The organism is Psychromonas sp. B3M02 (assembly GCF_003318165.1).
GTDB lineage: Bacteria > Pseudomonadota > Gammaproteobacteria > Enterobacterales > Psychromonadaceae > Psychromonas.
The window spans coordinates 1-49,639 of the sequence record NZ_QOCB01000114.1 but is presented as its reverse complement, the minus strand read 5'-3'; the positions used below and the strand labels follow the sequence as shown (position 1 = coordinate 49,639).

The window sequence follows — 49,639 nt, the reverse complement described above, 5'->3', positions numbered from 1 at the left end:
ACTTATACCAATCATAGTAAGTAACTGATCTATTTTACTTGTTAAAACAACTTATTTTTTCGTTGTAAGTTTCGTATAGGGAACAACCATTTACATCAACTTACGCCTCAAACTAAGCCATTTTTCCGGCGCAAAATTTAGATCAGTTATTTAATACAATTGGTATAAGAAACGCTTACTTTAGACTTATTATTCTAGAAGAATTTTCCTCTACACAAACAAAAACAGCGCTAAAAAGCGCTGTTTATTTGGTTTGTTAAATTAGGTGGATTATAGACCTAGTTTAGCAAGCTCTTTTTCTACTACAGATACTGGTAGTGGAATGTAACCATCTTTATCTACGATAGTTTGACCTTCCTGAGATAACATTAATTTAATGAACTCAGCTTGTAGTGGAGATAATGGTTTGTTTGGGTGCTTGTTCACGTAAACGTATAGGAAACGAGATAGTGGGTATTTACCGCTAATCGCATTTTCAGTTGTTGCTGCTACGTAATCAGTTCCTTTCTTAGAAAGTGGAACAGCTTTAACACCAGCAACTTTGTAACCGATACCAGAGTAACCGATTGAGTTTAGTGAAGATGCAACAGATTGAACTACAGATGCAGAACCAGGTTGCTCATTTACAGAACTTTTGAAGTCACCTTTACAAAGTGCTTTAGATTTGAAGTAACCGTAAGTACCAGATACTGAGTTACGACCAAATAATTGGATATCTTTCTCAGCCCAGCTATCGCCTAAACCTACATCAGACCAACGTGTAGCATCTTTATCTGCGCCACATTTGTGAGTTGAAGAGAAGATAGCATCAACGTCAGAAATTGATAGACCTTCAATTGGGTTATCTTTGTTTACGAATACAGCTAGTGCATCAATTGCAACACGAACGGCTGTTGGCTTGTAACCGTAATGTTTTTCAAATGCTTCAATTTCTTTAGACTTCATTTGACGACTCATTGGGCCGAATTGTGAAGTACCTTCAGTTAGTGCAGGTGGAGCTGTTGAAGAACCAGCTGCTTGAACTTGAATGTTAATGTTTGGGTATTGACGCTTAAACTCTTCTGCCCAGAAAGTCATCATGTTTGCTAATGTATCAGAACCAACAGATGAAAGGTTACCTGAAATACCGCTTACTTTTGTGTAAGAGTGTAGTTCGTGATCTGCTGCAATAGCAGTTGTCGACATTAATGACGCAGTACCTAAAGTAACCGCTGCGGCTAACATTTTAAGTTTCATTCAAAACTCCATTTTCTACTAAGTTAATTTTTACGATTTGTATTTTATTAGTTATTTAACAAAATATTCATTACGCTTCGTAGCGATGGTGCTTAATATGAACGTGTAATGTGACAATTTCATTACACATGAATTATTTTATTCACAAAAAACAAAAAGGTTTATCGCCTTTAAGCAATAAACCTTTTTTATCAATTGTTTAAACAGTTATTTAAATTTAAACTTTGTTTTTATAAACACGACGAACGAGTGCTAATGGTAAAACAAGTAACCATAACCATAGTGTTGCAGCACCACTTCTCTCGTAATCTTCATCATCGTCAGCCAATGTTTCTGAATCCCAACAGTTCGGGCTATCATCTGGATCCATTGTCGTACTTGGCGTTAGTTTTAATAATACGGCTGTTGCATTAACACTGCTGTTGTAGTCGCTGTCACTGTCATATTGGAAACCTTCAGCTAATACAACCCCGTCATCATTGATTGCAGTTGCACTTTCTAAACGAATTAATGGATGTGTTACTACACCATCATCATCTTCTGTACATAGTAAGTCATCAATAAACCAGCTATCACCAGTTGTATTATCATAAAGGAATGCACTTTGTGTTCGAGGATCACCCCCTACTACCGGATCAGTTTGGTCGTAAGCATCTGCACTACCCACGATTAAGCCGTTTTCATTCATGTCATAACCATAGCTATTTGCACCACGGTATGAAGCACTATCGCCCGCTAAACGTTGTTTAGTTGATAACACTTTAGTGTCCTCTAAAGGAATGCTAATGCTGTCATCATCGATATCGTAAATGAACATTTCGATTGGGTAGTTTACGTTTTTAGTTGAGCCATATTGACGGTTACCCATCACTATATTTTCATCGGTAATGCTTTCTGCCCATGAGTTGTAATAAGTAGAATCATCGTTTTTGTCGTAATCACCATCAGAATCAGATTCATCAGTCGCATCAACAATCACGGTCGGTGTATCATAAGCACCATCATCATCTGGCGTCATGATGATCGCTCGTTGACGACCACCTTCATCACTGTCTGAATATTCGTAAGTTGATACACCTACTGCTACGCCCGAGCTATTAATATCAAAGGCAGCGGCACTGTAAGTCGCGTCACTTCCATCACGCGTGGTGTTATCATCTAACCATTCAGTCGCTAAAGCAAAACCTTCGATTTCAGTAGCGTTACTATCATATTCCCAAGCCCAAGCTTGCGTATCAAACCCAGGACAATTCACTAAGTAGTTTAGATCGTCTAAATCGTCTTCATCACCTTCATTGTAACAAAGGTCAAAATAGTCACTATCGCCACCCGCTAATGATTTACTTGCATTACCAACAATCAGCGTTTTAGTATCACCGTTATTATAAGTCACATCACGCATGCGATAAGCGCTACTAAAACCACCTTCGTCGTCATCAAATGCTGTTGGAATTAATGAGATAGTGGCGTAACTTGTACTTGGGTCAACAATAAAAGCACGACGAACGTAATCACGCTCTCCATCCGTGTATGGTCCAGAACCATAACCTACGGCAAAGCTGCCTACATCAGAATCAACAACGTCAGTTATTTTAACGTCAGTATCATCGCCAAAACCTTCTATTTTTACATTGTTAGTCGCGGCTAAGAAGTAACTCTCAGCATCTGTCTCATTATTGTCTATCTCAGCACTCGTAGTACGCCAGTCTTGATAACCATTTTCATAGCTTGCGTCGGTGGAATCTTCACTACCGTAATAGATCAGCTCACAGACATCATCGTCATAGAAACATTCTTGGTTGAAGGTAAAAGGCAGACCAATATCAATATTTTGATCAAGATCTGCTTTTAAAGCATAGACCCCCACGGTATCGCCTTCTTCAGTAATCGCAGATGGAAAAGGCCCATAATTACTACCGGTCGTGTCTGGAGACAAAATCTCATATTCATAATAAGAAGAAGTCGCAGCCCAAGCACTACTGGTTGATAGTAATGCTATAACTGAAATAGCTTTGCTGTAATTCATGTTAAAATCATTCTCCGTTTTGTAATTCGTCTAATTCTTCCCAACGGCTAAAAGCATTTTCTAGTTTTTCTTCTGTTTCTGCTAATAGCGCTAAGAATTGGTCAGCTTCTTTTTTATCTTTAGTAAAGAACTCAGGTGTATTAATCGTTTCCTGTAACTCTACTACTTTCTCTTCTAACTGCTCGACTAATGCAGGTAAACCATCTAGTTCAAGTTGAACTTTATACGATAGCTTTTTCTTTTTAGGCGATTTTACCGCTGCTTTTTCAACTTTTTCTGGTGCTGGTTTTGTTTCTTTCACTGCTTGTACTGGCGCTTCACTTTGCGCTTTATGGCGAACAGCATCACTATAACCACCCACAAATTGTTGAATATTGCCATTACCATCAAAGAACCAAGTATGGGTTACTGTGTTATCAACAAAACTACGGTCATGGCTCACTAATAATAATGTGCCTTGATAGTTCGCTAACAACTCTTCCAATAACTCAAGCGTTTCGACATCGAGATCGTTGGTCGGTTCATCAAGAATTAAGAAATTACTTGGTTTTAAGAAAATTTTGGCTAATAACAGACGATTCTTTTCTCCACCAGATAATGCTTTGACCGGAGTACGGGCACGATCAGGATGGAATAAAAAGTCTTGTAGGTAACCGAGGACATGACGTTTGTTGCCATTAATTTCAACTTCTTGCTTGCCTTCAGCAAGGTTATCAACCACGGTTTTTTCTGGATCTAATGCATCGCGGTATTGATCAAAGTAAGCCACCTCTAATTTAGTACCACACTTCACTGTCCCTTGATCAGGTTCAATATCGCCCAGTAATAATTTAAGTAACGTACTTTTACCACAACCATTACGACCTACTAGGGCAATCTTATCGCCACGCATAATAGTGGTATCAAAATCGCGTACAATGCGTAGATCTTCATAACTATAAGACAAGCCTTCAGTTTCAAAGATGATTTTGCCTGAACGTGCCGCTTCATCCACGACAATTTTAGCTTTACCTTGCACGTTAACGCGCTCGGAGCGTTCTTGGCGTAATGATTTTAATGCACGCACACGACCTTCATTACGGGTACGGCGGGCTTTAATGCCTTGGCGGATCCATTTCTCTTCAAGGGCTAATTTTCTATCAAATTCCGCATTTTGCTCTTCTTCGATACGCAATGCTTCTTCTTTCGCAATTAAATATGCTTCATAACCACCCGGCCATGAACTTAACTTGCCACGGTCGATATCAACAATACGTGTTGCTAAACGACGAATAAATTCACGGTCATGACTGATAAATACAATCGAACCATTAAATGACATTAAAAACTGCTCAAGCCATTCAATGGTACCGACATCCAAATGGTTGGTAGGCTCATCAAGTAATAATAAATCAGGGTCATTCACTAACGCTTTAGCTAATGCAACTTTACGTAACCATCCACCTGATAGTTGATCTAAAGTAATTTCAGGGTTGATCGCTAATCGATCAAGTATTTGATTGATTTTAGAATCTAGTTGCCATGCATCAAGCTGGTCAATTTGCTCTTGAAAACGTTGTAATTTATTAAGTTGTTTTTCACTACAATCTTCAGCAACAACACCTAACTGTTCGTGGTATTGGCTTAATACTTTACCCGCATTTTCCATACCTGATGCCACATAATCATAAGCACTCATGACACTGGCAGTTGGTGGATCTTGCTCTAAACGAGCGACTTTCACATCGTTATTGATCAATAATGTGCCGTCATCAAGTTGAATACGGCCATCTAATACTTTTAATAATGTCGATTTACCTGCGCCATTACGGCCCACTAAACAAACACGTTCATTTGCTTCAATAACTAAGTTTGATTTATCTAATAATGCACCGCCACCAAAGGCCAGTTCTGCGTTATGTAATGTTAATAATGCCACGTTAATTCACTCTCGTTAATGTGTCTTTATCTTATGCTTGCTAGGTAAACACCTATTTCGTTCCGCTAACTAAATCTTCTAATTAGCATCGTGCCAGCTATCGTAAGATACAAATTGTTGTATTTATTGAACGTCAAAAGGCCAATCAATATTGGCCTTTATGTGTTGTCATGTTACCACTGCAAATTGTGGAATTTATTTAATGCCATGACCTTAATCGCGTTTAGTTAATAACCAACACTGATGAATTTTATCATTGCCTTTAAAATCTTCTGGAATAGACGCTTTGCTGATATCTTTCACATAAAAACCTAGCGCTTTAATTGCTTCGATATCTAGTTTAAATCCACGTTTATTGTTTGAGAAGATGATCTCACCTTTTGAATTTACACGTTCGCTTGCCGCTGTTAGTAAAGCAACATGATCATCCTGAACATCAAACACATCACTCATACGTTTTGAGTTTGAGAAAGTGGGCGGATCAATAAAGATCAGGTCGTACATTTCATGGGCATGTTGTAACCATTTAATACAATCTTGTTGGATAAACTCATGTTTACCTTTGATGCCATTCTCTAGGAAGTTTTCTTGTCCCCAGTTTAGGTAAGTATTTGACATATCCACACTGGTAGTTGATTTCGCACCACCTAATGCAGCATGTACAGAAGCTGTTGCTGTGTAACAAAATAGGTTTAAGAAATCTTTGCCTGCGGCCATTTTGCCTAAACGTAAACGCGTAGGACGATGGTCAAGGAATAAGCCTGTGTCTAAATAATCTTGCAAGTTAACAATGATTTTAGCCGGCCCTTCTTGCACCACTAGACGTTGCTTTTTGCTGTCTAATTTTTCGTACTGTTGACGCCCTTTTTGGCGTTCACGTACTTTGATAATCAATTGATCATCGGTTAAGTCCAATAGGTAACGCGTTGTTGAAACGATATCTAAGAAACGACGACGTACTTTTTGTGCATCAATCTCTTTTGGTGCGCGATATTCTTGAATAATTAAGTATTCGTTGTAGCGATCGATCGCCACATTATATTCAGGTAAATCGGCATCGTATAAACGGTAACATTGAATATCTTCACGCTTAGCCCATTTATCTAAACGTTTCATATTTTTCAGTAAGCGGTTAGCAAAATCTTCCGCATAAATCGCAGGTTTAATCTGTTTAACTTCTTTAAACACTAATTCAGATTCAGACTCTTCAGCCATTGGGAATTGTTGCGCCGGTGTAATGGTTCCCCACGGGTTATCTTCCGTTGACTCTTTATAAACTACGTCAGCTTTTTTAGGTGTTTTAGTTGGTTTAGCAGTTGCTTCAACTTGTTCCGTTACTTCGACGTTACGCTTTGGAGAAATTCGGTAGTTTTTAAGCACACATTCAATCGGACCATTGAAGAATTTATAACTACGTCCAGCACGCATACCAAGACAGCTTAGTAGCTCAGTATCCATCGCGAACATGCTTAAGTTCCAACCTGCAAAGGCATCTTTAAAGTGGTGACCAAGCTCAGTATACAAGGTAATAGTGTCACTGAAACCACCTAAACGCTCACCGTATGGCGGGTTTGAAATCAGCATACCCGTTGTTAACTCTTCCGGCGGCATCACTTTTTTAGCATCTTGGACGCTAAATTCAATTAGCTCAGCGACACCTGCACGTTGTGCATTTTGACGTGCAATACTGACCATATCTTTACTTAAATCTGATGCATAAAAACGCGCATCACAATCATTAACAGCACGTTTACTGTAAACTTGTGCGCTTGTTTTAAGCGTTCTCCAGGTTTCTGCATCATGCTGCTTCCATTGCTCAAAACCAAATTTATCACGTAATGTACCCGGTGCAATGTTCAATGACATCATCGCCGCTTCGATCACTAACGTGCCTGAACCACACATAGGGTCGAGTAGCGCTTCACCTTTCCAACCACTGCGTTTAATAATACCGGCCGCTAATGTTTCACGTAATGGAGCTTCACCCGCAATAGTACGGTAACCACGCAGGTGTAATGGTGAGCCAGATAAATCAAGGTAGATTGAGGCTTTATCTTTGAATAAACGACCATTAAAACGGATATCAGCATCTCGCTTTTCAACGTTTGGACGTTCATCAAATTTCTTACGGAAGCGATCCACAATGGCATCTTTAATTTTTAATGCGCCAAATTGAGTATTACGGATCTCATCATTGCTTCCTGAGAAATCGATAGAGAAGGTTTTATCCACGTCAAAGTGGCTTTCCCATGGAATGTTGCTACAACCTAAGTATAAATCCATTGGGTCGATCACTTTGAATTCACTTAACTTAAGCAAAACACGAGACGCAAAACGCGACCATAAACACACTTGGTAACCTTGCTCTAATGAACCGTCAAAGCTAACACCACCAGCAATTTGCTTAGTATTTTCAATACCAAGATCTTTAAGTTCTACTTCTAATAAAGGCGCAAGCCCTTTCGCTGTTGGGATAAAATAACTGAACATAGACGCTCTCATGCAATTGTTGAATAAAAAATAGCGCGTATTATACCTTGCAAAAAGGATTATCCCTATGGAATTTTCAGCTCTTTGTTAGTGATGATTAATCGATGACTTTTAGCTTAGCTGATATTAACTTCAAAAATATTACACAGTATTGCTTTGACTTTTGATTTGTTTGATAAAAGATTAAGAATTAATGAGTTAAGTTTTGTTCTGCAAAGGAATTAAAGTGAATTTTGATAGCTTGCCTGAGTCTAAAACAAGCCTTAACCATTAGATTAAGGCTCATTCAATCACTTTTATAAGGTTACAAGACTAGCTTTTTAGCAGCTTGACTGTGCCGTGCTTGCATATCTGCAAGATCATGGTCCATCAAGTACCCAGATTTTACTTTCCACTCACCCGCCACCATCACAACATCTGCTTTATGTGCACCACATAAAATTAATGCAGCTAAAGGGTCGTGTGCACCAGAAAAGCGTAGTTCATCCAATTTAAACAGGGCCAAATCCGCCTGTTTACCCACCGCTAATTCGCCAATATCATCACGTCCTAACACTTGTGCAGAGCCTTTTGTTGCCCAATACAAGGCATCAAGGTGTGAGACTTCGTCTGCTTGATAACGTAATCGGTTAATCATCAGCGCTTGGCGCACCTCTTGAATCATATTCGAGCCATCATTAGAGGCAGAGCCATCAACGGCCAAGCCTACTGGTGAACCTGCTGCCTGTAACTCCTTAGTTCTACAAACCCCAGAAGCGAGGATCATATTAGAAGATGGACAATGCGCGATGCCAGTTTTTGCAACACCCAGTCGTTTAATCTCTTGGTCATTAAAATGGATGCCATGGGCAAGCCAAACATCCGATGATAACCATCCCACAGACTCTAAATAATCAAGTGGACGTAAGCCAAACGTTTTTATACAAAAACTGTTTTCATCCTCTGTTTCAGCTAAATGTGTGTGTAACCGTACTTGGTTGTGACGTGCTAGTTTGGCCGTTTCTATCATGAGGTCAGTGGTTACTGAAAAAGGTGAACACGGGGCTAATGCTAATTGTACTTTAGCGCCGTCTCCGCGTTGATGAAACTGAGTGATCACGCGTTGGCAATCATCCAAAATGGCAGCATCACTTTGTACTGTTGATTGAGGTGGTAATCCACCATCCTTCTCACCTAAGCTCATAGAGCCACGTGTCAGCATCACACGGTTTCCAATCAGTGTTGCTGCGGATACTTGAATATCTATCGCTTCAGTTAATGCCTCAGGAAAAAGGTAATGATGATCAGCAACGGTTGTACAGCCTGACAATAACAATTCAGATAACCCTAACTCTGTCGCCGCATGTAACATATCTGGTTGCAGTTTTGCCCAAACAGGATATAAGGCTTGCAACCAAGGAAATAGGCGCTTGTTTAACGCAGGTGGGAATGCTCTGGTTAATGTTTGATAGAGATGATGATGAGTATTGATTAAACCGGGCAGTAAAATGTGCTGAGTCGCATCAAAATATTGGTCGATATCATGAGTCGGCTCACTATTTTTTGGTACTAACTCGATGATGATTCCATCTTTAATAACGATCCCGTTACTTGCATCTTGCTGATTAGCTGTGAAAGTGGAAAGTGGTTTTTTGATCCATAGTGTTGTAGACATCTGTTCACCTTTATATAAATAGAGCGAACGATAATGAGGGATATTAAAGCAATAAAGCTAAGCTGCTCAGTCACCTACTGCTAACTCATTCAATCACTAAGCCTTTATATTTAGCTTAATTGATTAATAAGGCAGTTATATCGTCGCGATATAATAAATAGCAGTGACTTGCGTGTTAATCTGCTGAGAGATTACATTGTATCTATTTATTGATGAATTAACATACAATTATTGATTAAGTCGTTAAATTTAAACAACTAAGCTTTATCAACCGAAAGCTTCACATCAACTCGATGCATAAAAAACGCTTCAGATAGAAGCGTTTTTAGGGATGCTATGAGCCATAAATGCTTATTTATTTAATAAGTATTTGATACGTGTTTTCAGGATATCTGTGGCGATACGATTTTTACCACCACGAGGGATGATGATATCAGCGTGTTGTTTAGAAGGCTCGATAAACTGTAAAAACATCGGTCTTACGGTTTTTTTATACTGCTCCATAACAGAGTCTAATGTTCTGCCACGTTCCATAATATCACGGGTTAAACGGCGCATTAAACAGATGTCTAATGGAGTATCAATGAAGATACTTGCATCAATTTGTGAACGCAGTTTTGAATCTGTTAGTAATAAAATACCTTCAATGATAATGATTTTTTTAGGTGATAAGTTAATCACTTCATCGGTGCGTGTATGTTCCGTGTAACTGTATACAGGAATTTCAACTGATTGGTTATTTTGTAAAGATTCAATGTGTTGCCCTAACAATTCATGGTCAAAGGCTTTTGGGTGATCGTAATTGGTTTGCACACGCTCTTCCATTGGCATGTGTGATTGATCTTTATAATAAGCATCTTCAGAAATGATACCTATTTGATCTGTTCCTAACTCCTGACGAAGTTCATTACAGATGGTATGTGCAATCAAACTTTTCCCTGAGGCAGAAGCCCCTGCAATTGCAATAACGACACAGTGATTTTTATTCAAAATTGACCTTTATAAATGTATTAAGTTTAGTCGAAATGGCATTAACATGGTTCATCACACCATGCAGACATTAATCATACCGGTGACACCAATCTGATTAAGTAACTAGAACCATCCCTCAGTATAGAGTGATAAATTTATTGTGCTGGGTAAGCACGATTAACAAAATAAGCTAAAATACTGCCACAAATTAAGCCGCCAATATTAGCAAAAAGATCCATCCACTCACCGTAACGGTTTTGATAAGGTTGGATCAATTCAATAGTGCCGCTGAGTAACGCAAATAATAGAACAATAACCATCCAGTAATTTGGTTTTTTCAGCATTAGTGGAAACACTAAAGCACTATAAGCTATAAAATGATGTGTCTTATCAGTACCAGGAACAGAGGGTAACTGTTCCATTGGAGTCAGTGACAAAAAGATGATTAATGAGGCTAATATAATTGATAATATAACCCAACTGTTTCTAATTAACTGCAATAGTAACCTCATCGTTCGTATCCAGCCTTTACGCCATCAATTCAGCTAATTCTGCTAATAGCTTATGTTGCTGATCTGTCAGTTCTGTTGGTGTAGGGATCACCACGTTATAAATTAAGTCACCGACTGAATCACTGTTCATGGCTTTAACACCACGGCCTTTAATTCTGAACTTACGTCCTGCCTGTGTACCCGCTGGAATTTTCAGATTAATGTGTCCGGTAAATGTACGTGCTTTAGCGGTTCCACCAATAGTAGCCGTTGGGAAATTAGTTGCTAAATCACAATATAAGTCATTGCCTTTGCGAACAAAAAATTCGTGTTCCAATAATTCAACTTCAACAAACAGATCTCCACGAGGAGCGCCTAAAGTCCCTGGATTACCTTGTCCAGCAACGCGCACCCGTTGACCTTGATTAATTCCGGCAGGAATAACCACACCCAATGGGTTAGTTGTATTAGGCAAACGCACTTCTTTAGTACAACCCTCTACACACTCTTCCAACGTTAATTCCACTTTTAGAATAATATCTGAGCCGTTTTTAGGTTGAGGACGACGCGGTTGTTGTCGTTGTTGATGACGTTGTCCAAACATATCGCCGAACATATCATTAAAATCACCGCCTTGGCCAAAACCACCCTGACCAAATCCACCACGTCCACGTGCTTGGCCATTTTCAAAAGCACTGTGTCCAAAGTCGTTATATTGTTCACGTTTTTCAGGATCACTTAAAATTTCATAAGCATCTTTTACTTCACGGAACTTTTCTTGTGCGACAGGGTTATCTGGATTTCTATCTGGGTGATACTTCATCGCCAGTTTTTTATAAGCTTTTTTAATCTCTTTATCAGATGTTGTTTTACTAACACCCAATACTTCATAACAATCACGTTTTGACATTCTTTTCTCGATAATTCCAGGGTAATAACATAATGCACATCAAAGCGGGCGAATTATAACGTAACTAATTTAAAATCACATAAAAATTGCGACTTGAAGCAGACAAAGTGATCTCACTTTATTACGTTATATATTAATCAATTAACCTAATCGCTTTTAAATCACTTTATTTTTTATGTATAAAGTTATGTTTTTAAATATAAAAATAGTTATTTCAAAGACACTAGTATAAAAACTAATCCGTTTCCTTTTTTATTCGCTTAAATAATCAGCAAAAATAAACAATAAGTAAAACTTATAGATAAAATTTAAATTACAATTAAAACCTATCAATTGTATTCGTACAAACGTTTATATTTTTCAGCTAAACCTCACTATCATCCATGCACTTGTTACGAAAATGTTTAAAGGAAATAAATGTGAAACATAAATTTAACTTATTAGTACCTATTCTAGGATTAGCTTCCATTTTTAATGTCAACGCGGAAGTAATGACAAAAGATAATGGTGCAGCGATTGGAGATAATCAAAATTCATTAACTGCGGGCCCTAATGGTAGTGTGTTATTAGAAGATGTTCACCTGATACAAAAATTACAACGCTTTGCCCGCGAACGTATTCCTGAGCGTGTAGTGCATGCGCGTGGTACAGGCGCTCACGGTGTTTTTGTTGCTTCTACTGACTTTACTAATGTCACCACAGCAGCACCGTTTTCTAGTAAAGGTAAAGAAACACCAGTGTTTGTGCGCTTTTCATCGGTGATCCACCCTAAGGGGAGCCCAGAAACATTGCGTGACCCAAGAGGTTTTGCAACTAAGTTCTATAGTGATCAAGGTAACTGGGATCTAGTCGGTATTAATATCCCAGTATTCTTTATCCGTGATTCCATTAAATTCCCTGATATGGTGCATTCACTTAAACCATCTCCAGTTACTAATATTCAAGATCCTAACCGTTTCTTTGATTTCTTCTCTCATGAGTCTGGGTCAACTAATATGCTAACCCGTGTATTTAGTGATAACGGCACACCAGCAAGTTACCGTGAAATGGATGGCTTTGGTGTTCATGCATATAAGATGATCAATGATGATGGGGACGTAAGATATGTAAAGTTTCACTGGAAGAGTCATCAAGGTATCCATAATTTAGATGCAGACCAAGTGAAAGAGGTGCAGTCGATAGATACACAACATATGACACGTGACCTTTACACCAACATTGCCGAAGGTAACTTTCCAAAATGGGATTTATATATCAAAACATTAAATCCAGCTGATTTAAATAAGTTTGCCTATAACCCATTAGATGCGACTAAAACTTGGGAAAATATAAAAGAAACAAAAGTAGGCACGATGACGTTAAACCGTATTCCAGATAACTTTTTCCAAGAAACAGAGCAAGTGGCGATGGCGCCTGCAAATTTAATTCCTGGTATTGAGCCTTCTGAAGATCGTTTATTACAGGGTCGTATCTTTTCCTATGCAGATACTCAGTTGTATCGTTTAGGGGCTAACCATCAACAATTACCCATTAACCGCCCTGTTGTACCTGTGGTCAATTACAACCAAGGTGGCATAGGTAATGTTGGTAATACACAGTCAGATATAAACTATCAACCAAATTATGAAGGTGTTGCTGAAGATGCAAAAGCACTTCATAGCACACCTAAACTGGTAGGCAAGGTACAGCAAAAAACGATTTATAAAACATTGGATTTTGCGCAAGCTGGTGACCTTTACCGTTCTTATACTGCTCAACAACGTACTAACTTGATCCGTAACTTATCGGGTGATTTAGGTCAGGTAAAAAATAAACAGATCCAACATAAAATGTTAAGTCACTTTTACAAAGCCGATACTGAATATGGAACACGTTTAACGGAAGCAGTTAACGGTGACCTTGAGAAAGTAAAAGAGATCGCAGCAACATTATAAATAAATGAATGGGTAGGTAATAAGGTGAACATTAATAACATCACCCCTACCCCTTTAAACAGGTAAAAAGAGGAAAGGTATGTTTACTATTAAGTTATTAATTTCGATTAATAGAGTAAAAAAATCAAATTGGGTGTTTGCTAGTACCTTTCCTCTTCTCTTATTCTCTGTACTCACTCCCAGTGCATTTGCACAGGATAAGGACACAACACAAAATAGTACCTATACAGATTTAATGCCCTATTATTATGCAGCTGCTCGTACAGGTGATAATGAAGTGATCAACGAATTTCTAAAGGCTGGGTTACCTGTAGATATAAAAAATCATAAAGGTTACACCGCATTAATGATTGCAACTTATAATGGTCAAAAGACAATTGTAAATAGCTTAATTGAACATGGTGCCAATGTCTGTGCACAAGATAATAGAGGTAATACCGCATTAATGGCTGCTGTTTTCAGAGGCGAGTTAAGCATCGCTAAGACTTTAATGTCTGAAGACTGCGATGAAAATCAACAAAATAAAGCTGGTCAAACAGCAGTGATGTTTGCGACATTATTTGGTCGTGAAGAGCTACGTACCTTATTAGTCAAACGTGGTGCAGATATTAACTTAGAAGATAATAGTGGTAACTCAGCGGTGAGTATCGAACAGGCTAATCAGTAACTGGGTAGGATAGATCAGGTTTATCAGTGAGCGTTTTTACCTTAAAATTTTCAGGGTCTGCAACATAACGACTGATACAAACATTACAAATACATTGCTTATCTTTTACTGCTTCAGCTAACAAATCAATTAAACCTTGTGGCACCACCACTTTGTTACACCAACAGTCTTGTTTAGCGCTCACATCACAGCGGTTTTGATGTAAACATAGTGGGCAAATTTGTTTATTCACTTAAAAAACTTATTTATTAAAAGACAACACACTCCAATAGTAGAAACGTGTTGTTAATGAAAAACTAGTGACTGCTACATCCATTATTTTCGCATGCATCACTATGCACATGGTCTTCTTCAGAATGAGCACTTGAGTAAGTCGCTAATAGCTCACTACTTGGACTATATTCATCCTCACTACCTGCGATATAACGAAGATGCTCCCAGGCCAGCATATAAGCAAAAAATAAACGGTGTTGTCTTTTAACTTGAATGTTTTTGGCATCAAATAACTGGCTACCCGAATACCCTTGTAAAGACTCAATAATATTCACAAAACGCAGCCATGGCTGTGCATTGTTTTTAACAGGTTTGAAGTTGACTTGATTAAAAGCAAGAAGCGCAATCCAAAAATGTTTACTCGTTTCTTTTTGTTTGATTTTCTTTGCTTGCTCGACAAGTGAAAAAAAGCTGCGCTCTGTTGTTTGTTCAATCTGCAAATAATCTTTTAATTGCTTAATTAAATGTAATTCCGCTTGATAGAAAAAAACGGCTAATGATACAGGTTGTTGCGCCTTAAATTGTGCAACGAAATTTTCAAAACTGTTTTCCACAGGCTTCTCCAAAAGATTAAATCTATTCAATCGCTAAACAACTTCTTGCCTATTGAATATTGATAACCGCGCTTTTTTAAACACGGTGCTCTAGGTAACCAAAAGCCGTTAACATCGCTTGCTCTTGGAATTTTTTAAGACCTAATTCCACAGCCGTTGGCGAATTTTGTGCTTTTTTAAGGCCCTCTTTGATGTAGTCAGGCGTGATCACTTGTACATCTAAACCAGCAATCAGTTGTAAAGCCCCTTCGATTTTAAAGCTTAAAGTGTGACCAGCAAATTTACCTTTTAATGCACGTTGACGAATGATCACTTTATCGACTTGGTAATCTTTCATTAATTGTGCGAAATCAAACTGAAACTTTTTAAGAGGTTCAGTATTGATAGGATCAGTTAATGTTAGTTTAGTTGTACGCACAGGCGGCACATCGTATAAACCATTTTTATATTGCATGATTGCAATAACGGCTTCGTTACCTGTTAATTCAACACCACATACTCTCATTGTTTTTCCTTCTTTCATTTATTGTACCGATCACTTAAACACAGTAATCAGTATTATTTATTACATATATAATAGCAATCACACTAAGTAACTGGCCTATTTTACTTGTTAAAATAACTTATTTCTTCGTTGTCATTTTTAGAACAACTATTAAAGAATTAATATCTTTTGGTTAATTCTCCGCTAGACTATTAACCAAGTTAATCGTCGAAAGGCTTAAATTACGCCTCGAACTAAGTCATTTTTCCTGCGTAAAATTTAGATCACTTATTTAATGCAATTACTTTAGGCGATAGTATATTCGCCAAAACACAAAAGCCCTAATCAAAGATTAAGGCTTTAGATAAATTATAGATTGTTCTGTATTACTTATCTTGTAAACGCAGGTTAATCATTCTTAACGTAGCACCAATACCAGCAATAACTTGGTTGGTATTCACCCCACGAGTTGTGAACTGTTCCCCATCATCTTCCCAGGTCACTGAACACTCAGTTAAAGCGCTTGTTTGACCACCAGGCGGAATACGTAACTCAAAGTCTACTAATTCAGGGAAAACAAAGTCATGTTCATTAAGTATTTTTTTCATGGCTTTAATAAAGGCATCAAAACCACCATTACCACTGCCGCTGGCTTTATGAATTTTATCATTGACACGCACGCGGATACTTACCGTGGACTCTAAATCTAAACCTGAATTGATAGAACAATTCAATAATTCAACGTTATTAAAGTCATTACGTTCTAATAAATCCGCAATAATAAAGGGTAAATCATCTGCCGTGATGGTGGCTTTTTGATCGCCTAATTGTACGATACGTTTCAACAGTTTTTTCTGTTGCTCTGCATCTAAATCAATATCCATCTCTTCTAGGTTTTTAGCTAATGACGCTTTACCACTCATTTTGCCTAAAGCATAACTACGTGAACGAGCAAAACGTTCAGGCGTTAACGCAGAAATATATAACCCACCTTTTTTATCACCATCAGCATGAATTCCACTGGTTTGTGTAAATACATCAGCACCAACAATCGGTGTATTATCAGCAATACGTTTGCCAGAGAAATTTTCTACTAGCTTACTTAAGTTATGGATTTCTGATTCATCAATATTTACTTTTTTACCCAGCTTATCCTGCAAGACTACCGCAACTTCTGTTAAAGACGCGTTACCTGCACGCTCACCTAAACAGTTCATCGTACAATGAATTGAAGATACGCCAGCTTTTACAGCAAACATCGCATTCGCAGTGGCTAAGCCATAATCATTATGCGGGTGGAAATCGAATTTAAGTGTTGGGAAACGTGTCACCATATCACTCAAACTAGCAAAGACTTCATCGGGAGACATCACGCCTAATGTGTCTGGTAACATAAAGTGCGTAATACCAGCATCAGATAACTTTTCAAGCATCTCATAAACATATTCAGGGCTGTCTTTGTAACCGTTTGACCAGTCTTCTAAATAGATATTGACTTTTAGCCCTTTTGACAACGCATAATCGATGGTTTGTTTTACATCGGTTATATGTTCATCTAATGATTTTTTCAACTGCTCAGAGCAATGTTTTAAACTACCCTTTGCTAGTAAATTAAGTACTTTACCACCTGTGTCCGTGATCCAATCAACACTCAATGTATGGTCAACAAAACCCAACACTTCAATGCGGTCAACCAAACCTTCTTTGGTTGCCCATTTATTTAATTGTGCAACAGCAACTTTTTCACCCTCAGAAACACGTGCGGAAGCCACTTCAATACGGTCAATTTTAAGTCTTTGCAACAACGCTTTTGCTAGGCTCACTTTTTCAGCGGGAGAAAATGAAACAGCTTGCGTTTGTTCTCCATCGCGTAATGTTGTATCCATCAACTGTACAGTGACGTTATCTTGAGTCATTGTTTACTCCACTCTAAATTACTCGGTAAAAACTTATTGCACTATTGCATTTATGGCTAACAATGAAATAACCAAATTAACATTCTTCATTAAGACATATAGCCTTATTAAATCAAACGCTTAATGCAATAAGTTTTCGATAAAAAAGGCGCAACAGGTGCGCCTTTTTTGATTGTAACGAACTAAAACAGATTAAGCGCTAGGCCATAACCATGGAAGACGTTTTTTGTGCTCTACTTCATAAGCAGAGATTTCTTTTTCGTGTTTTAGTGTCCAAGCGATATCGTCTAAGCCTTCAAGTAATGATTCTTTACGGAATGCATCAACTTCAAAAGAGATAGATAAACCACCTGGTGTTGTTACTTTTTGAGCTTCTAGATCAACAGTAAATTCAACACCTTCGTTTCCTGCTATTTCAGCCATAAGCGCAGCAAGTTGCTCATCAGTAACCACGATAGGCAGAATGCTATTTTTAAAACAGTTACTAAAGAAAATATCAGCAAAGCTTGTAGAAATAATAGTATTAAAACCGTAGTCAGCGATTGCCCAAGGAGCATGCTCACGAGATGAACCACAACCAAAGTTTTCGCCAGCAACTAAAATTTTAGCACCTTGGAAAGCAGGTTTATTTAATTCAAACTCAGGGTTTGGCGTGATGTTATCCGCAAGGAAACGCCAGTTATGAAATAAGTTGATACCGAAACCAGTACGTTCAACTTTTTTCATGAAGTTTTTTGGGATGATTTGGTCTGTATCAACGTTACTACGATCCATTAACGCTGCGATACTTGTATGTTTAATATATGGTTGCATTATTTTCGCCCCTATTTCCAATCTCGGATGTCTACAAAGTGACCTGCAACTGATGCTGCAGCAGCCATTGCTGGTGATACAAGGTGAGTACGACCACCTTTACCTTGACGACCTTCGAAATTACGGTTTGAAGTAGATGCACTACGTTGACCATCTTTTAACTCATCGCCATTCATTGCTAGACACATTGAACAACCTGGATCACGCCATTCCCAACCTGCATCGATAAATATCTTATCGATCCCTTCTTTCTCTGCTTGGTCTTTAACTGGGAAAGAACCCGGTACAGCAAACGCTTGTACGCCATCAGCAACTTTTTTACCTTTCAGTAATTCTGCAGCTGCACGGAAATCTTCAATACGGCCATTAGTACAAGAACCAATAAACACAACATCAATATGGATATCAGTCATTTTTTGACCTGCATCTAATGCCATGTATTTAAGTGCACTTGCACAAGCTTGAGATTTAACTTCATTAGTGAAGTCAGATGGTGATGGAACAACACCTGTTACTGAGATAACTTGCTCTGGAGATGTACCCCAAGAAACTTGTGGAGCAATATCTTCTGCTTTTAATTCGATAACAGCGTCAAACTCTGCGCCTTCATCAGAACTTAGTGATTTCCAGTATTCAACAGCAGCAGGCCAATGATCACCTTTAGGTGCGAATTCTTTACCTTCTAGGTAATCGAAAGTCACTTGGTCAGGTGCAACAAGACCGGCACGTGCACCAGCTTCGATAGCCATATTACACAGTGTCATACGGCCTTCCATTGTTAGGTCAGTGATCGTATTACCAGCGAATTCCATTACGTAACCCGTACCGCCAGCTGTACCTGTTTTAGCGATAATTGCTAACGCAATATCTTTAGCAGTTGAGAAAGCAGGTAGTTTGCCTTCTACTTTTACTAACATTGTTTTTGCTTTTTTCTGTTGTAATGTTTGTGTTGCCATTACGTGTTCAACTTCACTGGTACCAATACCAAATGCAAGTGCACCGAAAGCACCATGTGTTGCTGTGTGACTATCACCACAACATACAACCATACCTGGATGAACAAAACCATGCTCAGGTACAACGATGTGAATAACACCATTTTGGTTACTGTCCATACCGTAAAGATTGATTTCGTTCTCTTCACAGTTTGCAGTCATTGTTTCAACTTGTTTTTTAGCGATTACATCAACAATATTAAAACGATCTTTAGTTGGAACACAGTGGTCAATTGTACCTAGAATACTATGCACGTTACGTACTTTACGGTTTTGTAGACGAAGGCCTTCGAAAGCTTGTGGGCTTGTTACTTCGTGCATTAGATGTCTGTCAACAAACAAAAGCGGAGAGCCAGCTTCTGGTTCGTGAACTAGGTTCGCATCCCAGATTTTTTCATACATTGTTCTAGTCATTGTTTCCCTTACCACACTATTAACCAAACCAAACATATTGGAGTCATTTATATTGAAGCAAACAGGTACTCGTAAACTGTGGTTAACATAATTACTCATCACATTAACCACAGTTTACGTCGCCCATTTTTTACTGAATCTAAACTGACCAAATATTGAATGGAGTTGGTATTACTTAAAAATCTAGTTACCGGTTTGCCTATATTGCTAATACGAATGATTATCAATAAGCAGATGTCGGTGAATTTGTAAAGTCTTATTCTAATGGATCAATAGCAAACCTACAATATATCGACTCAAATTTGTGCGCTATCCCTTTATATGTTTATGCAATATTTAATACTTTTTATGCATTTATAGTGGCTAATCACAGAAAAAAGATAATCAATATTCTAATAGAAAAAATTCAACATTTTCCGTAAGATAAACGCCATATTAGAACTTAAATTAGGCTTACAGTTGATGCAATTTGATATCATTACTACCCAGGCACAACTATCTGAATACGTAAAAACTTTAGATAACTCCCCTGTCTCTCTCGATACTGAATTTGTGCGCACGCGCACTTTTTATGCCAATTTAGGCTTATTACAAGTTTCTCAAAATAAGAAGATCACCTTAATTGATCCTATTGCTATTGGTAATATCGACGCATTTTGGCAAGCCATCGATAATAAGCACTGTATTTTACATGCCAGCAGTGAAGATCTTGAGATCATCAAGCAACAAAAGGGCGATCTCAATATTACTTTGTTTGATACACAGGTAGCTTGCGCTTTCTTAAACCAAGGTGCTTCATTAGGTTACGCTAAGATGGTGGAATCCATCGAAGGTGTTGTATTAGACAAAGGCGAATCACGTACTGACTGGTGTGCTCGTCCATTAACAGCAAAACAACAAGTGTATGCGGCAGCGGATGTTTTATACCTAGAGCCTTGTTTAACGGTATTACAAGCACAACTGGAAGAGAAAGGCATGACTGACCACTTTCAAGAAGAGTGTCAGACTATCCTTGACCAAAAAATGCAAGCAGTTGATCCTGAAAAAGCTTATAAAACATTAGATAACCTGTTCCAGTTAGATAGACAAAGTCTGGCGGTCATTAAAGCGTTAGCGAAATGGCGCTTAAAAACCGCACAAGCACGTAACCTTGCGCTTAATTTTGTGGTTAAGGCTGAACACCTATGGTTGCTGGCACATTATCAGCCAACTAGCTTTAATGATTTAAAACGCTTAAAACTAGCGCCTAGTGAGATCCGTATTCATGGTCAGCAAATTTTAAATATCATTGCAGATGTTGTACAACAGGATCCTGAAACGTTTCCAGATTTAGTTACTCGCTTAATTGATTTTCCAGATTATAAAAAATCACTAAAAGCGATTCGTGACAAAATCAAAGCCTGCGCGGAACGTCATGAACTCCCTGTCGAATTGATCGCCTCAAAACGTATCATTAATCAATATTTAAGTTGGTGTTGGAAATTAACTGATGAGCAACGTTTAACAGCGAGCAAACCTAAGCTATTAACTGGTTGGCGCCATCAGATGATCGGGCATCAATTAGATTACGTTATCAGCCAATAAACCGTTTATGTTGTTAGGAAGTACACCAATATAAGATGTAACCCAATAAATTGAGAAATGCGATGCACACAGAAACGACCTTAGAAACTGAACAAAAAGGCTGGTTAGCAAGCTGTAAAATCTATCTACAAAAACGTGTCGCTATTTTGTTTTTTCTTGGCTTCTCCGCTGGTTTGCCGATTTTATTGGTCTTTTCTACCTTATCATTTTGGTTAAGAGAAGCAGGAGTAAGCCGAGCCAGTATCGGTTTCTTTAGCTGGATTGCCCTCGCCTACGCGTTTAAATGGATTTGGTCACCTTTTGTTGATCGTTTATCAATCCCCTTGTTAACACAATGGTTGGGTCGACGTCGCTCTTGGTTATTGCTTTCTCAACTAGCCATTGTGTTAGCCATTGTCGGCATGGCCCTAAGCGATCCACAACAAAACCTAGCATTGTTTGCTGTTTGTGCTTTAGTGGTGGCTTATAGCTCTGCTACACAAGATATTGTGATCGATGCGTTTCGTATTGAGTCTGCCCCTGAAAGATTTCAAGCTGCCATGGCAGCTGCTTATATGACAGGGTATCGTTTAGCCATGATCATGGCTGGCGCAGGGGCTTTAGCGATCGCTGCATTGTCGAGTGAATCAGAAGCTTATCAACTATCTGCTTGGTCATTATCCTACTTTGTTATGGCTGTTTGTATGATAGTGGGCATTGTAACCACTTTTGTTGCCGATGAGCCTGAACAAAACCCAGAAAAACAACACGCCTTAGAACAGCGTCAACAAGCAATAGAAGCAAAATTACAGGCATCTCAATTACCAGGAATAGCTGCCCGTTTTATCGCATGGTTAAATATTGCGGTGATTGCGCCCTTTACGGACTTCTTTAATCGCTATGGCAAACACGCATTACTGATACTCATTTTAATTGGTAGTTATCGTATTTCAGATATTGTAATGGGGATCATGGCTAATCCATTTTATGTGGATATGGGATACACCAAGGGTGAAGTTGCTGCGATATCCAAAGTCTTTGGTGTAATAATGACCTTAGTGGGTGCAGGGTTAGGCGGTATTTTATTAAATCGTTATAGCACTTACAGCATCTTATTTTTAGGTGCATTCTTAGTTGTACTGACCAACCTTATTTTTGCTGTCCTCGCTTTTGTGGGTAAAGACTTAACCTTATTAACTTTAATTATCTCCATGGATAATATCAGTGCAGGTATTGCCACAACGGCCTTTATTACTTATATATCGAAACTGACTAATATTGAATTTTCAGCCACACAATATGCTTTATTTAGCTCTATGATGCTTTTGTTTCCTAAGTTTATTGCTGGATTTTCTGGGGTATACGTGGATAGCTTTGGTTATGTGAACTTCTTTATTGCCTCAGCTTTGATAGGATTACCAGTGTTGGCTTTAATCATGTTGTTAAAAAAAGTGATTGAAGCCTAAACCGATAGGATGTTGCTCCCGATTGGAGCAACATCTTTTGCTTATTGATCTACCGAAATCTCACCAGATTCACTGGCTTCCCCTTGCATGATCATGATTTCAACACGACGGTTTCTATTTTGTGCCGCAGCACTATTCCCTTCCACCAGCGGTTTACTATTAGCATAACCAACAACGAGCATTTTTTTACTACGAATCCCGGATACCTTCAACATCTCCTGGGCAACAGAAACAGCACGTTGCGCGGAGAGATCTAAGTTTGAGCGATACAATTCAGACTGAATAGGCTCATTGTCAGTATGCCCAGCGACGGTAACCACACCGGGAATATCCACTAATATATTGGCAATTTTTGCAATAACTGGTCTAAAACGTGGTTGTAAAAATGCAGACCCTGCTGGGAATGCCCCTTTTTCTCTAACGCGAATAATAAGTTGCTGCCCTAGCGCTTCAATCTCAATGGCACCATCTTCAATCTCTTCACGTAGATCTTCTGCAACCTGTTTGGCTAATGCCTGCTGTTGGGCAGGACTTGCCGTTGAAGCCTCTTCGGTTAACTCTAATTGTTGTTCAGAAGGATCAGCCGTTGACTCAGCCGCTTCCGCCGATAACACCTCTTTAGTTTTTTCATTCACTTCAATTGCAGTTTCACGGACCGGTACATTTTGTTGTGCCCCTGACTTTTCACTATCACCTTCTTGAAAATCGAGTGTGGTCTGCGTTACCTCAGTGGTACGTTGCATTATCACTTCAATGGGCGTTGGATCTGGCTTACCGGGTCTAAACTCTTGAGCTATGATTGATGTCCCTTTGGGAATATCTTTCACCTCTAGTTGATTTTGTACACCAAAGGCAAAGGCCATTGAACCCGCGATCTGTTTAAACTTTAGTACATCCATTTCAGAGAATGACAGCAATAGTACAAAAAAACACATCAATAATGACATCAAGTCAGCAAAGGTTCCCATCCAAGCGGGTAACCCTTCCGGTGGACATTTACACTCTTCTTCCATTACTCACCCCCAGCGTCTGCATCGCCGTTGCTGCGTTTAGATTCAGGTAAATAGTTACGTAACACACCTTCAATAACACGTGGGTTTTGTCCATCTTGAATACCTAGTACACCATCCAAAATAAGACTACGATTAAGTTTTTCTTCTGCCGCTCTTAACTTCAGTTTATCGGCAATAGGCAAAGCCACCATGTTGGCAACGACCGCACCGTATAAAGTGGTCAATAGTGCAACCGCCATCGCAGGACCAATCGATTTAGGGTCATCCATATTAGACAGCATGGCTACCAAACCGATTAAAGTACCGATCATGCCCATCGCAGGCGCAACATCACCAAAGTTTTTAAAGATATCTGCTCCTACTTCATGGCGCTCTGCCGTAAGGCGAATATCATTCTGTAAAGTTTGACGTACTACATCTGCATCATGGCCATCCACCAGCATATCTACGCCTTTTTGCATAAATGGGTTGGTTATTTCAGCTTCCTCTAACGCCAAGAAGCCGCCTTTTCGAGCCGCATCAGCCATCTCTACGGTTTTGATGATTAACTCATCAGGTGACTCAGTTTTAAACATAAAAGCTTTCATGGCGATTTTGACTGCACCAAAAAATTGACCAATGTTGTATTTCATCATGACCACAAAGGTCGTACCGCCAAAAACAATCAAAATAGAGGTCACATCGATAAACATATCAATGGTGCCACCTAACAACATTGCCATGACAACAAAGCCAAAGGCACCTATAATCCCAACCAGCGTTGCTAAATCCACAGATTAATCCTTTTAAAATTTATTAGTTATCCAACATTTATTAGATAGTATAGCTATTTATAGTTAGTTTGTAGTCCAAATATAGATATTTAAAACCAAGATTATAATGAAGCCCCTAAACAGCTTACAAGTTCACTTTTTCGCAATTATTTGTATGCCTTAGTTTGACATCCTTATCAGTCACGGTAACCTTGCAGAAAATATAGAAAAGAGATCCCCCATGGCCTTAAAAAAACCTGAAAATATGCAGTACGAAGAAGCAATTACAGAACTTGAGCAAATTGTTCTACATTTAGAGGCTGGTGATTTACCCCTTGAAGATGCATTAAAGCAATTTGAACGTGGCATCGCATTATCTCGCAGTAATAATCAGAAACTTCAGCATGCCCAACAACAAGTTAGCATCTTAATGCAAAATGATGTGCAAGCACCATTGCAATCATTTGAAGAATAATTTTTGCTTTACTTTTCTCATACTAAGTAGCCTACATGACACAATTAACTTCAACGATGAAGCAATTTCAGGCGCGTGTAAATACACAGCTTGAACAACATATTAACCATGCCACTAGTCCCGCGCCTGCTTTAAATGAAGCAATGACCTACGGTGCATTATTAGGCGGAAAACGCGTTCGCCCTTTTTTAGTTTATGCCGTCGGTAGCATGCTGGGTAGTAGACTTGAAACACTTGACCCTATCGCCTGCTCCATTGAATGTATTCACGCTTATTCATTAATTCATGATGATTTACCGGCGATGGATAACGATGCGTTAAGACGCGGGCACCCGACTTGCCATATCAAATATGATGAAGCCATGGCGATTCTTGCTGGTGATGGCTTACAAACTCTAGCCTTTGACATTTTATCCACGGAAATTGAGGGTGTAACAGCGCCAGCACAATTAAAAATGATTAACACTTTGGCTCGCGCTTCCGGTGAAAAAGGCATGTGTGCAGGCCAGGTCTTAGATATTGCTGCAGAAAATCGCGCCACTTCATTAGCTGAATTAGAAGCGATCCATAATGCTAAAACCGGTGCGTTGATTTTAGCCGCTGTGCAAATGGGCGCACTCACTAAGGTGGACATTACGCCCGCTGAGTTTGATCTATTAACCCGTTTTGCTCGCGCTATCGGTCTCGCTTTCCAAGTACAGGATGATATTTTAGATATTACCAGTGATACTGCAACTTTAGGCAAACCTCAAGGGTCTGACCAAGCATTGAATAAGTCAACTTACCCTGCTTTGCTAGGTTTAGAGGCAGCTCAACAAAAAGCCCAAGACTTATATCAAGAAGCACTTCATGCTTTATCGCAATTACCTTATAATACTCAGTTACTCGAGTTGTTTTCTCATTACATCATTAAGCGTGACAAATAAATATGCCATTGGATTTAAGAAATTACCCGTTACTTGCAAATATTAATTACCCAGAAGATCTGCGTTTATTAAAAAAGAGGCAGTTACCTGCGTTATGTGAAGAGTTACGTCAATTTTTATTAACCAGTGTAAGTCAAAGCAGTGGTCATCTTGCATCAGGTTTAGGTGTAGTAGAATTAACAGTTGCTTTGCATTATGTTTACCACACCCCTTTTGATCATCTTATTTGGGATGTGGGTCATCAAGCCTACCCGCATAAAATACTCACTGGTCGTCGTGACCAAATGGAAAGTATCAGACAGTTTAAAGGTCTTCACCCTTTCCCATGGCGAGAAGAGAGTGAATACGACGTACTTAGTGTTGGCCATTCATCAACTTCAATTGGCGCTGCACTTGGTTTAGCCATTGCAGCTGAAAAAGAGCAGAAAGGTCGTAAAGTCGTTGCCGTGATCGGAGATGGTGCAATAACTGCAGGTATGGCCTTTGAGGCGCTAAATCATGCAGGTGCATTAAACAATGACATGTTAGTGGTGCTTAATGACAATGAAATGTCCATTTCAGAAAACGTGGGTGCACTAAATAATCATTTAGCGAAAATACTCTCTGGTGATTTATATACTCAATTCCGTGAAGGCAGTAAAAAAGTACTGTCTAACATTCCGCCAATTAAAGAGTTAGCCAAGAAAACCGAAGAGCACTTAAAAGGCATGGTCTCACCGGGGACTATCTTTGAAGAGTTTGGTTTTAATTATATTGGCCCAATGGACGGACATAATGTGATAGATTTGGTGGATACCTTACGTAATATGCGTAATCACCCTGGTCCACAATTCCTGCATATTATGAGTAAAAAAGGTAAAGGCTATAAACAAGCTGAATTAGACCCTATTACTTATCATGCGGTACCTAAATTCACTCCAGATCAAGCTTTACCTACGCCTAAACCTTGTGCTCCAACCTTCTCAAAAATATTTGGGCAATGGTTAAACGATATGGCAGATAGTGATCCTAAATTAACTGCGATCACGCCTGCAATGCGTGAAGGCTCAGGTATGGTTGAGTTTTCTAAACGTCACCCAGATAAATACTATGATGTCGCCATTGCAGAGCAGCATGCTGTGACACTAGCGGCAGGCATGGCAATTGCGGAGTTAAACCCGATTGTAGCTATCTACTCTAGCTTTTTGCAACGTGGTTACGACCAACTTATTCATGATGTTGCGATTCAAAACCTAGGGGTTTTATTTGCAATTGATAGAGCAGGTATTGTCGGTGCAGATGGGCCTACACACCAAGGTGCTTACGATTTAAGTTTCCTACGTTGTGTGCCAAATATGACTGTCATGACACCGTCTGATGAGCAAGAATGCCGTAATATGCTTTATACCGGTCACTTACTCAACACCCCTGCTGCTGTTCGTTATCCAAGAGGAAGTGGTACTGGTGTGCCGATAGAAACTCAAATGAGCGCACTGGAAATTGGTAAAGCCAAGTTAGTGAGAGAAGGTGAAGGTTTAGCTATTTTATGTTTTGGTACTTTCTTACAAGCAGCAATACCAGTGGCTGAAAAGTTAAATGCTACTTTAGTAGATATGCGCTTTGTAAAACCTTTAGACAAAGCCTTATTAACACAACTAGCAAGCAGTCATACACAGGTAGTCACTATTGAAGAAAACAGTATTGCTGGCGGTGCAGGATCGGCAGTGAATGAGTTTTTACTCAGTCAAAAATTCAACGGGCAACTGTTAAATCTAGGTTTACCAGATACCTTTGTTGAACAAGGAACACAGGCTGAAATTTATCAAATGTTAAAATTAGATAGCGAAGGGATTGAAGAGCAAATCAACGCATTCTTTTCATAATTACTTTATTACCATTGAATGAATGGTTTTAAAACGATAAAAAAAAGCAGGGTTACCTGCTTTTTTTGTGTCTATTTTTTAACAATAACCAAAAGATGCTCTGCAATATTTACTTTTCTTTTTTACTCGATATTTCTAGCTGCTTTTTAATCTTAAACAATGACCAATAAGGTATGCCATTACTAGAGAAAATCTCTTGCAGATTAAACTTATCATTTTGCGCCCAAATTTTGTCTTGATAAAATAGTGGAATCACCCAGTTATTTTGTTGTAGCGATTTAAAGTAACCGGCCTGTGATTTAAAGTTATTACTCAAGCCCTGCTGTTTAAATTTATCCTGGAGATAATCAGCTAGGTCACTGTCTAAAAATAGATTCTCAAACATATTATCACGACTCATTAAGCGCGTTTCCCAAGTGGAAACAGTAAGGTCGTAATACAAGTTAGTATTTCGCCAAATATCATCAGAATCTATCTCTTGAACCACGACTGTAATGCCAATTCGCTTGAGCATTTTAGTTAACGCTTCAGCCACTTTTTTGGTATTGCCCAAATCATCTAACTTTACTAACAGTGACATGGTTTTAGGTATATCCATGGTACTGATTAAGGCTTTAGCTTTATCCAAGTCATACTCAGGCATGATCTCTTTACTGCTATTATCTTTACCGCCCATTAAGGTGTTGTCTGCTAATGACATCACAGATGGGTGTACTTGACCATTATCTTTCAGAATATACTTAAGCATGCCCTGTTGATTAATCGCTAGATGAATGGCTTTACGGGCTTTTTCATTTTCTAAGATGGGCGATAACTTATCATTAATGGTTAAAAAGATAACATCCGAAGATGGCACTTTGACCAAGTTTTTTACCGTATTCTCTTCAAGGTCTGCAGCGGTCTCATTAGGCACACCATAACTCACTTGCACATCATCAGCTAACAGTGCAAATAGTCTCGATTGCGGTTTATTAATGCGCATAAAGCGGAAGAATTTAATCTCCGGTTCGCTATCCCAATAATGAGGATTTGCCACTACAACAATACCTAAAATCGGATTGTATTGCTGTATCAAATAGGGTCCAGTTCCCGAGATGGGTAAGGTTTTAACCGGTGGTAATATAATCGAAGGAGACGTATCTAACAGGTTGGCATGACTTTGGTAGAAGGTTGAATCCAATACAAATAAGTTAGTTAAATGATCTAATAATTGAATATCCGTTAAGCTAGAGCGAATATCGAAACTAAACTGCTGGGTTGCTTTCACCCACTCTAACTTGCTTAAAAAACTAGTATCTGATTGTCGCTTCGCTTGCTCAAAAGACCAAATCACATCTTTAGAGGTTAATAAATTTCCCGTATGAAAATGCACATTTTCTCGTAGAAAAAAACGTACTGTATTTTTATCTAAACGTTCCCAATGATCGACTAAGCGCCCTTGTAGATTTTTGTGATCATCCCATCGAAATAAAGGGTCAAACAACAGGTGCTTAAATTGCAGGCTCATTAAAGAATCATCGGCAAACGGGTTAAATGAAACCGGCGTTTTATCAATGGCGACGGTAATCGCTTGAGGGTTAAAAACGTTTTGGCTTTGCGCCAAGCTGCCTACCGAGTAGAGCATTGAGGCCATCAAAATCCAACGTAATAACATATTTACCCCCAATAATGCATGATCAAAAATAAGCCTATTGCCGCAAATATACCTGCCACAATATCATCTATCATAATCCCAAAACCGCCTGCTACTTTTTTATCTAACCAGCTGATCGGATAAGGTTTGAGTACATCAAAAAATCTAAATAAAATAAATCCAATGACAATCCAAACGAATGGTATATCTAAACTACTATTAACGTCAGGATACATCAATAACACCGGAAACATAGTGATCCAATAACCGACAAATTCATCCCAAACTATCGCTTTATGATCATGCACTCCCATCGCGCGACTGGTTACTTCACAAAACCAAAAACCGGCTAAGCTAGTAACAATTAAGATCACCAAGTAGGATTCAATATTAAGCATTGCCAATAGATAAAATAATGGCACTGCCGCTAAGGTACCAAATGTACCAGGTGCTTGTGGTGCAAGACCACTACCAAATCCGATAGCGGCAAGATGAATTGGATTAGAAAGTTTTAAGCCGTTTAAATCATCACGATTTAACATGATTATGTTACCTTATTTAAAATGATCCCAACCAGTATTGTCTAATACCACGGGTTGTTGTTGATGAGTGAATGAGATTGCTTGTTGAGTCATTAAATGCCTAGTATTACCAGTTGATTGAGATGACGCTGTAGATAAAGGGGTTATTTTGCCAATCTCAAAACAAGCTAATGCGTCTTGTTGCGAATGGCCCGCTAAATGCGCTTTGAATGCTGATAGCTTATGTGCAGGAATAGTAAACAATAACTCATAGTCATCTCCACCACTTAATGCATATTTCCACGCTTGAGATTGACTTATATTACCCAGTTTTACTTCCTGTTGCATTGCGGCTGAAAGCGGTAGTTTTTCCAATTCAATTTGCGCATGGCATTGTGATTTATTCAAAATATGGGTCAAGTCTTGACTTAAGCCATCGGAGATATCAATACAAGCCGTTGCATAACTCGCTAATTGTTGAGCAAGTGTCAAACGAGGTTCAGTTAACTCCAGCGCATCAATAAAAACTTGTTTATTCTGCAAAGAATTGCCTTCATCTGCTAATAGTTTAATCGCTAGGCCTAAGCCACCGTCACCTAATGCGCCACTCACGCAAATCAGATCACCTGCCTGAGCACCTTGTCGTGTTAAGGCTTTACCTTTTTTAACCAAACCTTTCGCAGAAACCGTAATCGATAATGGGCCCTTCGTGGTATCACCACCAATCAATTGCACCTTGTACTTATCCGCTAATGCAAAAAAACCACGACAAAATTCACTTAACCATGTTTTATTAACACTAGGTAAGGTGATCGCCAAAGATACCCATTTAGCCTCTGCACCCATCGCTGCGATGTCACTTAAGTTGACCGCCAAGGACTTATACCCTAAACGATAGGGATCAACATCTTCAAAAAAGTGTATACCTGATACTAAACTGTCTGTGGTGACCGCTAATTGTGAGCCTGCTGGGATATCCAAAATAGCGCAATCATCACCAATGCCAATGCTAACACCTTGATCCCCTTTTATTGGACGCTCAAAGTATTGCTTAATGATATCAAACTCGCCTTGGCTCATTTTCTTTTTAACGACAGTGTAGGTTTATTTTTTGTAGTGTTTGTATTGGTTGTTTTCTTAGCATTATTAACAAACACTTTTTTAGTTTTAGGCGCTGATTTATCAAACCGTTTACCGCGATTATCTGCCGACGGCTTATTTCGTGCTAATTTAGCACTATTAGCCTGGTCAGTAGATTGTTGTTTTGGTTGCGCTGTATTCACAGCGGTTTTAGAGGAGCCTGCAACCGCGGTATTAATTTCTGCCATCTCTTGTTCAGACAGATTACGCCATTGACCCGCTTTTAGGTTTTTTAAAGTCACATTCATGATGCGAGTACGTTGTAAACGTGTCACTTCATACCCCAAGTATTCACACATACGGCGAATTTGGCGGTTTAAACCTTGGGTTAAAATAATGGTAAATACAAAGCGACTTTCTACTTTTACAATACACGGTTTGGTAATTGTGTCTAAGATAGGTACACCGCGCTGCATGCGGTCAACAAAACGTTCACTCAGAGGTTGGTCAACCGTCACACGATACTCTTTATCATGAGCATTCTCAGCACGTAGGATTTTATTAACTATGTCACCATCACTGGTTAAAAATATTAACCCTTCTGAAGGTTTATCCAATCGCCCAATAGGAAAGATACGTTCCTTATGTTTAATTGCATCGATGATATTGCCATAAACATTACGCTCAGTAGTACAAGTAATGCCAACTGGTTTGTTATAAGCGATGTAAACACGGTCTGATTTATTATCAGCAATCTTACTAATACGTTTACCATTAACAACAACAGTATCACCAGGCTGTACTTTAGTACCTAATTCTGGCACTACACCATTAATTTTGACTCTATTTTGCTCTATTAATTTGTCTGCTTCACGTCGAGAACAATACCCCGAATCACTGATAAATTTATTAAGACGTTTTTCGGTATCTTGACTCACGGTAAACCCCAATGCTATTAATTAATCACGCTCTAAGCGCCGTATTAAAGCATAATCAGGAAGTTAACGGAAATGAAATGAGCGGATATAATCGCTAGCAAACCTAATATTAGTAGGCTGATAGCGATTTTTTAATCAAGAGATTAGATTATAGCATTTTTGCTTTGTATAACTAACGATGCAAAGCTCCCTCTATACAGTTTCAACGGTTTCTTTTTTACTATCATGAAGTTCGCCAGGGGTAATATCGGACCAGCTAATATCTGGTTTCCAACTTTTAGCCCAAGGTAACACCTCATTGGCAGGCATTGGGCGTGCTATTCCATACCCCTGAGCATGGCAGCAGCCTAAACGTAATAATGCAGCACCATGTGCTAACGTTTCTACTCCTTCTGCAATCACATCTCTTTGGAACGCTTTTGATAATCCCATCACCCCTTCGACAATCGATAAATCATCAGGATCATCTAACATTCCCAGGATAAAGCTTTGATCAATTTTAATTAACTCAACGGGTAAACGTTTTAAATAGGTTAATGAGCAATAACCTGTACCAAAATCATCCAAAGCAAACCCCACACCTAGCTCGGTGCAGGCTTGCATGATCTTAGCAACATCTTCAATATCCTGTAATTCGCTGGTTTCCAGTACCTCTAATTGCAAGAAATGAGGAGGGACATTCGGCTGAGCTTGTAATAATTCACCTAAGCGCTCGGCAAAGTTTTTTTGCTGTAGCTGTTGCGCATCGATATTAACACTGACAATGATATCAACGCCTTGCTCACGCCAACTGGCTATTTGTGCTAATGCGGTGATGATCACCCATTCACCTAACTCAATGTTTAACTGGTGTCTATTAATGATAGGTAAGAAAGCGATTGGGGCTAATAAACCACGTTCTGGATGCTGCCAACGGATTAACGCTTCAGCACCAACTAATTCGCCTGTTTTCATATTTACTTTTGGTTGGTAATACAGAACAAACTCATTATTTTGTAAACCTTTACCGACACGAACTAGCTTCTCATGGTGACTTTTGAGTGCAATATCTTGCTCCATATCAAACAGGTAATATCGATTTTTACCCTCTTGTTTTGCACAATACATAGCTTGATCGGCATGACGTAATAATTGATCTGCACTTACCCCATCATGCGGATAAAATGTCACCCCCATACTCGCCGATACTTTTAAAGCATGCTCTTCAACTATGACTGGTTTTCTTATGGCAGCTAACATCCCTTCTAACAGCGACTCACAATTCTCTTCTTTTTCTAAATTAGCAAATACCGCTACAAACTCATCACCCCCAAAACGCGCTAACGTATCACCATTACGTAAACTGCCTTGGATTAACTTCGCCGCTTTGACCAATAACTCATCACCCACGTCATGACCATAGGTGTCATTAACTACTTTAAAACCATCTAAATCTAAAAATACCACGGCTAAGAACTTATCATTTACATCACAATTTAACATGGCTTGTTTTAAGCGATCAGCAAGTAAACTACGATTTGGTAAACCAGTTAACACATCATAATGTGCAATATGCTCTAAGCGTTTTTGTTGTTCTTTAAGATCTGTAATATCTGTGTATAAGGAAATATAGTTTTTCACTTTATTTGAGCGGTCATAGACAGTACTAACGGTTAATAATTGTGGAATAATTGCCCCACTTTTATGTTGATTCCAAATCTCACCTGACCAAAACCCTTTTGTAGAGATACTATCCCACATCCCTTGATAAAAGTGCTTATCATGTAGCCCTGATTTTAGAATGTTATTACGCAGGCCGACTACCTCTTGTTTCTTATAACCACTTAAGGTGGTGAACGCTTCATTGACATCAATAATATGATTATGTACATCAGAAATAACAATGGCTTCCTTAGCATGGGTAAACACACCTGCAGCCAATCTTAGCTCGTCTTCGTTACCTCTTCTTTCAGTAATATCAGTACCAATTGCATAGATAAATTTCTCATCCATGGAGGCAATAGATGACCAGTCTATGGTTCTAAACTCACCACTCTTTGTTACATAGCGATTTTCAAAAGCAATGATTTCTCCACCTTGGCTAATACGTTCAATCTCATATAAAGTCTTTTCACGGTCATCAGGGTGTATTTTATCGAGAATAAAACAATCCATTAGCTCCTCTGACGAGTAGCCCAAAATATTAGCCCAGCCATTATTTACCTTTTTCACATAACCATCAAAATCAAGAATAAGGTGCAATGTCATTGGTAATTTAAAAAACTTATCCAAGGTATCTTGGTTACGTTTATCTTCAGTAACGTCTTTGATTAAGGTTGCGATCTCCTCGATTTCATTATTATTGTCTTGAATTAAGGTGTTATACCAATTACAAAAAATGACTTCGCCTGTTTTAGTGACATTCTCAGCGCTAAAAAATGTGCCTCCTTTATTTTGTAATAACAATGCATAATGCTCAGCAAATTCATCTCTTAATTCTGGAGCCACAATTAGCGTCATAATATGAGTGCCTAATGCTTCATAAGCTGAATAACCAAATATAATTTCTGCCGCTCTATTCCATTCCGTACAGATAAAATCAGTATTCCAACCTATTGCACCTAATGGCGTGTTTTGTAAATGTCGAGACAACTTCTCTTCACTTTGCTTCAGGAAAAACTGACTAACTTTTAACTGTTGCTCGGTATCTAAACGAGTACTTGCCATTTTGCTAAACTGTTGTTGTAAGTCAATCAGTTCAGTGGCGCCGGTTAGGGCACTTAGATCATCCTTATGCCCTAATGCTAATTGTTGTGTCGACGTTTTTAATGCGTTGAGCGGTCTTAATACACTCCTATTAATCGCCACAATAGATAATACAATACATAGGATGATAAAGAATAAAATAGTAGAGAAGATTTTGAACAAGCGGTTATCAATAGTCTGTAATGCTTCTGAAAATGGGATACCGATGATCATTTTAACTGGCGTATCGTCTTCAACATTCATTAAATTTCTACTGACAAAAATTCTTAAATGTCCTTGATTATCTTCTAACATAGATGTCTGCTCACTCGCACTGGCTCCAAAAAAGTGTTGAATGGAACCGATAGCGACACCTAATAGATCTTTTTGTGCTGGGTAAGTTGCAATAATATTATCTTCATGGTCAGTAATATAAGCGACGGCATTTTCTGGTAAATTTGCATGCGCTAATTGTTGACTCCACCAGTCTAAAGAGACAGCTGCCACAGCAACCCCTTTCACTATATTCTCTTGATCAACAATGGGATACGCAAAGTTGATAGTAGTCGTATTCGCAGCACGATCGACCTGAAATCTACCAACGGAAAAAACACCAGTAGCAATGGCTTGTTTAATATAAGGTCGATCAGCAACGTTAACAGACGTTTCTAAGGGCAATGCAGTACAGGTTAACTCCCCTTTGCTATTAGGAGCCCCGAGGTTCACATAGTAATCGGTTAAATGGTGTAAGTTAGCGAGAAACTCACTACATTGCGCAGTGTCCGGAGAGAGTAAAACAGTATAATTTGATAAACGTTTAAGGAAGCTTTCGGTCTTTTGTAATATTTTTTCTTGTTCAGCAGTAATGTTATCGGCAATGGCCACCGCACTTAACCGAGCTGTATCTATTGCAGTGTTACGCTGTGAGGCAGCTTGAACAAAAATAGCGACAACTCCGGGCAAGGTCACCAAGAAGACCAAAAATAATAGTCGAGATTTTAATGTCTGGAAATATTCCATTATTTATATAAATCCTTTCGCTTTGTTACTGCCCAGATCGATGATACTCATCAATTATGCCTAATATCAGTAAATCACTACGTTTTAGAAATAACCTTAACCAAACTGCCCCCTACTACCACTCCAACAAGATCAAAAAACTGCCTAATAAGATCAGTAAATCCAATTAACAATATATTCGGAAAGTAACTAAAAACGGAGCTGTTTAAAATTTTTCTACTTCGATTAAGATCACTGTGCTGTAATTTTAGACAAAATTACTGAATATGACATATAGAAATCATATTTTATTAATGATAAAGCATTGAAATCAAATTTAGCTGATTAGAACCAAAAGGTCTATAAAACAATATTCTAAGTGAGTCATTGATTATAAATAATGTGAGATTGAAAAGTTGATGCTTACGTCGTTTAAAAGCGAGAAAGTAAAAGTAATAGCAGAATAAGGACAAATAAAAGGCAAAAAAAAAGCTTCGCGATTGCGAAGCTTTTTCTTAGAATTGGTGCCCGGAGCCAGACTTGAACTGGCACGCCTATTAAGCGACGGATTTTAAATCCGTTGTGTCTACCGATTTCACCACCCGGGCGTTGCTTTGAAAGTGTTCTCAAGCAAGTGAGGCGTATTATAGAGAAGTTACGGCTAAGCACAACCCCTAAACGGTAATAAAAACGAAATAATTAACTGACCGCTTACATTTTCAACATATTGATATTAAAAGAACAATTATTGTTTCATATTTAGACATATGGAGATAAACCTTGTGTGTTCTAGACTTTTTTACTCACCCCGACTAAAACGCTTTAAAACAAAATAATAAAACTGTCATACATTAACTGCATATTATTAGTTAGACACTGACTACTTAGAGAAGCACCATGAAATATAATGTAATTACTTCCGTTATTCTTTGCTCCACCCTGTTAAGCCACACAAGTATTGCTGAACAAAAAACATCATCGATTAAATTAGTCGAGGCTGGCCGATATCACGCAAATATCTTTGATCAAAGCGCAGCAGAGATTGTTAGCTTTGATAAAAAAACACAACAAACCTTTGTTGTGAATGCCCAATCTGGGCAAATAGATGTGATAAATAGCCAAGATATTGATCACCCTACCTTAGCTAAACACCTAAACGTAAAAGGAGATATTAAACAACATCTCAAAGCACAAGCTGGCGCAGCCAATAGTGTCGCTGTTTATGATGGGTTATTAGCAGTGGCTATTGAAGCAAAAAATAAAACCGATAAAGGCTGGGTTGCATTTTATAACACACAAGACCTTAGCTTTATTTCAGCACAAGTCTTAGGTGCTTTACCTGATATGGTGACTTTTACCCCCAATGGTAAACAATTGCTTGTTGCGCTTGAAGGCGAACCTAGTGAGAAAAACTATGCCATTGACCCTGAAGGCGAAGTTGCGATAATCGATATTGATTGGCGCAATCAAGGGTTAATCACAACAACACAATTGCTCAACTTTAGCGCCTTTAACCGAGGAGCTAGTCGCCATAATACCTTACCTCAAGGTGTATTATTTAATGGTTATCAAGCAACGGTTTCACAAGACCTAGAGCCTGAATATATCGCTGTTAATGAAGACAGTACAAAGGCCTATATTGCCCTGCAAGAAAACAACGCAATCGCCATTATTGACCTTAAACAGAAACGTATTGAAAGAATAGTCGCCCTAGGTTTGAAAGATCATCTATTAGCGGGCAATGAACTAGACGGAAACGATAAAGATAAAAAAGCATTATTAACTAACCAAGCCTTACTGGGTATGTATCAACCAGACTCTATAGCAACAGCCCGTATCAATGGTATTGATTACCTTCTTACAGCCAATGAAGGTGATGACCGCAGCGATTGGGTAAGTGGTTTATCACAAGCGGAATGTGAACAAGGCCATTTTTATTACCACTTAGAAGATCAAAGTTGTGCCGATGATATTAAATTAAAAGATGCATTTTCTAGTGATGTTTATCAACCTAAATTATCTAGCTCGCAGTTAGACCTAACTCATTTTGCCAAGAGTGGATCATTAGCCAATACAGTTAACCGAATTAAATTCTCACATTCAATGACGCTTAAGTACGGTGACTTAGATGGGGATGGCAAAGTAGATCGTCTATTAACCTTTGGTGGCCGTTCATTCTCTATTTGGGATATGGATAGCAATACAATGGTATTTGATTCAGGCAGTGATTTTGAACGTATTACCGCAGAGAAATACGGCAATCAGTTTAATCAGAGCCACAGTAAATTGAAAGCCGAAGATCGAAGTGCTAAAAAAGGCCCAGAGCCAGAAGCATTAACCGTTGCCACCATCAATAACAAAACCTATGCTTTTATTGGTTTAGAAAGAATGGGTGGCATTATGGTGTATGACATTAGCCAACCAAACCAAGCTAAGTTTATCCAGTATCTTAATAGTCGAGATATGTCTGTTGATCCAAAAGACAATAAGAAAAATAAAAATGAGCAAGGATTTGCAACCTACCAAGTAGATGCGGGGGATTTAGGACCTGAAGGGTTCAAATTCGTTCATGCCAAAGCGAGCCCAACTGGCACACCTATCTTAATTGTTGGTAATGAAGTAAGCGGTACAACACGCTTTTACCGTATAGAAAGCAAATAATAAAACCAAGAAGCAGCCAAAACTGTACAATATTCAAGCAAAAAAGAGATGTAGCACATTGATTTATAGCCCTTATTTAAATAAAACTATTGTGCTACGTCATTCATTTAACGTATGATGTTGGCAACAGATAATACTACTTTAGTTTTACCTGTTTTGGTTTTACCTGCTTTTATTTAGTGGGGCTATAGCTCAGCTGGGAGAGCGCGACGCTGGCAGCGTTGAGGTCTGCGGTTCGATCCCGCATAGCTCCACCATTTTTAAGACCCCTTCGAAGCAGCCATTTCTACAGGAACCTTAATCACTGGTTTTGCCTTTCGGTGCTGACGTATCAACCCCTCTTGCACACTAGACGCGACTAATTTACCTTCACGGGTAAAGAACTGTCCTTTTACTAAACCACGACCATCTGAAGCGACAGAACTTTCCACTGCATATAATAACCACTCGTCTAAACGAAAATCATGATGGAACCACATTGAATGATCAATGGTCACCACCTGCATTGTTTCATCTAAAAACGACACACCGTGTGGCTGTAATGCAGTGGGCAAAAAGTTAAAGTCTGATGCATAAGCAAGCAGGTAACGATGTACACGTAAATCATCTGGCATACGGCCATTGGCTTTAAACCAAACTAAGCGTTTAGGTGGCTCAATATCAGGCTCAACAGGATTTACTAAGGTAACAGGACGCATCTCAATGGGTTTTTCTGCTACTAATTTATCGCGGATAAAAGCGGGTAACATATCGGAATGCAGTAGAGCCATCTCTTGCTCTGAAATAAGATCTTCCGGCGCAGGTGCATCAGGCATTTCATCTTGATGTTCAAAGCCTTTTTCAGTGGCTTTAAAAGAAGCAGTCATATAAAAAATAGGCTTACCATTTTGGACTGCTTTGATACGCCTTGCAGACAGTGATTTACCGTCACGAATTCTTTCTACGTCATACACAATCGCTTGGTCTGTTTTACCAGGACGTAAAAAATAAGAATGAAAAGAATGGACTTGTTGATCAGTTTGTACCGTTTCTTTCGCAGCTGAAATTGCTTGGCCCATCACCTGGCCACCAAATACAGCGCCATAACCTAAGTCTTGGCTTTGCCCACGATATAAGTTTTCTTCTAGTTTTTCTAAACTTAACTGACCTAATAGATCGTTTAATACCTTACCCATATTTTACTCCCAAAAAAGGGCGTGTAATACGCCCTAATTTAATACTAAAAAGGTTAGTTCATTCTACAAAGACATTAACAATTCACGTACTTTAGCAAAATCAACCGGGAACTCTTTTGATAATAATGGTAAATCTGCACGAGATGCTAAGGCTTCTGGAATGAAGATATCACGGCCTAGAATCTCTTCTACGCTCTCTTTGAATTTAGCTGGGTGAGCAGTACATAAGAATAAACCTGTTTCACCTTCTTGCAGTTGTGCAGTTAGTTCATGGTATGCAATCGCACCATGCGGCTCACATTCATAACCTAGCTTATCCATTGCGATCAATGTTTTCTTCGTTTCTTCGTCAGATAACTTACCGTAACCTAATTCAGCTAAAGACCACCCTTTCACTTTGAATAACTCTTCAATACGTGGCCAGTTATTTGGTGCGCTCACATCCATTGCATTGGATATAGTTGCAACGGTTTTCTTCGGTGCCCATGTGCCCTCTTTCAAGTAACGTGGCACGGTATCGTTTTCATTTGTCGCAGCAATAAAACGTTTAATCGGTAAACCTAATGCTTTAGCTAATAAACCAGCCGTTAAATCACCGAAGTTACCACTTGGCACAGAGACCACTAAGTTTTCACATTGTTGTGCATCTAATTGTGCAAAGGCTTCAAAGTAGTAACAAATTTGCGCTAATAAACGACTGATGTTAATCGAGTTAGCAGAGTTTAAGCCTACTGCTTGTTTTAACTCTTGATCATCAAATGCTTGTTTAACCATTGCCTGACAATCATCAAAATCACCTTCAATAGCAACAGTAGAGATGTTACCACCTAGTGTACAAAATAGTTTCTCTTGTAATGGGCTGATTTTTCCTTTTGGATACAGGATAACTACATTGATGTTTTCCATACCATAGAAAGCATGTGCAACAGCCGCACCTGTGTCACCAGAAGTTGCTGTTAAGATAGTAATTTTACCATCATCTTTAAACGACGCTAAGCATTGCGCCATAAAACGACCACCAAAGTCTTTAAACGCAAGCGTTGGACCGTGGAACAACTCTAATGCACTGATATTATCAGTTACTTTTTTCACTGGTGCAGGAAAAGTAAATGCGTTAGCAACAATACTGTGCACTGTTTCTTTGCTTAGTTCATCACCAATTAAGTGTGATAATACTTCAGTTGAACGATCCACTAAGTTCATTTCTAATAGTGCATCGATATTATCTAATGGTGCAATAGTGTCAGGAAAGAATAAGCCTTGGCCACGTCCTAGTCCTTGTTTTACAGCTTGTTGGAAGCTGACTTGTTCACTGTTGTCTTTGATGTTGTATAAATTCATAACTCTTTTCCTAACACGCGCGCACCTTGTTCATCAAGGTGGCAAATATGACAAAAACCGTCTTCATTTTGAATAAAGTTTTCTGTTAACCAATTCTTTAATAATTCAGCCTGTGCTAAATCAGTCATCACTGCAAATACCGTTGGACCTGAACCTGAAATACCCATCGCCAGTGCACCACTTTGTTTTGCAAAAACACGTGCAGCATCAAAACCTGGGATCAATTGTGAACGATACGGTTCAGCAATAACATCGTTCAGCATAGTTGCTGCTAATGCTGGTTGATCACTATGACATGCATGAACAAAGGCACCTAAACGACGGCCGTAAGTTAACGCATCTGATAAACGGTATTGTGATGGTAAAATATCACGTGCAGCCGAGGTTGAAATAGCAATCCCCGGATAAGCTACAACCCAATACCACTCTTTAAATGAAGGAATTTTTTGGCTGATTTCACCACCTTCATTAATCATTAACTGCATGCCGCCTAAGTAACAAGGCGCCACATTATCATAATGCACACTGCCGCTGATTTTACCTTCCATATCACCCATTATGCTAAGCATAGTATGCTCATCTAACAGGTAATCATGCCATGCGTTTAATGCTTCTAATGCCGCTACAATAGAGCTTGAACTAGATCCTAAACCACTGCCTACAGGTAAGTTTTTTTCTAGCGTTAGCGACACTGGTAAAATCTCTTTATTCATTTTTGCTAGTGCAGCTTGGTAAGCTAAATAACAATCATAAACAATATTACTTTTATAGTCTTCTGGTAACTTATGTGAATACGGACCTACACATTGCAGTGAGAATCCGTAATCACCTTTAGTAATTTTAACGCGATCACCTAATGGTGCGCCGTCAATAGGAGTCAATGCCCCACCTAATACGTCAAATCCTACACTCACGTTCGCTGTTGAAGCGGGAGCGTAAACAACAATAGACATTTTAAAACCCCTGTTCCTGATAAGAGTTGATATTAAAACTCTTGTTTCCAGTTTAATGTTCTTAATACATCAGCAAAGACACCTGCTGCAGTTACTTCAGTACCTGCACCGTAACCACGTAATACCAACGGAATTGGTTGGTAATATTGGCTATAAAAGGCTAAGGCATTCTCGCCATCTTTTACTTTATTTAACGGATCATTTTCATCAACCGCCATGATACTACATTTACATTTGCCATCTTCAATACTACCAATGTAACGCAGTACTTTACCTTCTTCATTCGCTTTGTCTTGTAACTCTTTAAAGTAAGCATCGGCTTCTGGTAAACGCGCCATAAATTCATCAGTTGTACCAGTGTCATCAAAACCTGGTGGTAAAGCTTGCTCTACTTCAACGTCATCTAAGCTTAATTCCATACCTGCTTCACGAGCTAAAATCAGTAACTTACGAGCTACGTCAGTACCGCTTAAGTCATCACGTGGATCTGGTTCAGTAAAACCAATATTACGCGCTTCAGTAGTTACATCAGAGAACGATTGACCTTCATCTAATTTACCAAAGATGAAAGATAAAGAGCCAGATAGAATACCATTAAATTTAACTAAGCTGTCACCCGCATTAAACAAGTTTTGCATGTTTTCAATAACCGGTAGACCTGCACCAACGTTTGTATCGTATAAGAATTTACGACGCTTCATTAACGCAGTTAAACGTAGTTGGTTGTAGTAATCCATGCTACTTGTATTGGCTTTCTTATTGGCTGTTACCACGTGGAAGCCAGCACCTAAAAAGTCAACATAACGCGCTGCGATTGCATCATTACTTGTACAGTCAACAATCACAGGGTTGATGATATGTGAACCATCGACCAAGGCTTTCATTGAAACTAATGACAGCTCTGAAGTAGCATCTTTTAATTGGTCACGCCAATTTGTTAGGTCAACGCCTTTTACATCTAATAACATGGCACGGCTGTTTGCTACACCACACACACGAATTGCAATATTGCGTTCAGCTAGGTAACTTTGTTGACGGTGAATTTGATCCACTAATGCACCACCGACACCACCACAACCGATAACAAATAGGTCGATAAATTGTGCTTTGCTAAAGAAACTATGATGACATGCCGTTACCGCTTCGTTAGTTTTCTTCTCAGAAACAACCGCAGAAATTGAACGTTCTGAAGAGCCTTGTGCAATGGCAGTAACATTAATAGAAGCATCGGTTAATGCCATTAAGAAACGTGCCGCAACACCTTTCTCTTTTTTCATGCCATCACCAACTAATGAAATAATAGCTTGCTTATCAATTACATCGATTTCTTCTAATAAGTTATTTTCAAACTCTAAGCTAAACTCTTCAGTTAATGCATCAATCGCTTGTTGTGTATCGTTAGAGTAGATACAAAAGCTTAAGCTGTATTCAGATGATGATTGCGTGATCAAAATAATCGACACACCAGCACGTGAAACCGTAGTAAAAATACGGCCGGCCATGCCTACGATGCCTTTCATACCTGGACCAGAAATGCTCAGCATGCTCAAACCTTTAAGGTCTGAAATACCTTTCACACGTAATTTTTGGTCACTCTTTTGTGAGCTAATCAAAGTACCTTCCGCCTGTGGATTATGGGTATTTTTAATCAGACATGGGATGCTGTGTTGTGCAATCGGTGCAATGGTTTTTGGATGCAATACTTTTGCACCAAAGTAAGATAATTCCATCGCTTCTGCGTAGCTTAAAGAACTTAATAAACGAGCATCTTTTACTAAACGTGGGTCACAGCTGTAAACACCATCAACGTCAGTCCAAATTTCACAACACTCAGCACGCAAACAAGCGGCTAATACTGCTGCAGAATAATCTGAACCATTACGACCTAAGACTAACGTTTCACCTTCAGGGCTGCCCGCAGTGAATCCTGGCATTAAGTAGATAGCATTGGCTACAATCGCTTCTTTTTCAAATAACGCACGTGATGCTTTAATATCAATTTGAGCTTCTAAGTAACCACCTTTAAAGGAAATAAGTTTTTGTTGAGGAACAATGGTTTCTACTTCTTGCCCTTTTGCAATAAGTAATTGTTTCATACAAGCAATACTTAATACTTCACCTTTACTTAGAATACGCGCTTCAATACTTGGAGGACATTGTCCTAATAAGCGAACACCCTCTAATAATTTAGTTAACTCAGCAATTTCAGTTTCAAAGGTATTGCGTAATAACTCATCGGCCAATTCAGCATAAGTTGATTTTAAACCTTGAATAAGTTCTGAAAATATTTTTTGAATCGCAATTAAATGCTCATCCGCAGATAATCCTTGGCTGGTCTTTTCTACTACCGCAACTAGATTGTTGGTCACACCAGATGGTGCAGATAAAACAAGTGCGATTTGAGATTGTTGATGATTATTAATGACAATATCAGCAACCTGATTAAATCGTGGTGCATTTGCTAATGAAGTCCCGCCAAATTTAAGTACGCGCATCGTACCCCCCTGCATAAATACGAAAAAACCCGCCATCACTAGCGGGTTTTATAAAGATTGATTTTACTTTTTCACAACAAAGCAAACGCACTGCAATCGACATGCAGCACTGTGTTGTTTTAGCTGAAAAATTGAAGTTAAATCCATGTGTTTTTGTTATTTTCATTAAATCTATTATCCCTCGATTATATCAAAGCTTATTGCCGACTGAAACAAACAACAGAGATAGGTTGTAATTAATTCGCATAACAAATAACAAAATGTTAACTAAACACTCAAATCTATTGATAAATATCAATTAGATAACCTAAAACACTTGTTTAACGACATAATAAGTTGTTATCTATATGTTAAGTAATTACACTTTGACCATTAGAAACTAGGTTTTTTTAGATCGCATTCGTAATTAACGCCCTACTTCGTTCAAAAAACCAACAAACCTCATCGGTGATAAAGTTTCACTCCACCTTGCCATAGGCAAAGTAGAGAAAATATTGTTAATTTTATAGGAGTCAATTCATGTCTAGCGCTAAAATATTAGTTGTAGAGGATGAGTTAGTAACACGCAGTACCTTAAAGAGTGTTTTTGAAGCAGAAGGTTATCAAGTCTTTGAAGCCAATGATGGTGAAGAGATGCACCAGGTCTTAAACAATAATGATATCCACCTCATTATCATGGATATTAACTTACCTGGTAAAAATGGCTTGTTATTAGCACGAGAAATACGTGAACATAAGAATATCGCGTTAATTTTCTTAACGGGACGAGACAATGAAGTCGATAAGATTTTAGGGTTAGAAATTGGTGCCGATGACTACATTACAAAACCATTTAATCCTCGTGAATTAACCATTCGTGCACGTAATTTATTAACGCGTACCATGCAAGACAAGTTGTACTTTGAACAAGTTCGTCAAAAAGTAGAATCTTATAAATTTAGTGGTTGGACATTAGAAATTGATAGCCGCTCATTGATTAGCCCTAATGGCCAAGTCTTTAAATTGCCTCGCAGTGAATTCAGAGCGATTCTGCATTTCATCGAAAATCCAGGTAAAATTCAAACACGTGCCGACCTATTAATGAAAATGACAGGACGTGAATTAAAAACCCATGATCGTACGGTGGATGTCACGATTCGTCGTATCCGTAAACACTTTGAAACAGTGCCAGAATCAGCTGAAATTATTTCAACTATCCATGGTGAAGGCTATCGTTTTTGTGGTGAGTTAGAAAACTAGTCATCGTTTTATACCAATTGTATTAAATAACTGATCTAAATTTTGCGCCGGAAAAATGGCTTAGTTTGAGGCGTAAGTTGATGTAAATGGTTGTTCCCTATACGAAACTTACAACGAAAAAATAAGTTGTTTTAACAAGTAAAATAGATCAGTTACTTACTATGATTGGTATTACACTTCACTTTATACTAAAAAGGCTAACAAATTTGTTAGCCTTTTTAGTATCTGCAGATAAGCAAAGTTAGATTAAATAGCATTACGACTCTTAACCATTGGCTACAATCCATTTTTTCAATTCAGCAACATCTTTTAAGTACAAGCTTTTAATCATCTCATGCCAATCATCAATATTATCCCACCAGGCAGGTAACTCAGGAGATTGCATTTTTTGCGCTAAATTCTGTATACGTAATAAACCAATAGCCGCCGCAGCCCCTTTTATTTTATGGGACTTATCAACGATACCTTTTTCATTTTTTGCCACCATGTGACTTTCTAGTACAGCAAGGTATTCTGGCATAAGCCCTTCGAACAGACTGACATTATCTAACATCACTGACGTCGGTAAAAACTCCATTAATTCTTTTAACATAACTTCGTTAAATAAGGTCGCCTGCGCTTTAGCCACTTCAGTTTCTGGGTGATGGCTTTGGGTTAAGGAGATGGCGCGTCCATCGCTAAAGTGACGCTCTAACATAGCATTCAATAAAGATAAACTTAACGGTTTACCAATGGCATCATCTAACCCTTTTTCAACAAATTGCTGTGTGTTAGAAAATACATTCGCAGTTAAAGCTACAACCGGTGGTAAACTCTGTTTCATCTCACGTAAACGGCGCGTGACTTCATAACCGTCCATATCTGGTAACTGGATATCCATTAAAATCAATTGATATTCATATTGAGTTGCTTTATCAATGGCCTCTTGACCATTCATCGCCACATCAACTTGGTGCCCTTGTTTTTCTAATAAAGCGCGTGCGACTAGAATATTGAGCTCGATATCTTCAACTAACAAGATCGATAAGGTTGGTGCAGTAAAATGTGACTTAACCTGTTTTGGTGAACATGCACTTGGTAGTTCAAGTGTGAATGTACTGCCTTTACCCAGCTCGCTGGATACCGTTAAACGACCACGCATCGCTTCTACTATTTGACTTGAAACAGCTAAACCAATTCCGGTTCCCGTTGCATGACGTTCACCTTTTACTTGATAATACATAGCAAAAATTTTATCTAGTTTATCTTCAGGGATCCCGACTCCTGTATCTTCCACTTCAAATCGTAACCATTTTTTATCACCATCCACCTGATGACTACAGCGAATAGTCACTTTACCATGGTCAGTAAACTTCACGGCATTGGTTATCAAATTCCATAACACCTGGCGTAAACGGGTACCATCAGAATATAAACAGTTGGGTAAATCTGTAGCTTGCTCAAATACTAATTGAAGCTGTTTTTGCTCAGTTTGAATATACGCTAGACTTTGCAGATCATTCATAAAATCATCCACAGTAATACAATCATTCGCTAAGTTAAGACGTCTTCTATCAAGCTTATCTAGATCCACGATATCATTGAAGATGTTACCTAAGGTAATAGCACTCATATGGATGGTTTTGAGGTACTGGACCTGCTCTTTATTAAAGTTTTCATCCAATAACATACGACTTAATCCCACAATACCATTCAGTGGTGTGCGCAATTCATGGCTAATAGTTGAAATGAAGGTAGTTTTATCACGGCTGGCTTTTTCAAGAAACTCCTGATGCTTTTTACGATCGGTTATATCTCGACCAAAACCAATTAATCCTACGCACTCATGTTGAGTATTAAATAGCGGTAACGCACGGATTTCTAAATAAGCAAGCTGACCATTTGGGTATTGTAACCAAGTTGCATGGATCTCTTCTTGATGGGTTTCAATCACTCGGTGGTGACGCTCTGTCACCGCTTGCGCATACTCTGGAGGGAAAATATCACTGGGTGATAACCCCACCAACTGATCCTCGGTTTTACCTAATAATTTCCCCATCGCTTTATTACAACTAACAAAACGTTCATCAACATCGCAATGAAAAATAAGATCCGGCGAGGTATCAAAGAACGAACGTAATAAACTAGTACCTTCTATTAACTGCAGTTGGGTCTTTTGATGCTCTAGGATCTCATTCTCTAATAATGAGGTTTTGGCTTTATCATCTTTGGATATATTTTCTAATTTTTGTACCGTTAATGCTAGGCGTTGTCTGGCATTATCTAAATCCCCTACCACCACACTTAAAAAATACACAGCCCAAGGGGTGATAATTAAACCCAGTACAAAGGAGCGGAATATATCTGCGAGATCCAACTCTTCTGAAAACACATGAGTAATAATCACCTGCAAACACGCATCAGCGGAAATAATGGCAAAGGCTAATAATAAGCTGAATTTGATTGGACCAAGGCGCTTTAATAGCGCAACATAATAATGCACCCAGGTTTTAAGGTTAAGTAAACTCACACATCCTCACTCTGTTGATCAACAAACTAGTTATTCCGCTATTGTACCGATTTTATTTACTGTTAACCTTCTTCAAATCAAAACAGTTGTGAATTAACCTCCACACTGGGTAAGAAAAGCGAGTTGAGACAGCTAGTTAAACGGCTCCCTATATAAAATTATTTAGCTATCTTATTTTAAGTGGCGTTTCACTTCCGGAAACCCAAACCGAGGTTAAATATAATAAAATCAATCACTTTTTTTTAAGTATTGCCTATCGATTTACAAGTATTGGTATAAATTATCAATCAGTTTGAAAAAACCTTTGTATTTCATGGTTTTTAATTGTTGAGAACCCGTTTATAATGCGCGCTCATTTTTCATAATCTATCCATGTAAAGCATGTTGAAGGGAGCCTTATTGAATGGCAATGCCAGATATCGCAAATAGCGCACAAGCTCAAACTGAAGGAACGCTTGACCGCGTTGGTATGAGTAATATTGAGTTACCGTTAATGGTACAAACAGATGATTGCCCTGCTCAACAAGTCAGCGCAAAAGCTGAAGTATTCGTAAACCTGGGTGACCCGCAAGCAAAAGGCATTCATATGTCTCGTTTGTACCTGCAATTGGATCAGCTTTCTACAGAGTCTGAATTAACACTGGGCACCTTAACAACACTGTTAAGTGGTTTCATTGAGAGCCATCATGATTTAAGCTCTGAAGCTTATGTAAAAGTGGCCTTTGATTACAATTTACGTCGTAAATCGTTAATCAGTGAAAAACGTGGTTGGAAAGCTTACCCGGTTGTTATTGTAGGCCGTTTAATCGACGGTGAATTTGATTTTGAACTAAAAGTAGATGTTCCTTACTCTTCAACTTGTCCATGTTCTGCTGCATTAGCGCGTCAATTAATTCAAGATGCATTCAGCAAGCAGTATGAAGAGCAAGCTAATATTGCTAAAGAAGATATCTTAACCTGGTTAGGTTCAACACAAGGTATTGTGGCAACGCCACACAGCCAACGTAGTGTTGCTGAAGTAAAAGTTAAATTAAGTAATGAAGCAGATAACTTCCCAATCATAGCCTTAATCGACCTAATCGAAGCCACGCTAAAAACGCCAGTTCAAGCAGCAGTTAAGCGTGAAGATGAACAAGAATTTGCTCGCTTAAACGGTCAAAACCTAATGTTCTGTGAAGATTCTGCTCGTCAATTAAAGTTTGCATTAAACCAACAGGAATTATTTGATGACTTCTGGTTACGTGTAAACCATTACGAAAGCTTACATGCTCACGATGCGGTTTCAGTAACAACTAAAGGCATTAAAGACGGCTACCAAGCTTAAGTATTAATTAGCCTATAAACAAAAACCTCTGCTCAGTGATGACCAGAGGTTTTTTTATATCTATAACGAATTAATGGTTATACCAATTGTATTAAATAACTGATCTAAATTTTGCGCCGGAAAAATGGCTTAGTTTGAGGCGTAAGTTGATGTAAATGGTTGTTCCCTATACGAAACTTACAACGAAAAAATAAGTTGTTTTAACAAGTAAAATAGATCAGTTACTTACTATGATTGGTATTA

At 38.6% G+C, this 49,639-nt stretch carries 37 protein-coding genes and 2 tRNA genes; 11 read left to right on the top strand and 28 right to left on the bottom strand.

Features of this window, described 5'->3' with window-relative positions; translation table 11 throughout:
* Positions 1-270: 270 nt before the first annotated feature.
* From DS885_RS12780 to DS885_RS12745, 8 genes are all read right to left on the bottom strand, one after another.
* Positions 271-1,236, bottom strand: a complete 966-nt coding sequence (locus tag DS885_RS12780) for a PstS family phosphate ABC transporter substrate-binding protein (RefSeq protein WP_113819813.1) — start codon at positions 1,234-1,236, stop codon at positions 271-273.
* A gap of 217 nt (positions 1,237-1,453) precedes the next feature.
* Complete coding sequence (locus DS885_RS12775) at positions 1,454-3,262, bottom strand: DUF3466 family protein (RefSeq protein WP_113819812.1); 1,809 nt, start codon at positions 3,260-3,262, stop codon at positions 1,454-1,456.
* Positions 3,263-3,269: 7 nt separating this feature from the next.
* The gene (gene uup / locus DS885_RS12770) at positions 3,270-5,180 is read right to left on the bottom strand and encodes an ATP-binding cassette ATPase Uup (RefSeq protein ID WP_113819811.1); all 1,911 of its coding nucleotides are present in this window, start codon (positions 5,178-5,180) and stop codon (positions 3,270-3,272) included.
* Between the two features lie 213 nt (positions 5,181-5,393).
* Positions 5,394-7,670, bottom strand: a complete 2,277-nt coding sequence (gene rlmKL / locus DS885_RS12765; RefSeq protein WP_113819810.1) for a bifunctional 23S rRNA (guanine(2069)-N(7))-methyltransferase RlmK/23S rRNA (guanine(2445)-N(2))-methyltransferase RlmL — start codon at positions 7,668-7,670, stop codon at positions 5,394-5,396.
* 304 nt (positions 7,671-7,974) lie between these two features.
* A complete protein-coding gene (locus DS885_RS12760; RefSeq protein WP_113819809.1) occupies positions 7,975-9,324 on the bottom strand; it encodes an 8-oxoguanine deaminase in 1,350 nt (449 codons plus the stop codon).
* A 351-nt stretch (positions 9,325-9,675) separates the two neighbouring features.
* Positions 9,676-10,314: a uridine kinase gene (gene udk / locus DS885_RS12755; RefSeq protein WP_113819808.1), complete on the bottom strand. Its 639-nt coding sequence runs from the start codon at positions 10,312-10,314 to the stop codon at positions 9,676-9,678.
* 137 nt (positions 10,315-10,451) lie between these two features.
* Complete coding sequence (locus tag DS885_RS12750; protein ID WP_113819807.1) at positions 10,452-10,808, bottom strand: VanZ family protein; 357 nt, start codon at positions 10,806-10,808, stop codon at positions 10,452-10,454.
* A 16-nt stretch (positions 10,809-10,824) separates the two neighbouring features.
* Entirely contained in the window at positions 10,825-11,697 is an 873-nt protein-coding gene (locus tag DS885_RS12745) for a DnaJ C-terminal domain-containing protein (protein WP_113819806.1), read from the bottom strand.
* A gap of 383 nt (positions 11,698-12,080) precedes the next feature.
* Here DS885_RS12745 and DS885_RS12740 point away from each other — a divergent pair, with 383 nt between their 5' ends.
* Both DS885_RS12740 and DS885_RS12735 read left to right on the top strand, forming a co-directional pair.
* Complete coding sequence (locus DS885_RS12740; protein ID WP_113819805.1) at positions 12,081-13,631, top strand: catalase; 1,551 nt, start codon at positions 12,081-12,083, stop codon at positions 13,629-13,631.
* Between the two features lie 79 nt (positions 13,632-13,710).
* Positions 13,711-14,298 (top strand): ankyrin repeat domain-containing protein, encoded by a 588-nt coding sequence (locus DS885_RS12735; RefSeq protein ID WP_113819804.1) that lies wholly within the window; start codon positions 13,711-13,713, stop codon positions 14,296-14,298.
* Here the strand turns inward: DS885_RS12735 and DS885_RS12730 are convergent.
* From DS885_RS12730 to leuC, 6 genes are all read right to left on the bottom strand, one after another.
* A complete protein-coding gene (locus DS885_RS12730) occupies positions 14,288-14,530 on the bottom strand; it encodes a cysteine-rich CWC family protein (RefSeq protein WP_113819803.1) in 243 nt (80 codons plus the stop codon). The two genes, DS885_RS12735 and DS885_RS12730, sit on opposite strands and share 11 nt — an antisense overlap.
* A 64-nt stretch (positions 14,531-14,594) precedes the next feature.
* Positions 14,595-15,125 carry a hypothetical protein gene (locus DS885_RS12725; protein WP_113819802.1) on the bottom strand — a complete coding sequence of 177 codons (531 nt, stop codon included), beginning with the start codon at positions 15,123-15,125 and terminating at the stop codon, positions 14,595-14,597.
* Positions 15,126-15,201: 76 nt separating this feature from the next.
* The gene (locus tag DS885_RS12720; protein WP_113819801.1) at positions 15,202-15,630 is read right to left on the bottom strand and encodes a DUF3010 family protein; all 429 of its coding nucleotides are present in this window, start codon (positions 15,628-15,630) and stop codon (positions 15,202-15,204) included.
* Positions 15,631-15,995: 365 nt separating this feature from the next.
* A complete protein-coding gene (locus DS885_RS12715) occupies positions 15,996-17,525 on the bottom strand; it encodes an alpha-isopropylmalate synthase regulatory domain-containing protein (RefSeq protein WP_113819800.1) in 1,530 nt (509 codons plus the stop codon).
* A 192-nt stretch (positions 17,526-17,717) separates the two neighbouring features.
* The gene (gene leuD, locus DS885_RS12710) at positions 17,718-18,338 is read right to left on the bottom strand and encodes a 3-isopropylmalate dehydratase small subunit (protein WP_113819799.1); all 621 of its coding nucleotides are present in this window, start codon (positions 18,336-18,338) and stop codon (positions 17,718-17,720) included.
* 11 nt (positions 18,339-18,349) lie between these two features.
* On the bottom strand, positions 18,350-19,747 hold the full coding sequence (gene leuC, locus DS885_RS12705; RefSeq protein WP_113819798.1) for a 3-isopropylmalate dehydratase large subunit: 1,398 nt from the start codon (positions 19,745-19,747) through the stop codon (positions 18,350-18,352).
* A 462-nt stretch (positions 19,748-20,209) separates the two neighbouring features.
* On the opposite strand from leuC, the gene rnd reads away from it, so the two are divergent.
* Positions 20,210-21,331, top strand: a complete 1,122-nt coding sequence (gene rnd, locus DS885_RS12700; RefSeq protein WP_113819797.1) for a ribonuclease D — start codon at positions 20,210-20,212, stop codon at positions 21,329-21,331.
* Between the two features lie 62 nt (positions 21,332-21,393).
* Positions 21,394-22,776 (top strand): AmpG family muropeptide MFS transporter, encoded by a 1,383-nt coding sequence (locus tag DS885_RS12695; protein WP_113819796.1) that lies wholly within the window; start codon positions 21,394-21,396, stop codon positions 22,774-22,776.
* A gap of 41 nt (positions 22,777-22,817) precedes the next feature.
* On the opposite strand, the gene DS885_RS12690 is transcribed toward DS885_RS12695, so the two are convergent.
* Together DS885_RS12690 and pomA are read right to left on the bottom strand one after the other, a co-directional pair.
* Positions 22,818-23,789 carry a flagellar motor protein MotB gene (locus DS885_RS12690; RefSeq protein ID WP_113819795.1) on the bottom strand — a complete coding sequence of 324 codons (972 nt, stop codon included), beginning with the start codon at positions 23,787-23,789 and terminating at the stop codon, positions 22,818-22,820.
* Positions 23,789-24,562, bottom strand: a complete 774-nt coding sequence (gene pomA / locus DS885_RS12685; RefSeq protein WP_113819794.1) for a flagellar motor protein PomA — start codon at positions 24,560-24,562, stop codon at positions 23,789-23,791. The genes DS885_RS12690 and pomA overlap by 1 nt, the downstream gene beginning before the upstream one ends.
* Positions 24,563-24,782: 220 nt before the next feature.
* Here pomA and xseB point away from each other — a divergent pair, with 220 nt between their 5' ends.
* From xseB to dxs, 3 genes are read left to right on the top strand one after another with little or no spacing between them, the layout of a single operon-like run.
* Positions 24,783-25,016, top strand: coding sequence for an exodeoxyribonuclease VII small subunit (xseB, locus tag DS885_RS12680; protein WP_113819793.1), 234 nt, complete (start codon positions 24,783-24,785; stop codon positions 25,014-25,016).
* Between the two features lie 35 nt (positions 25,017-25,051).
* Positions 25,052-25,942, top strand: a complete 891-nt coding sequence (ispA, locus tag DS885_RS12675; RefSeq protein WP_113819792.1) for a (2E,6E)-farnesyl diphosphate synthase — start codon at positions 25,052-25,054, stop codon at positions 25,940-25,942.
* Positions 25,943-25,944: 2 nt separating this feature from the next.
* Positions 25,945-27,804 (top strand): 1-deoxy-D-xylulose-5-phosphate synthase, encoded by a 1,860-nt coding sequence (gene dxs, locus DS885_RS12670; RefSeq protein ID WP_113819791.1) that lies wholly within the window; start codon positions 25,945-25,947, stop codon positions 27,802-27,804.
* A 109-nt stretch (positions 27,805-27,913) separates the two neighbouring features.
* On the opposite strand, the gene DS885_RS12665 is transcribed toward dxs, so the two are convergent.
* The 6 genes from DS885_RS12665 to DS885_RS12640 all read right to left on the bottom strand — a co-directional run bounded on the left by DS885_RS12665 (position 27,914) and on the right by DS885_RS12640 (position 36,307).
* Entirely contained in the window at positions 27,914-29,458 is a 1,545-nt protein-coding gene (locus DS885_RS12665) for an ABC transporter substrate-binding protein (RefSeq protein ID WP_113819790.1), read from the bottom strand.
* A gap of 2 nt (positions 29,459-29,460) precedes the next feature.
* A complete protein-coding gene (locus tag DS885_RS12660; RefSeq protein WP_220149698.1) occupies positions 29,461-29,985 on the bottom strand; it encodes a phosphatidylglycerophosphatase A family protein in 525 nt (174 codons plus the stop codon).
* A 6-nt stretch (positions 29,986-29,991) separates the two neighbouring features.
* Positions 29,992-31,038: a thiamine-phosphate kinase gene (gene thiL, locus DS885_RS12655; RefSeq protein ID WP_113819788.1), complete on the bottom strand. Its 1,047-nt coding sequence runs from the start codon at positions 31,036-31,038 to the stop codon at positions 29,992-29,994.
* Complete coding sequence (rluF, locus tag DS885_RS12650; RefSeq protein WP_113819787.1) at positions 31,035-31,976, bottom strand: 23S rRNA pseudouridine(2604) synthase RluF; 942 nt, start codon at positions 31,974-31,976, stop codon at positions 31,035-31,037. Before rluF ends, thiL begins: the two co-directional genes overlap by 4 nt.
* A 192-nt stretch (positions 31,977-32,168) precedes the next feature.
* Positions 32,169-35,720 carry an EAL domain-containing protein gene (locus DS885_RS12645; RefSeq protein ID WP_113819786.1) on the bottom strand — a complete coding sequence of 1,184 codons (3,552 nt, stop codon included), beginning with the start codon at positions 35,718-35,720 and terminating at the stop codon, positions 32,169-32,171.
* 501 nt (positions 35,721-36,221) lie between these two features.
* Positions 36,222-36,307, bottom strand: a tRNA-Leu gene (locus DS885_RS12640).
* Between the two features lie 289 nt (positions 36,308-36,596).
* On the opposite strand from DS885_RS12640, the gene DS885_RS12635 reads away from it, so the two are divergent.
* Entirely contained in the window at positions 36,597-38,360 is a 1,764-nt protein-coding gene (locus DS885_RS12635) for a choice-of-anchor I family protein (RefSeq protein ID WP_113819785.1), read from the top strand.
* A gap of 181 nt (positions 38,361-38,541) precedes the next feature.
* A tRNA-Ala gene (locus tag DS885_RS12630) sits at positions 38,542-38,617 on the top strand.
* Between the two features lie 3 nt (positions 38,618-38,620).
* Here the strand turns inward: DS885_RS12630 and tesB are convergent.
* The 5 genes from tesB to DS885_RS17470 all read right to left on the bottom strand — a co-directional run bounded on the left by tesB (position 38,621) and on the right by DS885_RS17470 (position 44,490).
* Positions 38,621-39,535 (bottom strand): acyl-CoA thioesterase II, encoded by a 915-nt coding sequence (tesB, locus tag DS885_RS12625; protein ID WP_113819784.1) that lies wholly within the window; start codon positions 39,533-39,535, stop codon positions 38,621-38,623.
* Positions 39,536-39,598: 63 nt separating this feature from the next.
* A complete protein-coding gene (gene thrC, locus DS885_RS12620) occupies positions 39,599-40,876 on the bottom strand; it encodes a threonine synthase (protein ID WP_113819783.1) in 1,278 nt (425 codons plus the stop codon).
* A complete protein-coding gene (thrB, locus tag DS885_RS12615; protein ID WP_113819782.1) occupies positions 40,873-41,829 on the bottom strand; it encodes a homoserine kinase in 957 nt (318 codons plus the stop codon). Before thrB ends, thrC begins: the two co-directional genes overlap by 4 nt.
* A gap of 32 nt (positions 41,830-41,861) precedes the next feature.
* Complete coding sequence (gene thrA, locus DS885_RS12610; protein WP_113819781.1) at positions 41,862-44,324, bottom strand: bifunctional aspartate kinase/homoserine dehydrogenase I; 2,463 nt, start codon at positions 44,322-44,324, stop codon at positions 41,862-41,864.
* Complete coding sequence (locus DS885_RS17470; RefSeq protein WP_147232357.1) at positions 44,311-44,490, bottom strand: hypothetical protein; 180 nt, start codon at positions 44,488-44,490, stop codon at positions 44,311-44,313. Before DS885_RS17470 ends, thrA begins: the two co-directional genes overlap by 14 nt.
* Positions 44,491-44,843: 353 nt before the next feature.
* On the opposite strand from DS885_RS17470, the gene arcA reads away from it, so the two are divergent.
* Positions 44,844-45,563, top strand: coding sequence for a two-component system response regulator ArcA (arcA, locus tag DS885_RS12605; protein WP_113819780.1), 720 nt, complete (start codon positions 44,844-44,846; stop codon positions 45,561-45,563).
* Between the two features lie 265 nt (positions 45,564-45,828).
* Here the strand turns inward: arcA and arcB are convergent, their stop codons facing one another.
* The gene (gene arcB / locus DS885_RS12600; protein WP_113819779.1) at positions 45,829-48,072 is read right to left on the bottom strand and encodes an aerobic respiration two-component sensor histidine kinase ArcB; all 2,244 of its coding nucleotides are present in this window, start codon (positions 48,070-48,072) and stop codon (positions 45,829-45,831) included.
* Positions 48,073-48,475: 403 nt separating this feature from the next.
* On the opposite strand from arcB, the gene folE2 reads away from it, so the two are divergent.
* Positions 48,476-49,396 (top strand): GTP cyclohydrolase FolE2, encoded by a 921-nt coding sequence (gene folE2 / locus DS885_RS12595; RefSeq protein WP_113819778.1) that lies wholly within the window; start codon positions 48,476-48,478, stop codon positions 49,394-49,396.
* Positions 49,397-49,639 lie beyond the last annotated feature (243 nt).

What these genes read in the sequence shown, in the direction of transcription:
- thrC (WP_113819783.1), bottom strand. Translation starts at nt 40,876, where the DNA reads ATGAATTTATACAACATCAAAGACAACAGTGAACAAGTCAGCTTCCAA.
- DS885_RS12665 (WP_113819790.1), bottom strand. Translation starts at nt 29,458, where the DNA reads ATGTTATTACGTTGGATTTTGATGGCCTCAATGCTCTACTCGGTAGGC.
- xseB (WP_113819793.1), top strand. Translation starts at nt 24,783, where the DNA reads ATGGCCTTAAAAAAACCTGAAAATATGCAGTACGAAGAAGCAATTACA.
- rlmKL (WP_113819810.1), bottom strand. Translation starts at nt 7,670, where the DNA reads ATGTTCAGTTATTTTATCCCAACAGCGAAAGGGCTTGCGCCTTTATTA.
- thrA (WP_113819781.1), bottom strand. Translation starts at nt 44,324, where the DNA reads ATGCGCGTACTTAAATTTGGCGGGACTTCATTAGCAAATGCACCACGA.
- tesB (WP_113819784.1), bottom strand. Translation starts at nt 39,535, where the DNA reads ATGGGTAAGGTATTAAACGATCTATTAGGTCAGTTAAGTTTAGAAAAA.
- dxs (WP_113819791.1), top strand. Translation starts at nt 25,945, where the DNA reads ATGCCATTGGATTTAAGAAATTACCCGTTACTTGCAAATATTAATTAC.
- DS885_RS12745 (WP_113819806.1), bottom strand. Translation starts at nt 11,697, where the DNA reads ATGTCAAAACGTGATTGTTATGAAGTATTGGGTGTTAGTAAAACAACA.
- ispA (WP_113819792.1), top strand. Translation starts at nt 25,052, where the DNA reads ATGACACAATTAACTTCAACGATGAAGCAATTTCAGGCGCGTGTAAAT.
- folE2 (WP_113819778.1), top strand. Translation starts at nt 48,476, where the DNA reads ATGGCAATGCCAGATATCGCAAATAGCGCACAAGCTCAAACTGAAGGA.
- rnd (WP_113819797.1), top strand. Translation starts at nt 20,210, where the DNA reads ATGCAATTTGATATCATTACTACCCAGGCACAACTATCTGAATACGTA.
- DS885_RS12750 (WP_113819807.1), bottom strand. Translation starts at nt 10,808, where the DNA reads ATGAGGTTACTATTGCAGTTAATTAGAAACAGTTGGGTTATATTATCA.
- DS885_RS12775 (WP_113819812.1), bottom strand. Translation starts at nt 3,262, where the DNA reads ATGAATTACAGCAAAGCTATTTCAGTTATAGCATTACTATCAACCAGT.
- DS885_RS12735 (WP_113819804.1), top strand. Translation starts at nt 13,711, where the DNA reads ATGTTTACTATTAAGTTATTAATTTCGATTAATAGAGTAAAAAAATCA.
- DS885_RS12695 (WP_113819796.1), top strand. Translation starts at nt 21,394, where the DNA reads ATGCACACAGAAACGACCTTAGAAACTGAACAAAAAGGCTGGTTAGCA.
- DS885_RS12780 (WP_113819813.1), bottom strand. Translation starts at nt 1,236, where the DNA reads ATGAAACTTAAAATGTTAGCCGCAGCGGTTACTTTAGGTACTGCGTCA.
- DS885_RS12635 (WP_113819785.1), top strand. Translation starts at nt 36,597, where the DNA reads ATGAAATATAATGTAATTACTTCCGTTATTCTTTGCTCCACCCTGTTA.
- leuC (WP_113819798.1), bottom strand. Translation starts at nt 19,747, where the DNA reads ATGACTAGAACAATGTATGAAAAAATCTGGGATGCGAACCTAGTTCAC.
- arcA (WP_113819780.1), top strand. Translation starts at nt 44,844, where the DNA reads ATGTCTAGCGCTAAAATATTAGTTGTAGAGGATGAGTTAGTAACACGC.
- DS885_RS12715 (WP_113819800.1), bottom strand. Translation starts at nt 17,525, where the DNA reads ATGACTCAAGATAACGTCACTGTACAGTTGATGGATACAACATTACGC.
- thiL (WP_113819788.1), bottom strand. Translation starts at nt 31,038, where the DNA reads ATGAGCCAAGGCGAGTTTGATATCATTAAGCAATACTTTGAGCGTCCA.
- DS885_RS17470 (WP_147232357.1), bottom strand. Translation starts at nt 44,490, where the DNA reads ATGAAAATAACAAAAACACATGGATTTAACTTCAATTTTTCAGCTAAA.
- DS885_RS12760 (WP_113819809.1), bottom strand. Translation starts at nt 9,324, where the DNA reads ATGTCTACAACACTATGGATCAAAAAACCACTTTCCACTTTCACAGCT.
- DS885_RS12740 (WP_113819805.1), top strand. Translation starts at nt 12,081, where the DNA reads ATGCACTTGTTACGAAAATGTTTAAAGGAAATAAATGTGAAACATAAA.
- leuD (WP_113819799.1), bottom strand. Translation starts at nt 18,338, where the DNA reads ATGCAACCATATATTAAACATACAAGTATCGCAGCGTTAATGGATCGT.
- DS885_RS12645 (WP_113819786.1), bottom strand. Translation starts at nt 35,720, where the DNA reads ATGGAATATTTCCAGACATTAAAATCTCGACTATTATTTTTGGTCTTC.
- thrB (WP_113819782.1), bottom strand. Translation starts at nt 41,829, where the DNA reads ATGTCTATTGTTGTTTACGCTCCCGCTTCAACAGCGAACGTGAGTGTA.
- DS885_RS12690 (WP_113819795.1), bottom strand. Translation starts at nt 23,789, where the DNA reads ATGGAAGAAGAGTGTAAATGTCCACCGGAAGGGTTACCCGCTTGGATG.
- DS885_RS12720 (WP_113819801.1), bottom strand. Translation starts at nt 15,630, where the DNA reads ATGAGAGTATGTGGTGTTGAATTAACAGGTAACGAAGCCGTTATTGCA.